Origin of the sequence: Actinoplanes sp. NBRC 103695, assembly GCF_030269485.1 — a bacterium.
Taxonomy (GTDB): domain Bacteria; phylum Actinomycetota; class Actinomycetes; order Mycobacteriales; family Micromonosporaceae; genus Actinoplanes.
The window spans coordinates 230,067-287,225 of record NZ_BSTL01000003.1; the positions used below are offsets into that span (position 1 = coordinate 230,067).

Annotated in this window: 49 protein-coding genes (2 of these 49 running past the window's edge); 23 read left to right on the plus strand and 26 right to left on the minus strand. The window is 70.3% G+C overall.

The annotated features are described in order from the left end of the window. Both QSK31_RS05885 and QSK31_RS05890 read right to left on the minus strand, forming a co-directional pair. Positions 1-620: the 5' portion of a TIGR03943 family putative permease subunit gene (locus QSK31_RS05885; protein ID WP_285681752.1), read on the minus strand. It extends 97 nt beyond the left edge of the window; the window shows 620 of its 717 coding nt (coding positions 1-620); its start codon is at positions 618-620; its stop codon lies beyond the left edge, outside the window. After that, the gene (locus tag QSK31_RS05890) at positions 617-1,642 is read right to left on the minus strand and encodes a permease (protein ID WP_502872909.1); all 1,026 of its coding nucleotides are present in this window, start codon (positions 1,640-1,642) and stop codon (positions 617-619) included. Before QSK31_RS05890 ends, QSK31_RS05885 begins: the two co-directional genes overlap by 4 nt. Positions 1,643-1,780: 138 nt before the next feature. Between QSK31_RS05890 and QSK31_RS05895 the strand changes: the two genes are divergently transcribed. Both QSK31_RS05895 and QSK31_RS05900 read left to right on the plus strand, forming a co-directional pair. Beyond that, positions 1,781-4,087 (plus strand): putative bifunctional diguanylate cyclase/phosphodiesterase, encoded by a 2,307-nt coding sequence (locus tag QSK31_RS05895; protein ID WP_285681754.1) that lies wholly within the window; start codon positions 1,781-1,783, stop codon positions 4,085-4,087. Then, positions 4,053-4,904, plus strand: a complete 852-nt coding sequence (locus QSK31_RS05900; RefSeq protein WP_285681756.1) for an LLM class flavin-dependent oxidoreductase — start codon at positions 4,053-4,055, stop codon at positions 4,902-4,904. Before QSK31_RS05895 ends, QSK31_RS05900 begins: the two co-directional genes overlap by 35 nt. A 17-nt stretch (positions 4,905-4,921) precedes the next feature. On the opposite strand, the gene QSK31_RS05905 is transcribed toward QSK31_RS05900, so the two are convergent. From QSK31_RS05905 to QSK31_RS05915, 3 genes are all read right to left on the minus strand, one after another. Then, positions 4,922-6,292: an amidohydrolase family protein gene (locus QSK31_RS05905; RefSeq protein ID WP_285681758.1), complete on the minus strand. Its 1,371-nt coding sequence runs from the start codon at positions 6,290-6,292 to the stop codon at positions 4,922-4,924. A 101-nt stretch (positions 6,293-6,393) separates the two neighbouring features. Further along, complete coding sequence (locus QSK31_RS05910) at positions 6,394-7,497, minus strand: LuxR C-terminal-related transcriptional regulator (RefSeq protein ID WP_285681759.1); 1,104 nt, start codon at positions 7,495-7,497, stop codon at positions 6,394-6,396. 203 nt (positions 7,498-7,700) lie between these two features. Next, positions 7,701-8,039, minus strand: coding sequence for an STAS domain-containing protein (locus QSK31_RS05915; protein ID WP_285681760.1), 339 nt, complete (start codon positions 8,037-8,039; stop codon positions 7,701-7,703). 240 nt (positions 8,040-8,279) lie between these two features. Here QSK31_RS05915 and QSK31_RS05920 point away from each other — a divergent pair, with 240 nt between their 5' ends. Then, positions 8,280-8,822, plus strand: coding sequence for an ATP-binding protein (locus QSK31_RS05920; RefSeq protein ID WP_285681761.1), 543 nt, complete (start codon positions 8,280-8,282; stop codon positions 8,820-8,822). A gap of 38 nt (positions 8,823-8,860) precedes the next feature. On the opposite strand, the gene QSK31_RS05925 is transcribed toward QSK31_RS05920, so the two are convergent. Next, on the minus strand, positions 8,861-9,073 hold the full coding sequence (locus tag QSK31_RS05925; RefSeq protein WP_285681763.1) for a hypothetical protein: 213 nt from the start codon (positions 9,071-9,073) through the stop codon (positions 8,861-8,863). Between the two features lie 74 nt (positions 9,074-9,147). Between QSK31_RS05925 and QSK31_RS05930 the strand changes: the two genes are divergently transcribed. Continuing rightward, positions 9,148-10,185 (plus strand): FG-GAP repeat domain-containing protein, encoded by a 1,038-nt coding sequence (locus QSK31_RS05930; RefSeq protein ID WP_285681765.1) that lies wholly within the window; start codon positions 9,148-9,150, stop codon positions 10,183-10,185. A 309-nt stretch (positions 10,186-10,494) separates the two neighbouring features. Here QSK31_RS05930 and QSK31_RS05935 read toward each other — a convergent pair whose 3' ends face one another. Both QSK31_RS05935 and QSK31_RS05940 read right to left on the minus strand, forming a co-directional pair. Further along, complete coding sequence (locus tag QSK31_RS05935) at positions 10,495-11,292, minus strand: ABC transporter permease (RefSeq protein WP_285681767.1); 798 nt, start codon at positions 11,290-11,292, stop codon at positions 10,495-10,497. A gap of 13 nt (positions 11,293-11,305) precedes the next feature. Beyond that, a complete protein-coding gene (locus QSK31_RS05940; RefSeq protein WP_285681768.1) occupies positions 11,306-12,322 on the minus strand; it encodes an ABC transporter substrate-binding protein in 1,017 nt (338 codons plus the stop codon). An 85-nt stretch (positions 12,323-12,407) separates the two neighbouring features. On the opposite strand from QSK31_RS05940, the gene QSK31_RS05945 reads away from it, so the two are divergent. The 3 genes from QSK31_RS05945 to QSK31_RS05955 all read left to right on the plus strand — a co-directional run bounded on the left by QSK31_RS05945 (position 12,408) and on the right by QSK31_RS05955 (position 15,263). Continuing rightward, a complete protein-coding gene (locus QSK31_RS05945; protein ID WP_285681770.1) occupies positions 12,408-13,328 on the plus strand; it encodes an LLM class F420-dependent oxidoreductase in 921 nt (306 codons plus the stop codon). A 45-nt stretch (positions 13,329-13,373) separates the two neighbouring features. Then, entirely contained in the window at positions 13,374-14,255 is an 882-nt protein-coding gene (locus QSK31_RS05950; protein ID WP_285681772.1) for an LLM class F420-dependent oxidoreductase, read from the plus strand. A 399-nt stretch (positions 14,256-14,654) separates the two neighbouring features. After that, a complete protein-coding gene (locus QSK31_RS05955; RefSeq protein ID WP_285681774.1) occupies positions 14,655-15,263 on the plus strand; it encodes a response regulator transcription factor in 609 nt (202 codons plus the stop codon). A 120-nt stretch (positions 15,264-15,383) separates the two neighbouring features. Here QSK31_RS05955 and QSK31_RS05960 read toward each other — a convergent pair whose 3' ends face one another. The 8 genes from QSK31_RS05960 to QSK31_RS05995 form a co-directional block, all read right to left on the minus strand. Next, entirely contained in the window at positions 15,384-17,090 is a 1,707-nt protein-coding gene (locus QSK31_RS05960) for an ATP-binding cassette domain-containing protein (RefSeq protein ID WP_285681776.1), read from the minus strand. Then, positions 17,083-18,780 (minus strand): ATP-binding cassette domain-containing protein, encoded by a 1,698-nt coding sequence (locus QSK31_RS05965; protein WP_285681777.1) that lies wholly within the window; start codon positions 18,778-18,780, stop codon positions 17,083-17,085. Before QSK31_RS05965 ends, QSK31_RS05960 begins: the two co-directional genes overlap by 8 nt. Beyond that, positions 18,777-20,834: a prolyl oligopeptidase family serine peptidase gene (locus QSK31_RS05970; RefSeq protein ID WP_285681778.1), complete on the minus strand. Its 2,058-nt coding sequence runs from the start codon at positions 20,832-20,834 to the stop codon at positions 18,777-18,779. Before QSK31_RS05970 ends, QSK31_RS05965 begins: the two co-directional genes overlap by 4 nt. A 176-nt stretch (positions 20,835-21,010) precedes the next feature. Further along, positions 21,011-21,151 (minus strand): SapB/AmfS family lanthipeptide, encoded by a 141-nt coding sequence (locus QSK31_RS05975; RefSeq protein ID WP_285681779.1) that lies wholly within the window; start codon positions 21,149-21,151, stop codon positions 21,011-21,013. 72 nt (positions 21,152-21,223) lie between these two features. Further along, positions 21,224-21,364 (minus strand): SapB/AmfS family lanthipeptide, encoded by a 141-nt coding sequence (locus tag QSK31_RS05980; protein ID WP_285681781.1) that lies wholly within the window; start codon positions 21,362-21,364, stop codon positions 21,224-21,226. Continuing rightward, the gene (gene lanKC / locus QSK31_RS05985; protein ID WP_285681783.1) at positions 21,361-23,973 is read right to left on the minus strand and encodes a class III lanthionine synthetase LanKC; all 2,613 of its coding nucleotides are present in this window, start codon (positions 23,971-23,973) and stop codon (positions 21,361-21,363) included. The genes QSK31_RS05980 and lanKC overlap by 4 nt, the downstream gene beginning before the upstream one ends. Before the next feature lie 488 nt (positions 23,974-24,461). Beyond that, positions 24,462-25,853, minus strand: coding sequence for a chromate efflux transporter (chrA, locus tag QSK31_RS05990; RefSeq protein ID WP_285681785.1), 1,392 nt, complete (start codon positions 25,851-25,853; stop codon positions 24,462-24,464). A gap of 104 nt (positions 25,854-25,957) precedes the next feature. Further along, on the minus strand, positions 25,958-26,641 hold the full coding sequence (locus tag QSK31_RS05995; protein WP_285681787.1) for an SDR family NAD(P)-dependent oxidoreductase: 684 nt from the start codon (positions 26,639-26,641) through the stop codon (positions 25,958-25,960). A gap of 97 nt (positions 26,642-26,738) precedes the next feature. Between QSK31_RS05995 and QSK31_RS06000 the strand changes: the two genes are divergently transcribed. The 3 genes from QSK31_RS06000 to QSK31_RS06010 all read left to right on the plus strand — a co-directional run bounded on the left by QSK31_RS06000 (position 26,739) and on the right by QSK31_RS06010 (position 29,729). Next, a complete protein-coding gene (locus QSK31_RS06000) occupies positions 26,739-27,362 on the plus strand; it encodes a TetR/AcrR family transcriptional regulator (RefSeq protein ID WP_285681789.1) in 624 nt (207 codons plus the stop codon). A 592-nt stretch (positions 27,363-27,954) separates the two neighbouring features. Next, the gene (locus QSK31_RS06005) at positions 27,955-28,374 is read left to right on the plus strand and encodes an effector-associated constant component EACC1 (protein WP_285682048.1); all 420 of its coding nucleotides are present in this window, start codon (positions 27,955-27,957) and stop codon (positions 28,372-28,374) included. Next, positions 28,347-29,729 (plus strand): caspase family protein, encoded by a 1,383-nt coding sequence (locus QSK31_RS06010; protein ID WP_285681791.1) that lies wholly within the window; start codon positions 28,347-28,349, stop codon positions 29,727-29,729. Before QSK31_RS06005 ends, QSK31_RS06010 begins: the two co-directional genes overlap by 28 nt. 32 nt (positions 29,730-29,761) lie before the next feature. Here the strand turns inward: QSK31_RS06010 and QSK31_RS06015 are convergent, their stop codons facing one another. After that, positions 29,762-30,079 carry an antibiotic biosynthesis monooxygenase family protein gene (locus QSK31_RS06015; protein ID WP_285681793.1) on the minus strand — a complete coding sequence of 106 codons (318 nt, stop codon included), beginning with the start codon at positions 30,077-30,079 and terminating at the stop codon, positions 29,762-29,764. 277 nt (positions 30,080-30,356) lie between these two features. Between QSK31_RS06015 and QSK31_RS06020 the strand changes: the two genes are divergently transcribed. After that, positions 30,357-31,466 (plus strand): hypothetical protein, encoded by a 1,110-nt coding sequence (locus QSK31_RS06020; RefSeq protein WP_285681794.1) that lies wholly within the window; start codon positions 30,357-30,359, stop codon positions 31,464-31,466. Between the two features lie 122 nt (positions 31,467-31,588). Here QSK31_RS06020 and QSK31_RS06025 read toward each other — a convergent pair whose 3' ends face one another. From QSK31_RS06025 to QSK31_RS06050, 6 genes are read right to left on the minus strand one after another with little or no spacing between them, the layout of a single operon-like run. Next, complete coding sequence (locus QSK31_RS06025; RefSeq protein WP_285681795.1) at positions 31,589-32,128, minus strand: cupin domain-containing protein; 540 nt, start codon at positions 32,126-32,128, stop codon at positions 31,589-31,591. A 26-nt stretch (positions 32,129-32,154) separates the two neighbouring features. Then, a complete protein-coding gene (locus tag QSK31_RS06030) occupies positions 32,155-33,777 on the minus strand; it encodes a long-chain fatty acid--CoA ligase (RefSeq protein WP_285681796.1) in 1,623 nt (540 codons plus the stop codon). Continuing rightward, positions 33,777-34,796, minus strand: coding sequence for an ABC transporter permease subunit (locus tag QSK31_RS06035; protein ID WP_285681797.1), 1,020 nt, complete (start codon positions 34,794-34,796; stop codon positions 33,777-33,779). The genes QSK31_RS06030 and QSK31_RS06035 overlap by 1 nt, the downstream gene beginning before the upstream one ends. Beyond that, complete coding sequence (locus tag QSK31_RS06040; protein ID WP_285681799.1) at positions 34,793-35,785, minus strand: ABC transporter permease; 993 nt, start codon at positions 35,783-35,785, stop codon at positions 34,793-34,795. The genes QSK31_RS06035 and QSK31_RS06040 overlap by 4 nt, the downstream gene beginning before the upstream one ends. Beyond that, the gene (locus QSK31_RS06045; RefSeq protein ID WP_285681801.1) at positions 35,782-37,305 is read right to left on the minus strand and encodes a sugar ABC transporter ATP-binding protein; all 1,524 of its coding nucleotides are present in this window, start codon (positions 37,303-37,305) and stop codon (positions 35,782-35,784) included. Before QSK31_RS06045 ends, QSK31_RS06040 begins: the two co-directional genes overlap by 4 nt. Next, positions 37,302-38,327: a sugar ABC transporter substrate-binding protein gene (locus tag QSK31_RS06050; RefSeq protein WP_285681802.1), complete on the minus strand. Its 1,026-nt coding sequence runs from the start codon at positions 38,325-38,327 to the stop codon at positions 37,302-37,304. The genes QSK31_RS06045 and QSK31_RS06050 overlap by 4 nt, the downstream gene beginning before the upstream one ends. 113 nt (positions 38,328-38,440) lie before the next feature. On the opposite strand from QSK31_RS06050, the gene QSK31_RS06055 reads away from it, so the two are divergent. Continuing rightward, a complete protein-coding gene (locus tag QSK31_RS06055) occupies positions 38,441-40,255 on the plus strand; it encodes a helix-turn-helix domain-containing protein (RefSeq protein ID WP_285681804.1) in 1,815 nt (604 codons plus the stop codon). A gap of 4 nt (positions 40,256-40,259) precedes the next feature. Here QSK31_RS06055 and QSK31_RS06060 read toward each other — a convergent pair whose 3' ends face one another. Then, complete coding sequence (locus tag QSK31_RS06060) at positions 40,260-40,886, minus strand: TetR/AcrR family transcriptional regulator (protein WP_285681806.1); 627 nt, start codon at positions 40,884-40,886, stop codon at positions 40,260-40,262. Between the two features lie 60 nt (positions 40,887-40,946). On the opposite strand from QSK31_RS06060, the gene QSK31_RS06065 reads away from it, so the two are divergent. Genes QSK31_RS06065 through QSK31_RS06075 form a run of 3 tightly spaced genes read left to right on the plus strand, consistent with a single transcriptional unit; the run spans position 40,947 to position 42,495 of the window. Beyond that, complete coding sequence (locus QSK31_RS06065) at positions 40,947-41,240, plus strand: hypothetical protein (protein WP_285681807.1); 294 nt, start codon at positions 40,947-40,949, stop codon at positions 41,238-41,240. Beyond that, positions 41,240-42,118 carry a class I SAM-dependent methyltransferase gene (locus tag QSK31_RS06070; protein WP_285681808.1) on the plus strand — a complete coding sequence of 293 codons (879 nt, stop codon included), beginning with the start codon at positions 41,240-41,242 and terminating at the stop codon, positions 42,116-42,118. Before QSK31_RS06065 ends, QSK31_RS06070 begins: the two co-directional genes overlap by 1 nt. Beyond that, complete coding sequence (locus QSK31_RS06075; RefSeq protein ID WP_285681809.1) at positions 42,115-42,495, plus strand: hypothetical protein; 381 nt, start codon at positions 42,115-42,117, stop codon at positions 42,493-42,495. Before QSK31_RS06070 ends, QSK31_RS06075 begins: the two co-directional genes overlap by 4 nt. Positions 42,496-42,514: 19 nt before the next feature. Here QSK31_RS06075 and QSK31_RS06080 read toward each other — a convergent pair whose 3' ends face one another. Next, a complete protein-coding gene (locus QSK31_RS06080; protein WP_285681811.1) occupies positions 42,515-44,740 on the minus strand; it encodes an MMPL family transporter in 2,226 nt (741 codons plus the stop codon). A 179-nt stretch (positions 44,741-44,919) separates the two neighbouring features. On the opposite strand from QSK31_RS06080, the gene QSK31_RS06085 reads away from it, so the two are divergent. From QSK31_RS06085 to QSK31_RS06100, 4 genes are all read left to right on the plus strand, one after another. Next, the gene (locus QSK31_RS06085; RefSeq protein ID WP_285681812.1) at positions 44,920-46,116 is read left to right on the plus strand and encodes a sensor histidine kinase; all 1,197 of its coding nucleotides are present in this window, start codon (positions 44,920-44,922) and stop codon (positions 46,114-46,116) included. Between the two features lies 1 nt (position 46,117). After that, the gene (locus tag QSK31_RS06090; protein ID WP_285681814.1) at positions 46,118-46,801 is read left to right on the plus strand and encodes a response regulator; all 684 of its coding nucleotides are present in this window, start codon (positions 46,118-46,120) and stop codon (positions 46,799-46,801) included. Positions 46,802-47,040: 239 nt separating this feature from the next. Continuing rightward, positions 47,041-49,110, plus strand: coding sequence for a PQQ-dependent sugar dehydrogenase (locus tag QSK31_RS06095; RefSeq protein ID WP_285681815.1), 2,070 nt, complete (start codon positions 47,041-47,043; stop codon positions 49,108-49,110). Positions 49,111-49,122: 12 nt separating this feature from the next. Then, positions 49,123-51,924, plus strand: coding sequence for a glycoside hydrolase family 2 TIM barrel-domain containing protein (locus tag QSK31_RS06100; protein ID WP_285681816.1), 2,802 nt, complete (start codon positions 49,123-49,125; stop codon positions 51,922-51,924). A 379-nt stretch (positions 51,925-52,303) separates the two neighbouring features. Here the strand turns inward: QSK31_RS06100 and QSK31_RS06105 are convergent, their stop codons facing one another. Next, positions 52,304-52,804, minus strand: a complete 501-nt coding sequence (locus QSK31_RS06105; RefSeq protein ID WP_285681817.1) for a cupin domain-containing protein — start codon at positions 52,802-52,804, stop codon at positions 52,304-52,306. Between the two features lie 286 nt (positions 52,805-53,090). Between QSK31_RS06105 and QSK31_RS06110 the strand changes: the two genes are divergently transcribed. The 4 genes from QSK31_RS06110 to QSK31_RS06125 form a co-directional block, all read left to right on the plus strand. Next, positions 53,091-53,912 carry a helix-turn-helix transcriptional regulator gene (locus QSK31_RS06110; protein ID WP_285681818.1) on the plus strand — a complete coding sequence of 274 codons (822 nt, stop codon included), beginning with the start codon at positions 53,091-53,093 and terminating at the stop codon, positions 53,910-53,912. Positions 53,913-54,024: 112 nt separating this feature from the next. Then, positions 54,025-54,966: an NADP-dependent oxidoreductase gene (locus QSK31_RS06115; protein WP_285681820.1), complete on the plus strand. Its 942-nt coding sequence runs from the start codon at positions 54,025-54,027 to the stop codon at positions 54,964-54,966. Positions 54,967-54,991: 25 nt separating this feature from the next. Continuing rightward, positions 54,992-55,942, plus strand: a complete 951-nt coding sequence (locus QSK31_RS06120; protein WP_285681822.1) for an alpha/beta hydrolase — start codon at positions 54,992-54,994, stop codon at positions 55,940-55,942. A gap of 173 nt (positions 55,943-56,115) precedes the next feature. Beyond that, positions 56,116-57,159, plus strand: the 5' portion of a protein-coding gene (locus QSK31_RS06125; RefSeq protein WP_285681823.1) for a glycoside hydrolase family 76 protein. The gene runs 465 nt beyond the window's last position; only the first 1,044 of its 1,509 coding nucleotides appear in the window; it begins with the start codon at positions 56,116-56,118; the stop codon falls past the right edge of the window.

Sequence of the window (57,159 nt, forward strand, 5' to 3'; positions counted from 1 at the left end):
CTGCTGTAGACGCCGTCGATCCGCACCCAGGTGTCCGGGGCGGCGTCGACCGTCGTGTCACCGGTGAGCCCGACCTTGATCGGGCGGCCGTCGGCGGCGCAGCAGTTCAGGACCATCCGGGCCAGCATCGGGGCTCCGCCCGGCCCGGGTGTGATGAACCCGGTCAGCCGGACGGTGCGCCCCGAGAGGCTCTTCCCGCCGTCGAACACCGCCCGGGACGCGTAGTCGAGCATGCCGACGGACACCGGATCGCCCGGCGGCAGCGGCGGGTAGTCCGAGTCCGACGGCTCGGCCGCGATCGAGCCGGCCTGGCCTGCCGAGAACGCGCCCAGCGCCGGGGGAGCGATCAGCAGCAGGCCGACGACCGGCAGGATCAGCAGCCAGCCGACCCGCGGTTCATGATGCCCGTGCCCGTCATCCGGATCCTCCTGACGATGACGGAGCGCGCGTAGCTCGTACCAGATGGTCATGACCGCGGCCGCGACCAAGAGCGCGCCGGTCAGCAGAAGGAAGGGCCGCAGGCCCTCCTTGACGTAACGCAGGAACAGGTCGGTGAGCGTCGCCCGGATGATCGCGCCGCCGAACAGCAGCATGACGACGGCCTGGGCCAGCCGGTTCACAGCAGCACCGCCCCGAATCCCGCGCCGATCAGGACGGCCGCCGCGAAGGTCGCCGGCGCGAACCGGAAAGCGAACCGCCGTCCGAACATGCCGGTCTGCATGGAGATCAGTTTCAGGTCGACCATCGGTCCCACGACCAGGAACACCAGCCGGGCGGTCAGCGAGAACTGGGTCAGGGAGGCCGCGACGAACGCGTCGGCCTCGCTGCAGATGGACAGCAGCACGGCCAGCACGGCCAGCGCGATCACCGACAGCACGGGGTTGCCGGCGAGCGCCTGCAACCAGGCGCCGGGGACGATGACGTTGATCGTCGCGGCCGCCGCGGCACCCACCACCAGGAACCCGCCGGCGTGCATCACGTCGTGCCGGCACGCCGCCCAGAACGCCCGGGCCTTCGACGCGTCGTCGAGATCGGGCCGGTGCGGCAACTTGATCCACTCCGCCTTGCCCAGCCGCAACCAGAGCCAGCCCATCGCGACCGCGACGACCAGGCTCGCCGCGCCGCGGGCGACCGCCATCTCCGGCCGGCCGGGAAAGGCGATCACCGTTGCGGTCAGCACGATCGGATTGATCGCGGGCGCGGCCAGCAGAAACGCCAGCGCGGCGGCCGGCGTGACACCGCGGCGGATCAGGGAACCCGCGATGGGAACGCTGCCGCATTCGCAGCCGGGGAGGACCACCCCGGCCAGCCCGGCCGCGGGAACGGCCAGCACCGGGTGCGAGGGCAGCGCCTTGGCCCAGAAGGAGCGCGGCACGAACACCGCGATGACCGCGGAGAGCACGACCCCGAACACCAGGAACGGCGCCGCCTGCACCAGCACGGAGACGAACACGGTGGTCCAGGTCTGCAGCCGAGCACCGGAGATGATCCGGCCGAGCGGCTCCCGGAAGATCACCAGGAGGACGAGCAGGACCGCCAGGACCTCCAGCGACCCGATCCTGCGCTCGCGTCGAGGCCGCGGCGCGGACGGGCCCGCCTCGGCCAGGGCCGGCGGGCCGGCGACGCCGCCAGGTGGGGTCACGCCATGCTCCAATACCGCTCATCGCCGCGTTGTGGTCGCTTCGGACAACTGCGCCACAGTACGCGCACGAACGGCACGGTCGTTCAATCCGGGCCCGAGAGGCTCACGATCTCGCCGGCGCAGCCGAACAGAGGGGTGATGCTGACGTGGATCCGGACCGGCCGGGGGGCCGCCGCGAGCGTGCTCGCCTGCGGGGTCATGCTCGCCGTGCAACAGGCCTGGTTCTTCGGCGGATGGGGCGGCCCCGAGGTCAGCACGCTGGTCACGGACGCCACATACATCCCGCTGGCGGTCGTCTTCACCACGCTGGCCGCCCGGGTGGCGCTGTCGAAGCGGCAGGAACCCCGGACCAGGCGCGCCTGGCGGGCGATCACGTTCGCGTTCGCCTGCCAGCTGGCCGCGCACTGCTCCTGGTTCGTCCAGCAGCACATCCTGCACACGACCGGATACCCCGCGGCCGCCGACTACTTCTTCCTGCTCTTCTCCCCGTTCATGTTCGCCGGGCTGCTGATGCTTCCCGGCCAGCACCGGCGCCGCCGGGACCGGCAGAAGCTCGCGCTGGACTCGCTGATCGTCGGCGCCGGTGGATTCATCGCCATCTGGTATCTGCTGCTCGGCCCGATCCTCAACGCGCCGGGTATGACGCGATGGGAGCGCATGTTCACGGCCGCGCTGCCGATCGGCGATCTGCTGCTCGTGCTGGCCATGTCGACCGCCATGCTGCGGCGTCATCAGCCGGAGGTGCCCGCCCCGGTCCGGCTGCTCGCCGGGGCGATCGCGCTGACCGTGACGGCCGATGTCTCGTACAGCTGGATCCAGCTGCACGGCGGTTTCACCGGCGGTTCCTGGCCGGACCTGCTGTGGCTGGCCGGCTGCTTCCTGCTGGTGGTGGCCGCCGATCAGCAATACCGCCGGCCGCGGCACCCCGCGCCGAGACGCGCCGATCGCACCGCGGTCTTCATTCTTCCGTACGCGGCCAGCATCGCCGCCTACCTCCTGCTCGCCGAGCAGTCGTCGCACCTGCCGCTCGACCCGTACGGTGGCATGATCTTGGGCTCTGCCGTGCTCACCCTGCTGGTGATGGCCCGCCAGATGCACGCGCTGCGCGACAACCGCGAAATGGCGGTCACCGACGGGCTGACCGGTCTGGCCAACCGCACCCTGGTCGCCGAGCGCCTGGAACAGCTCGCCCGCCAGCCGATCCGCCCGGGCCGGCACACCGCGGTCATGCTCATCGACCTCGACCGGTTCAAGCCCGTCAACGACACGTTCGGCCATGACGCGGGCGACGCCGTGCTGATCGCCGCCGCCGACGCGATGCGCGGCGTGATCCGGGGCGGCGACCTGGCCGGCCGTCTCGGCGGCGACGAGTTCGCCATCCTCATCCAGGGCCTGTCGACCAGGGACGCCGTCGGCGCGGTCGCCGCGCGCCTGCTGGAGGCGCTGCGCATGCCGATCGTCTTCGGCGAACACGTTCTGATGGTCGAGGCGAGCATCGGCGTGGTGGTCCGCGACGATCCGGACGCCTCCGGCGAGACCCTGCTGCAGCAGGCCGACACCGCCCTGTACGCGGCGAAGCGCGCCGGCCGGGCCCGCTTCGAGTACTACTCGGACGTGCTGGACACCAAGGCGCGCGAGGCCGAGCTGCGTCGCGCCGTCGCCAACGACGAGCTGGTGGTGTACTTCCAGCCCGCGGTCGAACTGGCCGTCGGCGAGGTGCGGGGGGTCGAGGCCCTGGTCCGCTGGAACCATCCGGACCGCGGCCTGCTGGGCCCGGGCGAGTTCATCGATCTGGCCGAGGAGACCGGCGCGGTCGTGCCGCTGGGCACGTGGGTGCTGCGCGCGGCCTGCCGGGAGGCGTGCGGCTGGCGCACCGGCGCGTCCGGCGCCGACGGGCTGCGACTGTCGGTGAACCTGTCACCGAAGCAGGTGGCTCAGGCCGACCTGGTGCAGACCGTCGAGACCATCCTGGCCGAGACCGGCTTCCCACCGGACCGCCTCACCCTGGAGATCACCGAAAGCGTGATCCTGCAGCCCGACCCGCTCACCATCAGCCGCCTGGAGGCGCTGCGGGATCTCGGTATCGAGCTGGCGGTCGACGACTTCGGGACCGGCTATTCGGCACTGAGCTACCTGCGCCGCCTGCCGGTCACCATCCTGAAGATCGACCGCTCCTTCGTGACCGGTATCGCCGACGACGACGAGGCCCGCTCGGTGTGCGAGGCGGTCGTTCATCTGAGCCGAGCCTTCAAGATGACCGTCGTGGCCGAGGGAGTCGAGACGGTCGAGCAGGCCGCCGCCCTGATCGAGATGGGTTGCACGGTCGGCCAGGGTTTCTATTTCTACCGCCCGCTCCCACCGTCCGAGGCGGCGGCCCTGATCCGTCACCAATTCAGCGTAGGGTCGACCCATGCGGTACGCGGTCAACCTGCCGGTGATCGGTGAGTACGCCGATCCGCACGTGCTGGTGAGTCTGGCTCAGGACGCTGAACGCGCCGGCTGGGACGCCGTGTTCGTGTGGGACTCACTCGTCTTCGATCTGCGCACCCGGCCCCCGGTAACGGATCCGTGGATCGTGCTGGCGGCGATCGCGGCGACGACCGAGCGGGTCCGGATCGGGACCATGGTCGCCCAGCTCGCACGCCGGCGGCCGTGGAAGGTCGCTCGTGAGGTCGCCACCCTCGATCACCTCTCGGCCGGCCGCATGATCCTCGGAGTCGGCCTCGGCTTCTCCGGGGAGGCGGAGTTCGAGCAGTTCGGCGAGGACGGCGACGCACGAGTCCGAGCCGGCAAGCTGGACGAGTGCCTGACGATCGTGCGGGGACTGTGCACCGGCGAACCCTTCGCCTTCACCGGCGAGCACTACACCGTGCGGGAGACCACTTTCCTCCCGCGACCGGTGCAGCGTCAGGTCCCGGTGTGGGTCGCCGGTTACTGGCCGAACAAGCGACCGTTCCGCCGGGCCGCGCGGTGGGACGGCGCCGCACCGGCCGAGATGGACATCCGTGACGACGGCTTCTCCATCCTTCCGTCCTCTCCGGAGTCCGCGCGCAAGATGATCGACTACATCAGCGGGCACCGCACCAGCGACGGGCCGTACGACGTCATCGTCAGCCGAGCCCTGCCGCGCGAGCCCGGCGAACTGATCGCCGCATACGAATCGGCCGGCGTGACGTGGATCCTGCGCGACATGCTGCCGTGGGAAACCCCGCTCGACGAAGCCTTCCGCATCGTTCGCGCGGGACCACTCGGCGGGGACTGACGCCGCGCCCGCACCTGTCACCGCACGCCGGGCAGCTCCAGGGAACCGGCGAAACGCAGGCTGTCCACGTCGACGCCGATCTGCCTCAGCAGCCGGTCGCGGCTCGCCTCGGCCCGCCGGGCCAGGTCCTGACGGTCGACGCCGAGCACCTCGCCGGCCCACTTGCGCGGCACACCGTCGACGACGACCGCGGCGACGTCCTGCGACTCGGCGTAACTCACCACCGCGCCGAGGTGCGAGGCGATCGGCCGCAACCGGTTGAGGGAGAAGACGGTGAGGTCGGCCTTGGCGCCGGGGGCCAGCACGCCGATCTGGCCGGCGAGACCGGCGGCGAGCGCTCCGCCGACCGTCGCCGCGCGCAGGGCATCGCGAACCCCGTACGGTCGCGGCGCGTCCGCGTCCCCGGCCCGAGCCGCGGCGTACGCCTGACCGCGCTGAGCGCCCAGCAGCGTACGCAGCTCCCCGAGGATGTCGCTGCCGTACTCGAACTCGTTGTCCGTGCTGACGGCCTCCTGCACGCCGAAGCGGTTCGCGGTCAGCACCGGCGCGGCGGCCGCGAGCCCGTAGTGCGGGTCGGACCGCGGTACCAGCGCGACCGCGGCACCGCTCTCCGCGATCGCCCGCCAGTGAGCGTCGGAGAGGCCGATCACGTGGTCCAGCGTGACCTGCGGGTTGAGCAGTTCCGGGGTCAGTGCCTCGTCCAGGTCACCCATGCCCGCGATCGTCTCGGCGACCAGTCCGATGCCGTTCTCCGCGGCGAACCGCAGACCCGCCTGGGACGGCAGGAGCTCCATCAGGCGTACGGAGAGGCGCGGGTCGGTGGCGCAGAAGTCGCGCAGCTCGAGCACGGTCTTGCGGACGTGCCCGTCCGGCTGTCCCATGCCCACGCCGACGGCGACGACCGCGCGCAGCCCGGCCGCCTGGAGCGCGCCGATCACCGCCTGGCCGTGCTCGAGACCACGAACGTTGTGGCTGTTGTCGACGATGGTCGTCACACCCTGCTCGAGGGCGCGAACGGCGGTGATCGTCTCCCCGACAGCCACGTCGTCCGGGGTCATCAGCGGGGCCAGCACGGTGTGGGTCAGATTGAGGTACGCCATGATGTCGCTGTCGGGCGAGACCCCGCGCAGCGCACCCTCCCAGGCGTGGACGTGACCGTCGACCAGCCCCGGCGTGATCACGGTGCCGGTGGCGTCGATGACCAGGGCGTCGCCGGGCGCCGTCGAGGCCGCGTCCGGGCCGGCCGCGGCGATCGTCGAACCCGTGACGACGACGTCGCCGACGAAATCGCCCGCCCCGGGATCCATCGTGATCACGCTTGCGCCCTTGAACACGACGGTCCGGCCCGGCGTCCACTGCCCGGGCACACTACGGTCGAAGATCTCCACTGCGTTCCTCCATCGAGCACCGACGATCATGCCTTCGGCGCCAACTGTGGATCATGCGTGCCGGGTCGGCACCCCCTCGTTTGAGGGGAATGCGGAACCCGTCACCATTCGACCAGCTCCGCGCCCCGATCCGGCCCTTGGAGGTAGTGCTCGGCGAAGAGCCTGGCCACCAGCTCACCACGGGTGGTCACGCCGACCTTCTCGTAGATCGACTTGAGGTAGTCACGCACCGTGTGGGTGGACAGGAAGAGCTCCGCCGCGATCTCCTGACTGGAGAGCCCACGGGACACGGCACGCGTGACTTGCTGCTCACGCGCGGTGAGTACGTAGGCCTTCATGATGATCGGCGCGACCTGCTCGGGGCGGGCGGGTTCGACGGTCACCGCGGTAGGCCCGGCGGCGCCGTCCGAACCGTGCAGCCGAGACGCGTTGAGGGCGAGCCAACGCCCGGAGACCGCCCGCAGCCGCGTCGTGGCGGGGCCACGGTCGCGCCCCTTCGCGACGGCGGAGGCGCGCGCCACGACCGCGTGCACCGGCGTCATCGAGGCCGGAAACCGCTGCCACCCCGGGCCGCCGATCTCCTCGAACAACTGCCCGGCCTGATCGTCGAGGGAGAACAGGGCGCCGCGCTCGTCGAACAACGCCGTACCCGGGTGATCGGCGACCGCCGTCCCGCGCGCCTCCGAGGCGAAGGCCCGCAGCGCACCCGCCACCACCGGCGCGATCTGCTTCACCTGCGCGCACTCCCGGTCGCTGAACGGGGTGGCCGACCGATCCCGGTACAGGTCGAGCAGGCCCCAGGTGGTGCCGTTGAGCCGGAAGGCGGCCCGCAACTGGTCGCCGTAGCCCTGAGGTGCCAGGTACTCCCGGTAGCGGGCGCTGCGGCCGGGCCGGTTGCCGGTAGCGTCGTACAGCGTCCCGACGCCCTGGGCGCTGCGGGCCACGTCGCGGAACAGCAGGGTGTCCTCCACCAGGTACTCGCGCTCCCAGTAGGTCTCGCACTGACCCGGATCGATGTTCTCGACCCGCACGGCGCAGGTGCCGAGCAGCGTGGTCGGATCGGTGGCGAACCAGGCCGCACCGTCGAACGGGACGAGCTTGCGCAGCCGGCGGGAGACCTCTTCGAACAGCGCCAGCTCGGAACCGGCATCCTGACAGGCCCGGGTCAGCGCTTCGATCCTGCGCTCGCGCGTCGCGTTCGACATGGACATCCCTTTTGTGTCGGGTTTGAGGGCCCGCACGGTACCGCGCCCGCGCACGCGCCCGCGCTGCCCGCGCTGAGGGGGCAGTACGGCCCGGGAGATGACCGGCCGCTCTCTCCGGGAGCTCGTGCAGGGTCCGGCGCTTGACCCGGTGCACTGTGCGGCGGTCTGGGACGGCCGGCGTTATGAGCCGCTCGTGGCCTGGCTTACGAGGTGCCTTCGAGAATCTGCAGCAGGCCGAGGATGGACAGGATCTGGCGTACGACGCCGTGGGCGTTGCGAACCTGCAGGCTCTTGCCGGCTCGGTCGGCGGTGGAGTAGCCGTCGAGCAGGGTCTGGACGATCTCGGAGTCGATGAAGGAGACGTTGTCCAGGTCGACGATGACGTTGTCGGTCTTGTCGCCGGCCAGGATGTCGGTGATGGCGGCGCGGAGCTGGTCGCGGCAGCTGATGTCGAGCTCGCCGGTCAGCCGGAGCCGATGGGTCGCCGCCTCGCCGTCGGCGTGGTGGTGGGTGACGGTGATCGAGAAGCTGGCGTCGGGCACGGCCAGTTGTCTACCAGCAAGTGTCCGGTTGTCCGGCACCGGGCAGACGCGAAGCCGCTAGGAGACATGTCACTGTCCAGCGATGTATCACCATGCCCGGCACCGCCCTCGGCACTCATCATCCTCGGGCTCATCATCCTCGGGCTCATCGCCCTTGTCGCCTCCGTCGCGCTGGGGGTTGTGAAGGGACGTCGTGCCCTGCGCTGATCCGCACCGGTAGCATCTGAACGTCGTTCATGTATGGCAATGCTCGGCGAGGGTAAGCCACGGGCCATGGTCGGCTTGCGCTCGGCTCCACCTCCGCCCGCTACGGCGCTTCAGCAGTGGGTGCTGGCCGACTACGCCGATCTGCGGCTGTTGAGGGCCGCCTTGCGGCGAACCCTCGACGCCGAGAACCTGCTGCCCGGCAAGGAGGTGGAGGACCTGGCGCACCGCATGACGGTCGTGGCGACAGAGCTGGCGACGAACGCACTGAGTCATGCGCGGTCTCCCGCGACGGTACGGCTGAGCCGTACCAGGAAGGCACTTGTTCTCGATGTCGCCGATGGCGCGCTGTCCGCTCCTCCGGAGGTGCTGCGGGCACGTCCTCTCGGAGCCGGTGGGCGCGGCCTCCAGATCGTTCAGGAGATGGCAACCGACTCCGGCTGGTACACCACGAACCATGCCAAGCACGTCTGGGCCGAATTCGGCATCCCGCGGCGCGGCAGGCGATTCGCTACCCCGCGTATTTCGGTGTTCGACCTCGAGACCTTCATCCGGCTCCTACGCCGCACAGGCAGTTGAACACCGGACGCGGAGGCGGGGTTCGGCGCTGGAGGCGTTCAGCCGGTTATGGTGCGCCCGGAAGGGCGTACCTCTTCGATGTCGAGCCGCGCTTGAACGAGAAGGAGATCCACCATGGCGTGGACTAATGACCGGCGCAGGCTCGACGCCGTCGAGCAGCCCGGCAAGCCGGCCGACGAGGCGCCGCTGACGAGATCGTCGGGATGTTGCGAATCATCGTCGTGACCGGGAAACGGGGCAGCGAAGAGCATTCATGTATCGGTATCTTGTCCGGGCAGATCGCGCCGCCTTCAGTGCGGCGCCTTTTCATCGGGGAGTCCTCTGCATGAGTAAGTCCCTCTTCCGGCGCGTTGCCCGGCCGTCGGCGATCGCTCTGATCGCCGCGACCGTCACCGCGACGACTGTCCTGTTCGGCGGCGCAGCCAGTGCCGCTCCCGACTCGGGCAACGGCTCCACCCCGTCCGTCTCGGATGCCGCCCGGGCGAAGATCGCCGCGATGGCCTCCAAGAACCGCAAGGCCAAGGGCGCCAAGGCCCGGCTGGCCTCCGACAACCTCACCTTCGGCGACGTCACCGCCGACGGCAACCCCGACCTGGGTGCCGTCGACTCGACCGGCCGACTGTGGATCTACCCCGGTACCGGGTACGTGTACCCGGGCACGGGCCCCCGGTCCACGCGGGTGTTCGGCGTACGCATCGATCTCGGCCGCGGCTGGGACCAGTTCACCACGATCGTGAAGCACGGGGACTGGAACAACGACGGCAAGCCGGACATCCTCGCCCGTAACACGGCCGGCGCCCTGATCTTCTACGAGGGCACCGGCACCTCGGCGGTCTTCAAGCCGGGCAAGCAGGTCGGCCGCAGCTGGCAGTCGTTCAAGTCGATCGTCGGCACGGGCGACTTCAACAGCGACGGCCTCGACGACCTGATCGCCCAGAAGACCAACGGGGACCTGCTGCTCTACCGGGGCACCGGCAACGGGGCCAACCCGCTCGCCGGGAGCCCGGCCACGATCGGCACCAGCTACCGGGGTGACCTGCTCACCGCCATCGGCGACATCACCGAGGACGGCCGCACCGAGCTGTTCTACCGGGACGCCGCCGACAAGATGTGGGTCTACCCGAGCCGTGACGGCTCGAGCCCGATCGACCACACCAGCAAGGTCGACTTCGGCGACTGGAGCGGGGTGAACCAGCTGGCCGCGGTCGGCAACGTCTACTCCGACGCCGGTGCCGACCCGCTGTACCCCGACCTGCTGATCCAGTGGCAGAACACGCTCGAGGTCTTCGCGTTCGACACCGCGGATGCTCCGTACGAGGAGTTCTTCCTCGGTCGCGGCTGGGACGCGCTGTACGTCTTCTGATCCACCGGTTCTGATCACCACAGTCGAAGGCCCTGGCGTCCGCGCCAGGGCCTTCGGCCTGTTCGGTCATGAACATTCGAGGCCTTGACAGATCGCCTGGTATGCCCTGCGCCTGATCGACCGCATCACCGTGGCGCAGCCGTTCACCGAAGCCACCGCGGCCGCTCTGCGCCGCCGCGGTGCGGCCGTCCTGATCGCCGGCGCCGCGTCCGAGCTCGTCCGCACTGTGGCCGGCTTTCTGCTGGCCGCGACAGTGGTGCCGGCCGGCGCGCGGACGGTGATGGTCGACTACACGACCAGCATTTGTCGTCAGCGCGCTGACGTGGTGGCGCGGACCCACGGCAGGGCGAGCCGCTCGATCGTCACGAGCAGGTAATACAGGACGATGCTGACCACGGCCAGCAGTGTGATCGCCGTGAACGCCGTGGCGGTGTCGCCCTGGCCGCTGGTCTGCACGATGATCATGCCGAGGCCGGTCTCGCCGTACTGCATCTCGCCGACCACGACCCCGATCACCGCGAGCGGCATGGCGACCCGCAGTCCGACGAACATCTGCGGCAACGCGGCGGGCAGCCGTACCCATCGGAAGGTCTGCCATCGGGTCGCGTTCACCGACCGGGCCAGCTCCGCCAGGTCGGCGGGGGTGGTGGTCAGACCGACCGCGGTGGACAGCACGATCGGGAAGAAGCAGACCATGAACGCCATGGCCAGCACCGGGGTACGACCGTAGCCGAACCAGATCAGCATCAGCGGGGCGAGCGCCACCTTCGGCACCGCGTTGAAGGCGACCAGCAGCGGCGCGAACATCCGCTCGAACGGCCGCCACGCCGCGATGGCTGTCCCGATCAGCACGCCCGCGATCGCGGACAGGGCGAAGCCGAGCACGGCGGCGACGGTGGTGTGCCAGGTCTCCGCGAGCAGGAGGCCGCGGTAGCGCTGGAAGCCCCCGAGCACGTCGGGCGGGGAGGGGAGCACCACCGTGTTGACGGCGAACACGGTGGTGCCGGTCCACCAGGCGCCGACCGCGATGCTCAGGCCGAGCAGGGGCCAGAGCACGGCGGAGGCGGTACGACGGCGCGGGGGGCTCGGCGGGTCTGAGTCAGTCATGTCTCGTCGCGGGTCAGGCCTTGGGCACCAGGTCGAAACTGATGACCTGGCCGGGTGTGAGCCCGGCCGGGATCTGGCCGGACTCCTGCAGAAGGGTGATGCTGCCGGCGACCCGGGTGGTGTCCAGCGCACCGGCGACCACGCCGGATTCGCCGCGGACGAACGGCGCCATCAGGGCCAGCTCGGCGGACGCGCTCTGCGGGTTCGTGGTGGCCACGTTCTTCTTGAGCAGAGCGCCGGCCTCGTCCGGGTTGGTGATGGCGTCCTGCAGGCCCTTGAGCAGCGCGGCGGTGAACTTCCGCACCTTGTCGGGGTGCTCCTCGGCGTACCCGCTGGAGGTGATCAGCACGTTGCCGTAGAGGTCGGGGAGGAAGTCGCGGTAGGGGAGCAGGACGGCGTCCTTCTTGGCGATGCCCTCGACGGTGGGTTTGCCGACGACGAACTGGCCGATGCCGTCGACCTTGTGCTGGACCAGGGTGCTGAACAGGGTCTGCGGCGTGCCGTTGACGAACGTCACCTTGGCGGGGTCGACGCCGGCCTTCTTCGCGTACGTCGGGAAGAGGTTGCGCACGACCGAGCCGGGGGTGTCGGCGAGGGTCTTGCCCTCCAGGTCCTTCGGGGCGGTGACGCCGTAGCCCTGCAGCGACATGATCGCGGCCATGGTGTGCTGCTGGATCGCGGCGACCGCGGTGAAGCCGGTGACCTTCTGCTCGCCCCCGGCGGCGAGCAGGCCGCCCGTGAGGTCGATGGGCGTGAACTGGACCTGGCCGGCCACGACGTTCTTGATGTTCTCCAGGCTGCCGTTACCCGCCTTGATCTCGACGTCGAACCCGGCGTCGCGGAAGTAGCCCTTCTCCTTGGCCACGTAGGCGTACGCGTCGCGGCCGAACGTGCCGAACGAGGTCAGGTAGGTGATCTTCTCCAGTGGCTGAGCGCCGCCGCCGGTGTCGCCGCCGCAGCCGGTCGTGGCGGTGAGGCTGAGGGCGAGCGCTGCCGCAGCGAGCGTACGGATGAAGGTCTTTCTGGGCACGTGTTTCCTTCCCGGCCGAGGGGCTGGACTCGGCCTCAGCCTAGGGGAGATCGAAAACCATTGTGGACCCGGCTAATCTGCTGCGATGCGCGTCTGCCTGTTCACCGAGCCGCATCGCGGCGCCACTTACGACACCCAGCTACGGCTCGCGCGGCACGCCGAGGACGCCGGGTTCGAGGGGTTCTTCCGGGCCGACCACTACCGGTCGATGGGCGCCGACGAGGGACTGCCGGGCCCGACCGACGCATGGCTGACATTGGCCGGGCTGGCGCGGGAGACGTCGCGGATCCGGCTGGGCACGCTGGTCAACTCGGTGACGTTCCGGCTGCCCGGCCCGCTGGCGATCATGGCGGCCCAGGTGGACGCGATGAGTGGTGGCCGGGTCGAGCTGGGCATGGGCGCCGGCTGGTTCGAACGGGAGCACACGGCGTACGGCATCCCGTTCCCGCCGCGTGGTGAGCGGTTCGACCGGCTGGCCGAGCAGCTGGAGATCATCAGGGGTCTGTGGTCGGCGCCGGGACCGTACTCGTACGAGGGCAAGCACTACCGGTTGGTGGACGCGCCGGCGTTGCCCAAGCCGGTGCAGCGTCCGGGGCCGCCCGTCATCGTCGGCGGGCGGGGCCCACGGCGCACCCCGGATCTGGCGGGCCGCTTCGCGGACGAGTTCAACATGCCGTTCCGCACGGTCGCGGAGACGGCGGCGGCTTTCGAGCGGGTCCGGGAGGCGGCTTCCCGGTACGGCCGGACGGTCGCGCTGTCGGCCGGGGTGGTGGTGGCGCTGGGTCGCACGGACCGGGAGGCGGAGCGGCGGGCCGCGCCGCTGCACGTGCCGAGCGCGTTGCCGCCGGAGGACCCGGTGGTGGGCGTGCCGGCGGTGCTGGTGGACCGGGTCGGAGAGCTGGCAGAGATCGGCGCGACCCGGGTTTACCTGCGGATGATCGACATGGCGGACCTGGACCACGTGGATCTGATCGCGTCCGAGGTGCTGCCGCTCGTGGGCCGCTGATCCGGCGGCGTTTGGTACCGGCCAAGATCGCGGTACCTTGCGATGATGAGCATGCGCTTCGGAGTTTTCGTGCCACAGGGCTGGAAGATGGACCTGACGGAGATCGCCGACCCGGTCGAGCAGTACGAGGCGATGACCGCGGTCGCCCGGCTGGCCGACGCGGGCCCGTGGGACTCGGTCTGGGTGTACGACCATTTCCACACCATCCCGGAGCCGACCTTGAACACGACGTTCGAGTGCTGGACGGTCTCCTCGACCCTGGCCCGGGACACCAGCAGGGTCAACATCGGCCAGATGGTGGGCTGCAACGGCTACCGCCACCCGTCGCTGTACGCGAAGATCGCTTCGACCGTCGACGTGGCCAGCCACGGCCGGCTCTACGCGGGCATCGGCGCCGGCTGGTACGAGCAGGAGTGGAAGGCCTACGGCTACGAGTGGGCCGACGTCCCGCAGCGGATGGCGGCGTTCCGGGAGGCCGTCGAGGTGGTGCACAAGATGTGGACCGAGCCGCGGCCCGAGTTCTCCGGCAAGTACTACTCGATCGACCGTCCGATCAACGAGCCGAAGGGGGTCCGCAAGCCGCATCCCTCGTTCTGGATCGGTGGCGGCGGCGAGAAGGTGACCCTGAAGCTGGTCGCTCGGTACGCCGACGCCTGCAACGTGGGTGGCGGGGACCCGGACCTGATCCGCCGCAAGCTCGAGGTGCTGCGCGGACACTGCGACAACCTGGGCCGCGACTACGACCGCATCGTCAAGTCGACGAGCCTGGAGCTGGATCTGAGCGAGTCGTCGGCGGACACCGTGGGCAGGATCGAGCGGATGGCCGAGGCGGGCGCCGACTACGTGATCGCCTATGTGCCGCGGGTCGCGTATGACCACGAGCCCATGCAGCGGTTCGCGCAAGAGGTCATTCCGCAGTTCAGTTGACCGCGGGTTCGATGCCATTCGCGACCTGTCGGGAATCGGACTGCAAATCATTCTCTCCTGATTCGCAAGTGGGCGCGGGAGGAACGTCACACTCGTTATCGAATACTGGGACAATCATGAATATGCGCTGATCAGGCCTTTGTTTCGATGTTAATCGACTCGGACATATCGGGAAGTCATCGTTCGAAACGTTGATTCGACACCTCAAAGGGGCGACTTACCGGTAACAGATCGCCTCCGCACAATGGCATCATCGCTTTTGCGTAGCCCGCCGGTCGCTGACGTCCACCATCAGGAGGTAGGCATGTGCATCGAGGAATCGAACACCACCGAGCTGTCTTGATCACAAGCGCGCAGGAGGGCCGCGAAGCAGCCGTGCAGCCGGATCAGGTGTCACGGATGACGGTCGTCCTGGGTCACCGCAGCCCCCTGGTCGCCGCCGCGTTGTCCGCCACTCTCGCCCAGTTCGCGGACATGCAGGTCGTCGTGGAGTCGTGCCACACGAAGCTGCTGGCCCTGGCTCGTCGCAGGAAGCCCCGGGTGGTCGTGATCGACCACGATCTGGCCGACCCGGCCGCGGTCGCCGAGTTCTGCCGGCACCTCTGTGCGGCCTTGCCGGACACCCGGGTGCTGGTGATCGCCGACCATCAGCGGTCGGGGGGAGTTCTCAGCCGGTTCGTCAGCCTCGCGCCGCAGGTCGGACTGATCGGCACCGAGGCGGCCCCCGAGGATCTGATCTCGGCCATCTGTCAGCTCGACCGGGGCGAGCCGGTGCTCGACGCCAGGATGGCGCTGGCCGTGTTCGCCGCGGACCGTAACCCGTTCACCGACCGCGAGCGCGAGGTCCTCCAGCTGGCGGGCGAGGGTGCGCCGGTCTGCGACATCGCGGCCAAGCTGCATCTGAGCAAGGGGACGGTGCGCAATCATCTGTCCCGGATCCTGTCCAAGACGGGCGCCCGCACCAGGATCGAAGCCATCCGGCTGGCACAGGAGGCCGGCTGGGTATGAGCAAATCAGACATTACGGACTAATTCACACGGTGAGTCGGTAGATGTCGGCTCACCCGGAGCGTATCGTCCATCCTGCGGGCGTTCCGGGCGACCGACACCCTTCCGGGATGCCCGCAAATCAAGCCGCCTTGTCGGCCTGCGGCGCTGCCTCCCATCGCCCGAGCAGGTCGCGGTAGAGCGCCGAGCCGGCGACCACCGCCTCGTGATCCCCGATCACCGCGCTCGCCCCGTCCAGCACCAGCACCCGCCGGCCCCGCAGCGCCGAGCTGATCCGGTGCGCGATCACGACCAGGGTGCCTTCGCGAGCGGCGAACGCCTCCTCGGCCCGCCGTTCCGCCGCGTGGTCGAGATGACACGTCGCCTCGTCGAGGACCACCAGCCGGGCCGGTGACAGGTAGGCCCGCACCAGGGCGAGCAACTGCCGCTCACCCGCCGACAGACTTCCCGGAGACACCACCGCGTCCAGGCCGCCCAGCCGCTCGATCAGCTCCGCGGCGCCCACCGCGCGCACGGCGTCGGCGATCTTCCGCCGTTTCGCGAACGGGCGCAGATAGACCAGGTTGCTCCGCACCGTCCCGGTGAACACGTAAGCCTCCTGGGGGATCAGGACACGGACGCCGGCCCGGCCGGCGGCCGGCAACTCGACCGGATCGACGCCACCGACCAGGACCGATCCCTCATCCGGCCGCACGAGGCCGCACAGCAGGGCCGCCAGCGTGGACTTGCCGACGCCGCTCGGACCGACGACCACGAGATGATCGCCCTCCGGGATCGTCAGTCCCAGGCCCCGCAACACCGGCTCGGACTGCGGCCCGTAGGCGAAGGTCACGCCACTGAGCCGCACCTCGTGTCCGCTGGGCGGCGGGGCCCCGGCCCGCAGGGGAGGCGAGGTCGCCCCGGCGTCCAGGATCCGCCCGAGGGTGACCACGAAGCGCAGGCCGCTGCCGCCGACGCCGCCGATCAGCGCGCTCAGCGCGGGCTGCATCCCGAACAGGACGTACATCAGCCCGCCGATGATCTCGCCCGCGCTCAGACCCGCTCCGCTGAGCCGTCCCGCGGCGCCGAGCAGGATCACCAACGGCAACCAACCCCCGACGGCAAAGCAGAGGGTACGCAGCGCGGCAACCTTCGCCAGGGCCCGCTCGGCCGCCGCCTGTTCCGCGATGGGGTTCCCGGCGAGCTCGGCGGCGTGGTCCTCGGCGCCCGAGGCGACCACGTCACGAAGCCCGGCCAGGACGGCGCCCGTCGCGGCGGCGACGCGTTCCTCCGCGCGCACCGAGGCGCGGTACCGGTTGACCGACAGGCCCAGCGTGGCGGCGAACGCCGCCACGCCGACCAGGAACGGCGGCATGATCAGCAGCACGATCACCGGTGCGAGCGCCAGCAGGCCCGCCACGGCCGCCACCATCGACACCAGGAAGCCTCGCAGCACCACGACCATGCCCGCGTACGTGTCCCGGACGACCTCGACCTGACGCGTCAGCCTGGCCAGTGCTCCGTCGTCCCGGCCGCCGGTCACTCCCCGGTGCAGGGCGTCGGAGACCACCCGGCGGACGAGATCGTCACGCAACGGCTCGACCAGGTCGCCGAGGCGCCGGTACACCTGGCGGGATCCGAGCGATCCCACCGCCGCCGCCACCAGCAGGGCCAGCAACCAGCCGACCCCGGTCAGCGGCTCGCCGACCAGGAAGCCGCCGTCCACGGCGCGGGCGACGGCCAGCCCGGAGACGGCGACCGGGAGAGCCTCCGGCACGGACCATCCGAGCAGCACCAGCAAGGGCCGGCGGCGCAGCGCGGACGCGCCGAACCTCAACTCCCTACGCATCGGGCTCACCGGCGGTGGTGCCGAAGACCGCCCGGTACTCCGGCCGTAACCACAACTCGTCGTGCCGGCCCACCGCGCGCACCCGCCCGGACTCCAGCCACACCACCAGGTCCGACCGGGCGGCGGTGTGCGCCCGATGGGTCATGAGCAGGCGGGTACGGGCCCGGTCACCGGCTGCCGGGCCGTCCGGCGCCGGCCCGGTCAGCGCGGCGGTCACCTGCATCTCGGTCACCATGTCCAGGCTGGAGGTGGCGTCGTCGAGCACCATGAGCCGCCGGGCGTGCCAGGCCCGGGCGAGTCCCAGCCGCTGCGCCTCCCCGCCGGACATCGGGGCCCGGGCCAGGGGAGTGTCGTAACCCTCGGGCAGCCGGCTCACGAACGCGTCGGCGTACACGGCTCGCGCTGCCGCCCGTACCTCAGCGGCCGGACGCCTCGCACCGATCGCCGCCGCGACCGACTCGCCCACCAGCACCGGCCGTTCGAAGGCGCACCCGACCGCCTCGCGCAGCGCGGCGTGGCTCAGCTCGCTGAGCGGGACGCCGTCGAGCAGGACCTCACCGGCGTCCGGATCGCGCAACCGGGCGGCGAGCCCCGCCAGGACGGACTTGCCGGCGCCGGAGGCGCCGACGACCGCGACGGTGGCGCCGCCCGGCAGGTCCAGGTCGATGCCGTCGAGCAGCGTCTGCTCCTCGTCCCGCACGCTGACGCCGCGCAACCGCAGCCTGCCCGGCCCCTCGGGCAGGCTGCGGTCGCCGTAGCGGACCGGCTCGACCGCGAGCACCTCGTCGGCGCGGCGCCCGCCCGCCCGGGCGTGCGCGATCTGCCCGAAGACCCCGGTGAGCTGTCCCAGCCCGGCGCCGATCACGGCGTACTGCCCGGCCGCGAACAGCTCGCCGGGGCTGATCCGCCCGGCCGTCAGAGCCAGGCCGCCGGCGATGAGCACCACCACGAGCACGGCGGGCCCGGCGACGCCGGCCTGGGCCACGGACCGGGACAGCACCTCCCACGTCGCCCGCCCGTGCCGGTGCAGGTCGGGCAGCGGAGTCAGGATCCGGTCGGTCTCCTGCGTCAGCGTGCCCGCGGCGGCGATCGTGCGCGAGCCGGCCAGTGCCTCGGTGAGCAGCGCGGCGAGCCGGCCCTGGACGTGCTGGTATCCGGTGACCACGTCGGCGGTGCGCCGGGCGTAGGCCCTCAGCACCAGTCCGCAGAGGACGGATCCGGCCAGGAAGGCCGCGCCGAGCGTGAGGTCCATCGTGGTGAGCAGGACCAGACTGCCCAGCGGGGGCAGCGCCGCGGTCACCGCCGCCACCAGGCTGACGCCGGCGTACGCCGCCTCCACGGAGTTGCCGGACACCCGGCTGACCAGATCGCCCACCTCGAACCGCCGGGCCCGGTCCGGTCCGATCGCCAGCAGATGCCGGACCAGCCGGTTGCGCAGCCACGCGGTGCCGCTCGCGGTGGTGGTGGTCGTGGTCACGGACTCGACCGCCTCGGCCGTGGCCCCGAGCGCGATCAGGGCCGCGGCCAGCACGACCCATCGGCCACCGTCCCCGGCCACGGTGGCGTCCACCGCGTGCCCCAGCACGGCGGGCATGGCCAGCGCGACGAGGCTGCCGGCGAGGCTCGCCGACCCGAACAGCCACAGCGAGACACCGCCGCGCCGCAGGACGGCCCGGAACGTCGTCGTCACGGCCGGCCGGCTGTCGTCGTACCCGTCGCACCGGTTGTCGAACGGGTCAATCCGGTGTGCGATGCCAGGAACGCCAGCATGTCGGCCGCCAGCGCGACCGATCGGCTCGCCGCGCGGGCGCCGTGGCCCACCTGCTCCTCGCGGCGCAGCAGGACCTCGCCGGCACCCGCCGAGGCGTGCTGCAGGGCCGCGCACATCTTGCGGGCGTGCAACGGATCCACCCGGGTGTCACCGTCGAACACGGTGAAGAGCACGGCCGGATAGGGCGTTCCCTCGCGTACGCGATGGTATGGCGAGTAGGCCAGAAGCGCGCGCGCCTGTTCCGGATCCGCCACCGAACCGTACTCACCACGCCAGCGCTCGCCGAGGCCGAAACGCTCGTAGCGGGCCATGTCGAGCACCGGCGCCGAGCAGACCGCGGCCGCGAACAGGTCCGGGCGCTGGGTGACGGCCGCGCCGACGAGCAGGCCGCCGTTCGACTCGCCGCAGATGCCCAGCTGCGCGGGGGTGGTGAGGCCGTCGGCGATCAGTCCCTCCGCCACGGCCACGAAGTCGTCGAAGACGTTCTGCTTGCGGCCGAGCATGCCGGCCCGGTGCCACTGTTCACCCTCCTCGCCGCCGCCTCGCAGATGCGCGAAGACGACGGTGCCGCCGGCCCGCATCCAGGCCAGCGTGTAGGCGGAGTAGGTGGGGGTCAGCGGGATACCGAATCCGCCGTAGCCGTACAGCAGAGTCGGCCGCGGGCCGTCACCCTCGGTGAGGACGACCGCCCTGATCGCGGTCCCGTCGGCAGAGCGGAAGACCTTCTGACGGGTACGCACGCGGCCCGCGACCGCGGTGACGGCACCTTTCGCACGGTACGGCCGCGCCCGCACGTCGCAGTGCAGCACGCTCTCCGGCGTGACGTGGTCGGTGTAGGTGAACCAGAGGTCGTGACCGGGCTCGGCCCGGGTGCACAGCGACCCCACCGTTCCCGCGCCGGGCAGCGGAACCTCGCCGAGCACCTCGCCGGTGCCGAGGTCGTGCAGGGTGACCTCGCCGAGGGCGTGCCGGACCCGGGTGACCGCGAGGACCGGCCGGGGCAGCTCGCCCCCGCCGAGGATCACGAAGTCGGCCAGCACCGCCTCCGGGTCCTCCGGCACCAGGTCACGCCAGTGGGCGGGTTCGGGCCGCGCGGGATCGGCGACACAAAGGCGGCCCCGGGGGGCGTCGAGGTCGGTGAGGACGTACATCCGGCCGTCCGGCCCGACGGCCGGAACCGTGCGGGCGCCCGTACCCTCCTGAACGACCCGCAGCCGCGGTGACGCCGGACCGGTGGCCCGCAGATCGGCGAGCCAGAGGTCGTTGCCCGGCCGGTCGCCGGAGGTGGCCGACACGGTCAGCCACCGCCCGTCGCGGCTCAGATCGACGCCGTACGCCTCGGTGCCGGACCGTCCGGTGCCGAAGATCGGCTCGTCCTCGCCGGCCGGGGTGCCGACCTGATGAAGGACCACCGTCCGTTCCCGGACGTAGTAGAACGCCGTGCCGTCCGGGAGCCAGGCCACGGGGGAGTAGCGGCACCCGGCGATCGGCCCGTCCACCGGCCGTCCGTCGCGGGCGTCGAGCAGATAGAGCACCGACTGCTCGGAACCACCGCGCGACAGCTGAACGGCGACGAGTCCGCCGTCCGGCGACGGATGCCACTGGTCCAGCGTGGTGGTGCCGGAGGGGTCGACGGCAGCCGGATCGAGCAGGGTCACCTCCGCGCCGCCGGCATCGGTCACGCGCAGTGCGGAGTGCTCGCGGCCGCTGTCCCGGGCCAGCCGGAAACACCGGTCGCCCCGCCACACCGGCGCGCCGGCGACGGGTACGTCGGTCAGGTCCGCGATGCGGGCGTGGAACCGTTCCCTGGCCGGCAGCAGACCGGCCGATCGTTGCCAGAGCTGATCCTGGGCCGCCTGCCAGCGCTCGACCTCGGGATCGTCCGGATCCTCCAGCCACCGGTACGGGTCGGTGACCGCGTCGCCGTGCAGGTCGTCGACCACCGGGCGGCGCGGAGCGGGCGGATATCCCATCGGCTCTCCTCATCAACGGCGCGAGGCCCGGACAACCGCGCAAGCGGTCGCCCGGACCTCGTGGAACCTGACCGGTGGAGCACCCGGGACTACCGGGCATCTCCGCCGTGACGCCGGAACTCACACCACCGACACCGCGGTGCGTTACCGGCGTCTAGGGTCTCGGCCGCAGCCGATCAGTGGCAGGCCGCAACGCTGAGGTTGCTGGGCTTGACGGAGCCACAGGTCAGCACCGTGAGGGTGCTGCCGCCGCCCCCGCCGTTGCCGCCGCCGTGTCCGCCGGGAACCTCGAGGCCCTGCAGGTCGAGAAGCGCCATTTTCGTCACGTCCTTCGTGTTCGGTGGTACCGGATCTGAAGATGAGAACTACTGGTCTGCCGTGAAGCAGTCCTAGTGACAAGCCGCAACGCTCAGGTTGCTGGGCTTGACGGAGCCACACGTCAGCACCGTGAGGGTGCTGCCGCCGCCCCCGCCGTTACCACCACCGTGGCCGCCGGGGACCTCCAGACCCTGCAGGTCGAGAAGTGTCATCTGTTCACCTCCTTTCCTCGCTGGTCGGATCGAGCCGGGTCCGGCTCGAGGAAGGGGAGGGAGACCGGCCGGTCGTGCAGCACGGTTCCCAGTGCGAAGAGGACTCCGGCCGTGCCGGTCGCGAAGTCCATCGAGAGGCGCATCAGCTGGTTGCCCGGGAAGGCAAGGCCGTCGCCGTACGGAAGGGCGTGCAGAGCCAGCCGCGCGATCTGCTCCGCGGCCTCGGCGCCGTCGGATCGCAGACCCGTGCCGAGGGCGGCGACGATCCCGGCTCGCCCGGTGAACAGGCCGCTCTGCACGAAGTATCGGGATCGGGTGACCAGGCGGGCGGATTCCAGCGCGCCGGCGAACTGCTCGTCCGGCCGGTGCCGCAGGTACCGTTCGAGGACCAGGGCGATGCCGGCCGACCCCTCGTCCAGGTAGGGCAGCGTGCGCCAGCCCTGATCGACCTGCAACGAGCCGTCCTCGCCGGAGGTGCAGCGCCGCAGATCCTGGCGCAGGGCCACCGCGGCGTGGTCGAGGAACCCGGTGTCGCCGGTGATCTCGAAGGCTCTCAGGAACAGCAGGGCCGAGCCGGCCGAGCCGTACAACAGCCCGGCCCGCGGATTGTCGCCGCCGCTGATCTCCGGCACGTCCTCGACGCCGCCCAGGCGTTCCGCGCACAGCGCCGCCATCTCCAGGCCGTTCTCCGTGAACGTCCGGTCGCCGGTGTCCGCCCCGAAGCGCAGCAGGTTCAAGGCGGTGCCGGCCAGCCCGGAGAACAGATCCTGCCCGAGGGTCTGCCACGATCCGTTCAGGCAGATGTCGAGCGCGTCCAAGGCGTCCTGACGGTGACCGAGGGCGTGCAGGACGTGAGCCACGCCGTGCAGTCCGTTGTAGAAGCCCGTACCCGTGCCGGGTGGTGGATCCAGTGCCCGCTTGCGTAACCAGTCCTCATGTTCGGGTACCGGTTCGGCGCCCACCGCGGCCAGCGCGTGGAGCACACCCGCCGCCCCGTACGCGAGATTGATCCCGCCACCGGGCTCGAACTGGGCGATGTCGCCCGGGAACAACCGGTCGTCGCGGTCCGGGGTGGCCGAGGCCAGGATGGCGCGGCGCATCGCGTTCCGTACACCGGGCCAGTCCGGCCGCGACCCCGACGGCAGGGGCAGATCGGGAAGCAGCGGGTCGGGAAGCAGCGGGTCGGGTGCCTCGCCGGAGGAACCGATGATCGTCGCGACCGCGGCGTCGAGCGCGCCGGCCGGGAGCGGGAACGTCTCGGCGATGAGGCCGGCGAGATGCGCCGCCTTCGGCCGGTGCAGTGGCAGCATGATCGTCGTCTGGGGGGCGAAGAGACCGATCCGCAGACACGCCAGGGCGTACTCGTCGACCTGTTCGCCCTGACGGTCGCGGGGAGCGCCGTAGCCGGGATGGGCGAGCGCCGACCGGGCCGCGTCGGCGGCGAGGGCGGACACCTCGAAGTCGATCAGCACCACCCGCCCGTCGGCGGTGACCAGGATGTTGTCCGGATGCAGGTCGCCGAAGACGACGCCGCGTCCGTGCAGCAGCCCGATCGCCGCGGCGACCTTGTCGACCATTTCCCAGGCCCAGGAGGTGTACGCGGCGATCGTCTCCGCCGAGCAGTCCGCCCGGGTGAGGGGGTACCGCTGCACCATCATCCGCTGCAGCGGGTTGCCGTCGATGAATTCCTGCACCAGGAACTGGTGGTCGCCGAGGGTGAACCAGTCGAGCAGTTCCGGCACCACGTCGAGTCCGGCCAGCCGCTTCAGGATGTCCCGCTCGTGGGCCAGCCGGGTGGTCGCATCGCGGTCCGCGACGTCCAGCCCGGCGTACGGGCGTGCCTCCTTGAGCACCACCTGCCGGTCCGTCCGCAGATCCCGGCCGAGGTAGACGCCGCCGCTGTTGGAGAACTGCAGAACGCTCTCGATCTTGTACGGCAGGCCCTCGGTGGTGACCGCGTTGCGGGCGGCCAGATGCGGCTCGAGGAAGGCGGGCAGCGGAACCCACGGCGGCAGCGCGAAGGTGGCGCCGCGTACGTCCGGGACGAGGTCACCGTCCGGGCCTTCGATCGCGAGCACCCGCTGACCGTTGTCTCCCAGGCAGTGGCGCTCGGTGAAGCCGCCGTACCGGACGAACACCGGTCCGGCGCCGTAGCGCAGGTCGCTGAGGATGTACGGCCCCTGCACCCCGGCGAGCAGCTCGTCGAGCTCGGTGACGATCGGCTCCAGCCGGCTCTCGTCCGGCGGGTAGATCGTCACCAGCTTGCCGCTGGAGCCCCGGAACGCCGACTTGGCGTTGAACATCACCATGACGGGCCGGCTGCGCAGGTACTTGAAGGGGATGCGGCGAGCCGTGCAGTAGTTCCAGACGACATCGAGGACCCGCTCGGCGTCGTCGAGCCGCGCCGAGACGTGGATCTTCCAACCCTGTGGCCGCACGGCGTCGCCGACCGGCGAGTAGTTCATCCACGTGTCGGAGGCCTGGTGCTCCCACCTGTCGGGCAGGGGCCGCGCGCACACCTCGAAGTCGGGGTGCTCGTCCGGGCTGCGGTCGAGCCGCTCGTAGAAGAGCCGGTCGGCGAGGCAGTAGACCTCGTACTGCTCGATCACGACGTGCTCCCCGCGGCGTCGGCGGGCTGCCCGGAGTCGAAGGCGTACGGCAGGGGCCCGGCCGGGCGAGGGATCAGCACCGAGGGAAGGCCGGCTCCGACCCGTCGCACTCGGCCGAAACCCGTCCGGGACCTTTCGTTCGCATCGTTCACGGTGACTCGCCTCCTCGTCGGCTCTGCCACCAATCCTGTCGGTCGCCGACCGTCACTCCTAGTAGCAGTCGTCAGCACTGAGGCGTGAGAATCACCGGTCCACCCATGCGTTCCGCACGGGTGCCCGAAACTTCTTCTCGTAGGGTGCGTGCAGCTGCCCGTCTCGCGGCAGATCCGTGCCGCGGCGAGGGCGGCGCCGTCATCGTGTGGCCATCACCCTGGGCGGCCTCCCGGCGGCGACCGGTGTGGTTCCGGCCTCGGCGGGGAGGGTGAACTCGATGCGGGTGCCGCCGCCGGGGTTGTCGTGGGCGGTGATGGCGCCGCCGCGTGCTCCGGTCAGATGCCGGGCAGTCCGAGCAGTCCGGCGGCCAGTCCGAGTACGGCGCAGACGCCCAGCACCCGCAGCACCGGCCACTTGACCTTGAAGATCAGCGTGGCGGCGATGAGGGCGATGACGATCGGGACCGGCCGTACGGTGTCGGGCTGGGGCAGTTGCAGGTTGAGGGGTCCGGTCGTGACGGTCGTGGTCTCGCGGAACAACGTGTGGACGGCGAAGTAGAGACCGAGGTTGGCGATGACGCCCACGACGGCGGCGGTGATGCCGGTCAACGCGGCCGACAGGGACCGGTTGCCGCGGAGGCGTTCGACGTAGGGGGCGCCGAGCAGGATGAAGAGGAAGCACGGCACGAACGTGACCCAGGTGGTCAGCAGCGACGCGAGCACCCCGGCCGCCCACGGGTCGAGCGGGCCGGGGTTGTGGTACGCGCCGAGGAACGCGACGAACTGCACCACCATGATCAGCGGGCCCGGCGTGGTCTCGGCGAGGGCCAGGCCGCGGATCATGTCGCCCGCCGACAGCCACGCGTAGTGCTCCACCGCCCGCTGTGCCACGAAGGCCAGGACCGCGTACGCGCCGCCGAAGGTCACCACCGCCGTGCCGGAGAAGAACAACCCCTGCTGGGTGTACACGCTGCCGACGCCTGTGGTCGCGGCCACGACGGCGACCGGCAGGAGCCAGGCGAGCAAGCCGGCGATCAGGACGGTCGCGGCACGACGGGCCGACGGCCGGTCGTGGTGCAGGGCGTCGTCGGCGATCAGCGGCTCGGGTCCGTCGGCGGCCTTGCTGTTGCCGTTGCCGCCGACGACCAGCTGCGGCCACCGGCGATGCACCAGCCAGGCGGTGACGGCGGCGACCGCGATCACGACCGGGAACGGCAGTCCGAAGATCGCCAGGGCGAGGAACGCGGCGACGGCGAAGCCGATCAGGACCGGGTTGGTCAGGGCGCGACTGCCGACCCGCCAGACGGCCTGGGCGACGATGGCGACCACCGCCGGGGCCAGCCCGGCGAACAATGCGGCGACCACGGTGGTGTCGCCGAACCCGACGTAGACCGCGGAGAGCGCGAGCAGAGCGACCATGCCCGGCAGCACGAACAGCGTGCCGGCGACCAGCCCACCACGCATGCCGTTGAGCAGCCAGCCGACGTAGATGGCCAGTTGCTGCGCCTCCGGGCCGGGCAGCAGCATGCAGTAGTTGAGGGCGTGCAGGAACCGGTTCTGCCCGATCCAGCGGCGTTCGTCGACCAGGTGGCGTTGCATGACGGCGATCTGCCCGGCCGGTCCGCCGAAGGTCTGCAACGAGATCGCGAACCAGGCGCGTACGGCCTGACGGAAGGGCACCACGTCGCGGTCGGGGGTCGCCCGGGTCATGCCGGCGGCCGGTCCCACTTCATGTCGGCTCCTTGACGGTTCCGCGAGCTCGCGTCGCCGATGTAACCACGGTTACCGCGGTGATTCAACTCTCGGTCGCGTGCCGCAGGTCGCTGATGGGCTCACCACGGCAGGGTGCCGGCCTCGTCCTGGAGGGTGCCGGTCGGGCCGGAGGCGTCGAGGGTGGCCAGGCGTACGACGACCCTGGCGCTCTGCTCGACCGGCCGTCCGATCCCGAAGCCGGCGGTCATGTCGGTCGCGGTGGTGCCCGGTTCGAGGGCGTTGAACTTGATGCCCGGCTGCGCCTGGGCGTACTGCACCGTCAGCATGGTCGCTGCCGACTTCGACGCCGCGTACAGCGCGAGCGGCAGGCCGTGCTCCGGGCGCTCGGGGTTGGTGACCGCCCAGAACGACCCGGCGCTGCTGGAGATGGTGACGACGTTGGCGTTCGAGGACTTGCGGAGCAGGGGCAGGGCCGCCTCGGTGACACGGACGATGCCGACCGCGTTCGTGTCGAAGGACCGCAGTGCCGCGGAGCTGTCGAGCGTGGTCTCCAGGATGCCGGCGTTGTGCACCAGGACGTCGAGGCGGCCCTCGGCGGCGTCGATCGTCGCCAGGGCGCTGGTGACCGAGGCGTCGTCGGTCACGTCGAGCTGGACGACGTGCGCCCCGAGCTCGGCGGCGGCCTTGGCGCCGCGTTCGGCGTCACGCGCGCCGAGGTAAACGGTGTGTCCGAGCTCCAGCAACTGCTTGGCGGTCTCGTACCCGATGCCCTTGTTGGCCCCGGTGATCAGCGTGACGGTCATGGTTCTCCTCAAGTTTTGTACCAATCGGTTCGACCTCACCGTAACACGGTTTTGTACTGATCGGTTGTCTTTCTGTACCGAGCGGTAGAGTGGGTTCATGAGCACCGAGACGCCGACCACCGGACGACCGCGGGCCTTCGACGAGGAGACGGTCCTCAGGCGGGCCGCCGAGGTCTTCTGGCGGCGTGGCTACGAAGGTGCGTCGCTGAGCGCGCTGACCAGTGCGATGGGCATCAACCGCCCGAGCCTCTACGCCACGTTCGGCAGCAAGGAGGAGCTGTTCAAGCGCGCGTTCGCTCGCTACCACGAGTCGCAGGTGGCCACCGCCCGCGCCACGCTCGACCAGTCGACCGCGTACGCGTCCATCGAGGCGTTCCTGCGATCGAGCGCCGACGGCCTCACCGCCGAGGGCCACCCACCCGGCTGCTTCTCCATCCAGGGCGGCCTGGCCTGCGCGCCGGAGAACGCCCCCATCTCCGAGTCGCTGGCCGCCGGCCGCGCCGACACCGAGGCCGCGCTCCAGGAGCGCCTGTCCCGCGCGGCCGCGGAGGGCGACCTCCCGGACGGCGTCGACCCCCGAGCGCTGGCCCGCTTCGTCATGGTGCTCAGCGAGGGCCACGCCGTTCACGCCGCCGCCGGCGCCGGGCGCGCCGACCTGCACGCCTCCATCGACATCGCGATGCGCGTCCTGCCCGCACGGCCGGATCCGGCGACGGTGTAGTCCACGCCGCGACGCGCACGAGGTCCTGGCGCTCGGTGCGGGCGGTCTGCTGGCGACGTTGGGTCAGCCACGCCGGACGGTCGTCGTACGGGACGCGGTCACGGGTTCGCCGGCCGGCGTGCCGATCTCGGCGTCACCCCGGGGGTTGACGCTCACCACACTCGACGGACGCCCCGTGGTGAGCGTGGCCGGAGGGGGCCTGACGGTTGCTGATCGCCTTCCTCGATCACCACAGGGAGTGCAAGGTCTCGCTGTGGGACGCGACCGCCGACGCCGAGCTGTCGACGGCCCCACCCTGTCGGCGCCACGGACAGTGCTGGTCATGCGCTCGTCATGCTGCTCGGCGACCCGCCACGCCTGTGGGACGTCGCGGCCGGTGTTCGCCTCCGCCGGCCCCGATCGCGACATCCTCGTCACCGGCGACGACAGCGGCGTTGTGCTACGCCGGGAGTCCCGCGCGGGAGTCCAGCACAGCGAGCCGCCGGCACGGCTGGTCCCGGATGCCCGGACCGGCGTCGTCCGGGCTCGCGGTCGGTAAGCTCATCCAGGTGGCGCCGAATCGACGTTGAACGTACGAATTGGAGGCCTGGTGATGTCCGAGTCCGGCTCGCACGGCACCCTTGTGCTGTCAGTGGAGCCCCGTAACGACGGCTACGACCCCGACGACGACCGGTGGCGACGTCAGGTCAGCGGTCTGTACTCCGAATTGGACGCGGTCGCCGACGTGGAGCGGACGAGCCGGGCGGTTCCCGGTACCAGAGGCGCGGTGGAGCAGGTCATCGTCGCGCTGAGCAGCGCGGGGGTGTTCAGCGCCGCCGTGGAGTGCCTTCGTTCCTGGCTCGGCCGCGATCGTGGGCGGCGCGTCGACATCCGCTGGAACGAGGACGGCGTCGAGCGGTTCGTCACGCTGACCGGGGAGGGCGTGGATGTGGAGACCTTCCGGGAGATCTCCCGGGCGGTGTCCCGGCGACTGGGAGGGCCGGAATGGGCGGCCGATACCGAGCCCTCCTGATCGGCAACTCGACCTATCCCGCCGACGAACACAATCTGCAGACGCTCAAGGGACCGATCAAGGACATCGCCGCACTCAACCGCGCGCTGGTGGACCGGCGGACCGGAATGTTCGCCGACGTCGACGTGACGTTGCTGCCGGAGGCGACGTCCGGCCGGGCGATCCGGGCCCTGGGCCGGTTCTTCGGCGCCGCCGAACGCGACGACGTGCTGCTGTTCTTCTTCAGCGGGCACGGCAAGCTGGACCAGAACGGGCGGCTGCATCTGTGCATGCAGGACACCGAAGCGGCCGATCTGCTGGCCACGGCGGTCAGCAGCGCCCGGATCAACGAGTTCGCCGATGCCTCTCGGGCTCGCAACGTCGTGATCGTCCTGGACTGTTGCCACGCCGGAGCGTTCCGCGGCGGAGATGTGCCGGACACCGTCGCCGGTCCCGGGCGGTACGTCCTGACCAGTTGCCGCGGCGCCCAGCTGGCCAACGACGCCACGGTGGACAACGGCACCAGCGTCTTCACCCAGCATCTCGTCGACGGACTGCTGACCGCGGCACCGGATCACGACGCCGACGGGTACGTCGGCTTCTCCGATCTCTACACCTACGTCGATCGCCGCATGCGGGAGAGCGGCAAACAGATACCGCAGCGGCGGGTCGACGGGGACGGCGACGTGCGCCTGGCCCGGCGCCCCGAGGCGGTCGTACCCGCCGTCGTCACCGACCGGATCCCGGCCCCGGCCTCCCGGCCGCCCGGCCCGGCCCCTGGACGGCGGCGGACGCTGCTCATCGTCGGCGCCGCCCTCCTGCTCGGCGCCACCGCCGGTCTGATCGCCGTGCTTCGATCCCACGGGGACGACGGGACGGGGCCGGAACGGGTCGATCATTCGGCCGCCGCACCGTGGCGGCTTCGCGTCGAAGACCACCAGGTCGGCTCGGATAGCGGCTGCTCGGTCACGCTCGTCGACGCCCGGTCCGGCTCAGAGATCCCGTTGCCGGACGGCGTCTTCGGCGCGCGGACGTTCCAGATTTCCCACACCGGCTCGTTCCGGTGGGAGGTGAACGACCCGCGTTGCCGGATCGTCCCGCTGGACGGATCGGGTGCCGCGACCCTTCCGTTCACGATGAGTCACACCGGCGACAGCGACGTCTTCGCGGCGCCGGCCCGGGTGTCGGTGCAGGTGCGCGACTTCAACGGCAACCCGAAGTGTCGAATCACCCTCCATGATCCGTCCGAGGGCTCCGAACTCGACTTCGCGACCGCCGAGCCCACAGCCGACACCGTGGTCCTGGACGCCCGTGGCCGCGCGAAGGTGTATGTGGGCGACATCGCGTGCGGTCTGGTGGTGTCCGCGGCGCAGTGACGCGGACCAGGCCGACGCGCCTTGACGGTGGCTCATCCATCGATCACCACGTCGGCCGCGACCTCGTGGTGGCTCACGCGTTCGTCCCACCGGGTCAGAGCCCGGCGAGCGGCCTCCTCGATGACGGCCCGCTCGGGGTCGTGTCCGGCGAAGGCGTACACGTCATCCATGCCGGCGAAGTACACCACGGAGGTGAACAGCACCTCGTCGCCGTCCCGGCGGCGTAACAGGCGGGCGCCGCGAAAGCCGCCGACTTGTCGCAGGTGCTCGGCCACCTCGGATCCGTAGTGGCGCTGGTAGTCGTCGGCGGTCGCCGCCGAGGCCCAACCCCGCCATACCCGCGCGATCATCCGATCCTCACCCTCATCTGGTACGGCGGAGTCTCGCAAGGTCGCCGTACAGGTCACGGCCGTACGGTGGAAACACCACCAGACCCTCGGGCGAACCCGTCGTCCTGGTCCAGCGGCAAGAACGGTTTCCGAACACCTGAGGCTATCGGCCGGGCGAAGACTGAAGGTAGTCCTCGCCGACACGTGGGGAGGCAGCTATGTTTCGCACATTCAGCCCGGCTGCCGCGTCGAACGGCAGGCCCCCGGGATCGTGAACGGCTACCGGTGAGGAGCGCTGATGAGCAATGAACACCACCGTCCGGAGATCGTCGTCGGTCTGGTCGCGACCCCGCCCGACTATCCGGCGCGGGTCACCGCGCGGCTCACCACCGAACTGGCCGGATGGCTCGCCGAGCGAGTGAGCCCGGACGTGCGATGGACCGTCCGGGAAGGCTGGGGCGAGGTCGCGCCGCGCCGCGACGGAGGCGTTGAGGCGCTGCTCGACGACCTTGGTCAACGACGCACCGACGACCGGTGGGACGTCGCCGTCTGCCTGACCGACCTGCCATTGCACACCGAGCGGGTACCGCTGGTCGCGCAGACCTCGGCCCGGCGCAAGGTCGCGGTGGTGTCCCTGCCCGCGCTGGGCCTGGGTCAGCTCCGATCGCTCCGCGCGGTCGTTCCGGATCTGGTGGGCCGGCTGCTCACCGACTCTTCCGACGAGCGGGTGCCGCCGGCCGGTTGGGAACCGGCCGAGCTGACGAACCGGGCGTCCGCCATTCACCGGATGATCGGCGAGGCCGACGCGGGAGAACTGGGCTACCTCGCCTCCCGGCTCAACGGCCGGGTGCGGCTGCTGACCGGGATGGTCCGCGCCAATCGCCCCGGGCGCGCCCTGCTGGGCCTGTCCAAGCTGCTGGTCGGCGCGTTCGGCACGGCCGCGATCGCGCTCGGCAACTCCACCGTCTGGCAGATGAGCCATGCACTCGGCGGGCTCCGCCTCACGGTGATCATGCTGCTCGGCCTGGCCGCCCTGGTGGCCTGGCTGATCATCGCGCACGACCTGTGGGAGAAACCGGGCCGGGAGACACCGGCCGAGCTGGCCCGGATGTTCAACCTCGGCACGATTCTCACCCTCACCCTGGCCACGGTGGCGTCCTATGTGGTGCTGTACGCGGGATCTGTCCTCGTCGCGGCGCTGCTGATCGACACATCCGTGTTGCAACAGACCCTGCATCGGCCGGTCGGCATCGCCGACTATCTGACGCTGGCATGGCTCACCAGCTCGCTGGCCACCGTCGGCGGTGCGATCGGCTCCGGGCTGGAGGACGAGGAAACGGTGCGGGCGGCCGCGTACGGTTACCATCCCGACCCGGGCGGCTGGCGGGACGAGAGAGACGACTACTAGGGCGCCCCGTCCGGCCACCGGGCTTGCCGCGGTGGCCGGACGCCGGCGACGGTTCCGCAGGCCGCCTACCCGACGAAACGGCGCACAAACCCCGTGGCGGCTTGGAGGCAGGGTCGGACGGTTCAGACGCGTACGGCTCCGATCTGGACGTAGCACATCAGCGCCGGCCGGTCGCTCCGGTTGTGCCACGCGTGTCTGGTGCCCAGCTGGATCACGCAGGTGCCGGGTGTCAGGGTCTTCTCCACACCGTTGTCGAGCGTGAGACACAGCTCGCCCTCGAGGCAGATCGCATAGTCGATGGTGTCCGTCGTGTGCATGCCGTCGCCGTCGTCCTCGAACGGGTCCAGCAGCCCGGGGAGTTTGTCCGCGACCTCGCTCGCGATGTCGGCCGGATCGGCGACCGGCTCGGGCTCCGAGGAATGGGCGGCCCAGCGGAGGAAGAGGGCCCGGCTGCCTCCGAGGCCGGGAAAGTAGGGCCGCAGTACCGGTGCCGCGTCCTTCTCGCCGACCCTGGGCCGGCCGTCGGGTGTTCCCCACAACAGGTAGAAGTCGGCGCCGGGCAGGGCCTGGACGGTCACTGATTCGGGCCGGCGATCCTCGACGAAGATCGCTTCGCCTTCGGGGCTGTGCCCGGTGACGATCAGGCGCGGTTCGATGGGCATTGCGGCTCCTTCGTTGGCTGGCGTTCTCACGGTGACTCGGTCGCCGGGTCGGCGAATCGCTGACGCAACGCTTGTTTCGACCATTTCCCGGTCGCGGTTTTCGGGATCTCGGCCATCATTTCGATCCGCTCCGGGATCCACCACGACGCGACTCGGCCGCGGAGGTGCGCACGGACTTCTTCCGCCGTGAGGTTAACTCCCGGGGAAGGGACGACGCAGGCCATCGGGCGTTCCCCCCAGCGCGGGTCGGTGATGCCGATGACGGCCGCTTCCCGGACCCGCGGGTCGGCCATGACCGCATTCTCGAGGGCCACTGATGAAATCCATTCGCCTCCGGATTTGACCAGGTCTTTCGTACGGTCGACGATGCGCAGATAGCCCCATTCGTCGATCGTGGCCACATCGCCGGTGCGGAGCCAGCCGTCGGCGGTGAAGGCATCCAGGCCGATGTCCGCGCCGAAGTAGGCGCCGGCGATGGTGGCGCCGGCGACCTGCAGTTCGCCGGGGGTCTTTCCGTCGTGCGGCTGCTCCGCGCCGTCGTCGGCGACGACTCGCATCTCGGTCAGCGGAACCGCCGGACCGGGGGTGCCGATCAGGAGTCGTCGCGCGTCGCCGTCGAGGTTGTCGTGGTGCGTCGCCAGCCGGGATGTGGTGACGACCGGACTGGTCTCGGTCATTCCCCACGCGTTGGTCAGCGGGATACCGACGGTCTGCTCGTACGCGTGGGAAAGGGCGTCGTCGACCGCGCCACCGCCGCAGGCGATGTGGCGCAGGCTGCCGAGATCATGGCTCGCCAGGGCGGGGATGAGGTCCCGCCAGACCGTCGCGACGGCGGCGCTGAAGGTCACCCGGTGCCGCGACAGCAGGGAGACGATCTGCTCCGGATCACGGATGGAGCCGGGGAGGACCAGATCGGAACCACACTGCATGACGGCGTACGGAAGCCCCCACGCGTTGACGTGGAACATGGGCACGATCGGCGCCACCACGTCCCGCTCGCTCAACGCGAAGACGTCCGCGCCGAGCAGAAGGAGGCTGTGCAGGATCACGGACCGGTGGCTGTAGAGGACGCCCTTGGGGTTGCCGGTGGTTCCGGAGGTGTAGCAGAGGGCGGCGGCCGTGTTCTCGTCCTCGACCACGGTCTCGAAGGGTCGGTCGGCCTGCCGGCTCAGGAGTTCCTCGTAGTCGAGGATGCGGGGGTCGTCGGGTAGCGGCATGTCGCCGCCGTCCTCCATCACGATGACGTGCCGGACCGTGGCGAACGTCGACACCAGCGGCCAGATGACGGGCAGGATCGTCCGGTCGACGAACAGGACGTCGTCGGCGGCGTCGTTGACGATGAAGCTGATCTGCTCGTGGTGGAGTCGGTGGTTGATGGTGTGCAGGATCCGCCCGGAGCTGGGAATGGCGAGATAGAGCTCGACATGGCGCTGGCTGTTCCAGGCGAACGTGCCGACGCACGCACCCGCGGGTACGTTCAGGCTCTCCAGGACCCGGGCGAGTTTGCGGACCCGGGGTGCCACCTCGCGCCACGTGCTCACGGTCTCGGCGGCGCCGCCGGTGACGATGCGCTTGTGACCGAAGTTCGTCTCGGCTCGCGACAGCAGGGGCGGGATGGTCAGTGGACGGTCCTGCATCAAACCGCGCATCAAGAAAGTTCCCTCTTCCTGCTCAGCATCGAGGTGGGGTTTCCTTCCGGACGTAGGCGCGTCCGTTGCCGGACGAGCGCCCTGTGCAGATCGGGGGCGTCGATCACGACGATCACGCCGAGAAGGCCGGCGAAGAAGAGCTGCGTGACATAACCGGGCAGGGCGGCGACCGTGACGATCTCCGCGAGCAGGGCGACCGCCATGATGCCGCCGAGCAGCCCGAGCGCGTTGCCGCGGCCACCGGCGAGGGAGAGCCCGCCGAGCAGTGCTGCCGCCGCGGCCACGATCAGAGGCTGAACCCCCGGGTCGGGGTTGGCCGATCCCAGACTGAAGCTCAGGAGCGAGCCGCCCAGGGCGGACAGCATGCCGGAGAGCATGAAGGTGCCGACGATGAGGCGGTCGACACGGACCCCGGCCACCTGGCTCGCGCGCCGGTCGCCTCCGATGGCACGCAGTTCACGGCCCCATCGGGTGAAGGACAGGACGACCGCCGCGAGCAGGAAGAGTCCCAGCGTGAGCAGACTTCTCGGGGAGAAGAACGTCAGCACCGTCTGATCGACCCAGAGGGTCACGGACGCGTTCGAGTACGTCTTCGTGAGGCCGCCGGACAGCGCGCTGGTGAGACCCAGGAGCGTGATGTACGTCGCCAGGGTGACCGGCATCGACGGGAGCTTGAGGCCGGCGATGACGCCACCCTGCACCAGGCCGATGACCGCTCCGGCGGCGAGTGCGGCGAGCAGGCCGTAGACCCAGTGTTCCTGGCCGGTCTGAACGGCCAGCATCCCGCCGAGCGCGTAGGTTCCCACCACCGACAGGTCGAACTCTCCCGCGATCATCGTCAGGCCCAGCGCGAGCGCGAGCAGACCGAGGCGCGCGAAGATCTGGAACGTGTTGTAGACGTCGAACGGCGCGATCGCCGAGTCCGTGTACGCCGGGATCAACGCGAACGCGACGACCATGATGGCGACCGAGGAGAGCGGCACCAGCGTCTCGGGCCGGCGGAGCGAGCGGGACCTCATGCGTTTCTTCCCTTCGCGCGCAGGTGCACGAGGATGACGACGAGCAGGACGATGAGTCCCTTGACCATGATCTGGACCCCGGTGGAGTAGCCGCGCAGCAGCAGGATGTCGGACACGGCGGCGATCAGGACGGCGCCGGCGAGGGTGCGCAGCGCGGAACCTCGGCCGCCGGAGATCGGGGTGCCGCCGGCCAGGACGGCGGCGATGGCGTCGAAGGTGAGCGTGCCGCCGAGGTTGACGTTGGCCGACGTGTTGAAGGCCGCGGTGAACGCCGCCGTCACGGCGAACAGTGCCCCGGCCGCGAACCAGGCCACCGCGGTCGTCCGGCCGACCGGCAGGCCCGCGGCCCAGGCGGCGCGCCGGTTCTCGCCGATCAGGTAGAGGGTCCGCCCGAAGGCCGTCCGCCGCAGCGTCCATTCCAGGATCAGCGCCAGAACGACCAGCGCGTAGACGCTGAGGGCCACGCCACCCGGTGTCGCGTTCAGGCGGTCGTACCCGGTCCCGGTGGGGGAGACGGTTTCGCCTCCGCTGATCCCGGTGGCGAGTCCCGCGATGGCGAAGCTGGTCGCGATGGTGAGTAGCACCGGATTCGCCGCGGCGTAGCCGACGACGGCGCCCTGCAGGCCGGTGATGAGGATCCCGCACGCGAGGGCGAGGACCAGCGCCGGCACCAGTCCGAGCGATTGTGCCGACAGGAAGATCATGCCGACTGCCGCGACGCTCGGCGAGATGGCGAGCGAGACCGCCGACCCGCCGATCGTGATCAGCGTCAGCCCGAGCGCCGCGATGCCGACCAGGCTCGCCGACGTGATGATCGCCTTGGCGTTGGCAATCGTCGCGAAGCGATGGGTCGACAGGCCCGCGACGATCGCCGCCAGCACGGCCAGGACCACGATCACGGTGACGACGACCTCGGTTCGTGAGCGCCGCCTCGCCGGTTCGGGCACCGAGGCCTCGGGGCGTGCCGGCGCGGACAGGAGGTTGTTCATGGGCGTTCCTCCACCAGAGCCGTGCTCGCGCCGTGGGTCATCTCCCGCAACAGGACCGTGTCCGCCGTGTCGCCCTCGTGGCGCCGTACCACCTCGCCCTGGTGCATGGTGACCACGACATCGGCCAGGTCGCCCAGTTCCTCGAGCTCGGTCGAGCTGAACAGCACCGCCATGCCACGGTCGGTGGCGTCCCGGAGCAGGGCATGGATGGCCGCCCGCCCGCCGACGTCGACTCCCCGCGTCGGATCGTCGAGCAACAGCACGCGGACGTCGTCCCGGCCGAGACAGCGCCCGACGAACACCTTCTGCTGGTTGCCGCCGCTCAACGAGCCCACGGCGTGGGTGGTTCGCTTGCGGTCGAGACCACACAGGTCGAGGAGTACGGCCAGTGCCTCGGACCAGCGGCGAGGGTCGAGAACCCCGAGCCGGGTCACCTGCGGCAGCCGCGTGGCGAGCAGGTTCCAGCTGACCGGCCTGCGCAGGAACAACCCTTCGGCCTTGCGGTCGTTCGAGACGAACGCGATGCCGGCCCTGATCGCCCCGGCCGGGTGGCCGAGCCGGACCGCCGTACCGTCGACGGTCAGCTCCGCGCTTGCCGAGGGCAGCAGACCCGCGATCGCGCGCAGCACGTCGGAGGCGCCCGACCCGAGCTGGCCGGCCAGGGCGTACACGCGACCGGCCCGGAGGGCGATGCTGAAGTCGCGGACGCGGCCGGGCACGGACAACCCGGAGACGGTCAGCACCTCGGCGCCCTCGACGTCCGCGGCGGTGCGCCTGCCCAGCCGAAGTGGCGCCTCGCCGAGCATCTGCACGATGAGCGAGTCGAGCGTCAGCTCCGCGACCGGGGTGGTCGCCACCACGGCGCCGTCGCGCATCACGGTCACCTTGTCGCAGAGGTCGAGCACCTCACCGAGCCGGTGTGACACGAAGAGGACGGCGCAGCCGGTGGCCGCCACGTTGCGGATGGCCTCGTACACATAAGCGCTCTCGACGTCGCTGAGCGTGGCCGTCGGCTCGTCGAGGATGACCAGCCGCGCGTCCTGGCCGAGGGCGCGCGCGATCTCGATCAGCTGACGCTCGCCGATGCCCAGCTCACCGAGCGGCCGGTCGAGCTCGACGTGGGCGAGGCCGACGCTGTCGAGGAGGGTCCGCAGCCGTCGCCCGGCGGCGCGTGGCCGGTTGATCCAGCGGGCCCGCAGGTCGCCGAGCATCAGGTTTTCGGCCACCGTGAGCGACGGGACGACGCTGAGCTCCTGGTCGACCAGGGCGACCCCGTTCCGCTGGGCGACCCGCCGGCTCCGCAGGTCGACCACCTGGTCGCCGATGAGGATCGCGCCGTCGTCCGGGGCCTCCTGGCCGGACAGCATCTTGACGACCGTGCTCTTCCCGGCGCCGTTGTGCCCGCACAGGGCGTGGATCTCGCCGGCGGCGACGCTGAACGACGCTGCGCGTACGGCCCGCGTGTTGCCGAAGCTCTTGACCAGCCGGTCGACGCGGACCAGGTCCTCACCGGGGCTCATGCTTTGCTGCACTGTTCCGCGAACTGTGCGAGGTTCTCCTTGGTAACCCGCTCCTCTTTGACCAGTTCCTTCGCCGGCGGCTTCTGCCCGCCGAAATACCTGATCACGTAGTCGGCGGTCTGCTCGGCGATGGTGCCCGGGTCCTCGGTGGCGGTTCCGTAGAGGGTGCCGGCCTTGATCGCGTCGATGCCGGCCTTGAAGCAGTTGCTGCCGGTGACGATGACGCCGGCCTTCCCGGCCACCTCGCAGCCCGCCTGCTTGGCCGCGGCGATGATCGGGAGCGCCTGGTAGTCGGCCATGCCGTACGCGCCCTGGATGCCCGCGCAGCCGTATTTGGCGAAGAGCTGGGTGGCGATCCGGCCGGAGAGGGTCGGATCCCAGTTGCCGTCCTGGACGTCGACCACCTTGTACGCCGGGGTCTTGGCCAGCTCGGCCTCGAAGCCCTTCATGCGGTCCTGGGAGGCGAAGCCCGACTTGGTCCCGGTGATCGCGATGATGTTGCCGGAGGTCTTCCCCTGCGCCTTCATCCCTTCGACCAGGTTCTGGGCCGCCGCGGTGCCGAGCGCTTCACTGTCGGACAGGACCTGCATGACATCGCCGTCGGTGGACGGGTCGGGCCGGCCGTCGAAGACGAGCACCGGGATGTTCGCCTGTTTGGCCTTCTTGATCGGCACCACCATCGACGAGGTGTCCAGCAGGGCGGCGACGATCAGGTCGGGACGGTTGGCGATCGCCTGGTTGAAGTTCGACACCGCGGTGCCGGGATCCATCGTGGTGAGGTCCCGGATCTTGGCGCCTTCGGCTTCGAGCTTCTTGACGAATACGCCGTTGAAGTAGGCACCCCACGGGTTGTCCTTGCCGTAGCCGACGAAGTCGATCGTCTTGCCCTGGATCCCACCGGCTCCGCCGGACGGCGCGGAGGTGCCGCCGCCGGACGAGCCGCCTCCGCACCCGGTGGCGAGAAGTGCGACCGCCGCCGCGGCCCCGGCGAGCTTCAGGTGCGTGACATGGGCACTGATCATGAGAGAACTCCCGATTCGCGCATCTCCTGTGACCCGTGTCACATGGTCGTGCGACGAACTCTAGGAGCGTCTGGATCACTCGGTGAGGGATGATCGGCACACTGTCTGATGCGATGAGGTGGGGAGATATTCCACTGAGTGACTCATCCACACATGAGACGTCGAGCGCGGATCTGGCGTCCTATCGCCTGCGTCGTGAGCGGGAGCTCAGTTCGCTGTACGCCACCGCCCGCTCGCTGACCGCCCTCGGAGAGATCGACGAGGTGCTCGATTCGATCGTCCGCGCCGCGCATGAGCTGATCGGCACCGACATCACGTACCTCTCGCTCCTGACGCCCGAGGGCGAACTGACGCTGAAGGCCTCGCAGGGCACGATCTCGCCCTCCTTCAACCAGGCCAGCGTGCCGTCCGGGACCGGGGTCGGCGGCCGAGTCATCGCCACCGGCGCCCCCGCCTGGGTGAGCAACTACCTGAACACCCACGATGTGCCGCACGACCGGAATTTCGACGACCTCGTCACCCCCGAGGGGATGGTCGCGCTGCTGGGCGTCCCGCTGCTGGTGGGGGAGGAGGTCATCGGCGCGCTGTTCGCCGCCGACCGCACCGAGCGGCCTTTCGAGAACGACGAGGTGGCCCTGCTGAGCGCGTTCGCCGACCACGCGGCGATCGCGCTCAACAACGCCCGGCTGTACGACGAGAGCCGCTCCGCCCTCAAACAGCTCCAGTCCGCGTACCTCACCATCGAACGCCAGGTCGCCATGATGGAGCGGGCCCAGTCCGTCCACGAGTCCCTGGCCACCGTGGTGCTGACCGGCGGCGGCGCCACCGAGATCGCCGCGCTGCTGGTCGAGCACCTGCACGGCGTGGTCACCGTCTTCGACCGGCATGGCGCCGTCACCGCCCGGTGTTCGCCGGACCTGCCGCAGGCGCGGCCTTCGCAGTGGCCGGCGCCGGACGCGGTGGACCAGGCCCGGCGGTCCGGGAGGTGGGCGACGACCTCGGACGGCGCGGGCCGCTGGCACAGCGCGGCGGCCATCCAGGCCGGCGACACGCACCTCGGCGCCCTGCTGCTGACCCGTGACGAGGAGCCGACCCCGGTCGACATCCGCACCCTGGAACGCTCCGCCCAGATCATGGGCCTGCTCATCCTCAAGGAGACCGCCGTCGCCGAGGCCGAGGAGCGGGTCAGCGGCGAGCTGCTCACCGAGTTGCTGGTCAGCCCCCCGCCGGTGGGCCCGGCCCTGCGGGCGCGCGCGCACGCCCGAGGTGTCGACATCGATTCGCTGAACGCCATCGTCGTCGTGCAGTCCGAGACGAGGTTCGCGTCCGAGGTGAGCCGCCGGTTGCACGCCATGTCGCCGGAGTGGAACGGGCTCGCCGGCGAACACCTGGGCCGGGCCGCTCTGCTGGCCGCGACCGATGACGCCGCCGGACTCGCCGCGGCGGTGCACGGCCGCCTCCGCCGGGAACTCGGCTCGCCGGTGCGGGTGGTCGCCGAGGGCGTGCCGGACGGCACCTGGGAACGCGCGTTCGAGATCGCCGGCAAGTGCTGCGACCTCATGCTCGGCCTCGGCTTGACGGACCAGGGCTCGACGACCGAGCCGTACGCCATGTACGCGCTGTTGTTCGACACCGCCCGCGCGGAAGATCTGGACCGATTCCTCACCCAGTCGCTCGCGCCGCTGCTGGCCTACGACCAACGCCGATCTACCCGGCTCGTCGCCACCCTGTCGGCGTACTTCAGCAACTCCGGCAACCTCACCCGTACCGCCGGCGCCCTGCACGTACACATGAACACCCTGCTCAAACGACTCGACCGCGTCGAGACCATCCTCGGCGACCAGTGGCGTACGCCGGACCGAGTTCTCCAGCTGCAGGTGGCACTACGCCTGCACGACCTCCGGAACAGCATCGACCGGCAGACCTGAACGCTCAGGTCAGCACGGCGATGACGCTGCCCACGTACCACTGCTGGAACTGCTCGGGCGACCAGCCGCGCTGACCGACGAGCCAGTCGTAGTTGCGGATGTCCTGGGCGAGCCACAACACGTCGGCGGCCTGTTCCCGATCGATCCGCACCTCGCCGGTCTCGGCCAGGTCCGCGGCGAAGAGCAGCATGCCCCGGCGGCGCTCCTCGAGATTCTTGCGCCAGATCGCGGCGGCGTCGGCGTCGGCGGTCGCCGCGCCGGCCAGCGCCAGCATCACCTGTGCCTGCCGGGCGTGGACCTCGGCCAGGTGCCGGGCGTATCGGGTGAGTTTCGGCCGCAGGCCGGTCAGTGCGCGGATGTCGGCGACGAACGACCGGTTCTGCATCGCCACCTGCTCGTCGTCGCCGGCCAGCGTGACGTCGACCAGGTCGGAGAGCAGCTGGCGCTTGTTGCCGAACACCGCGTACACGGTCTGGATCGCGACGCCGGCCTCGGCGGCGACGGCGGTGAGTGGCGTGGCCGCGTAGCCGGGGTCCACGAACAGTTTGGCGGCCGCCTCGAGGATCGCCCGCCGGGTCTGCCGGGCCTGCTCCTCGCGCCGGGGCGAAACATATCGGCGGTTGACAGTCACTGGCGTAGCGTAGTCCACTATTGGATAGAGTCCCACTCTATCCAACAGAAGGTGGCTGCCATGCCGTTCGGCGTCGTTCAGGACATGCCAGGAGTCAGTGAGCAGGAGTACCGGCAGGTCGAGAAGCACCTCGGCCCGGACCGTCCGCCGGGCTTGCTGGCACACGTCGCCGGTCCTTCGGAGCAGGGCTGGCGGATCATCAACGTGTGGGCCGACGAGGCCGCGTTCCGCAGGTTCCAGTCGGAACGCCTGGTCCGCGCGGCCGGCCTGGCCGCACAGGAGGACGGCTTCGACCCGGCCAAGGCCGCCACGTTCACCTCGGCCAGCGTCGACGGCGCCGAGATGCCGTTCTGATGAGGGCCGCCGCCCTGCGCGCCCGCAATGCCGCCTTCTGGGAGCAGGCTGCACCGGGGTGGATCGAGCATGCCGACCGGCAGGACGAGATCGGCCGGCCGTTGGGCGCTGCGGCCCTCGACCGGCTGCGGCCGCGGCCCGGCGAGCGGGTGCTGGACGTCGGCTGCGGATGCGGTGGAGCCACGGCGGAGCTGGCACGTGCGGTGGCTCCGACGGGCAGCGCCGTCGGACTCGACCTCGCCGAGGCGATGGTGGCGGCGGCCCGGGCCCGATTCGCCGAGCCGGGCCTGCGGTTCCTGGCCGGCGACGTGGAAACCCTCGATCACGTGCCCGGCGCGCCGTTCGACGCCGTTCACTCCCGGATGGCGCTGATGCTCTTCGCGGATCCGGTCGCCGGGCTGACCACGATCCGGCGTTCCCTGCGCGCGGGCGGCCGGCTGGCCGCAACCGTGTTCCGCGACGGTGGCGTGAACCCGTGGCTGCCGGCGGCGATGCTCGGCGCGGCACCGTCGCTGGGCGCGTTGCCGCCGCTGCCGCTGGGCGATGAGCCGGGGCCGTTCGCCTTCGCCGATCCGGCGCGAGTGACCCGTCTGCTCACCGCGGCGGGCTTCCTCGACATCGAGGTCGACGCGCACGACGTGACCCTCGAAGCGCCGGACGACCCCGGAGCCGTCGCCGCCTGGCTGATCGAGATCGGTCCGGCCGGTGCGGCCTACCGGGCGGCCGGTACGCCCGCCCGTACCGCCGCCCGGGCCGGGGCGGCGCGACTGCTCGAGCGGTTCCGCACGGCCGGCGCCGGCTACCACTTGCCGTCCGGATGCTGGCTGATCACCGCGACAAGTCCCGAACCCACCCGTAGACAGGATTCAAGTCAGTGACGACTCGCCAGGCGATCCTCGCACTTCTCACCAGCGCCGCCGTGCTGTCCGGCTGCTCCGCTTCTCCCTCGGCTTCTCCCTCGACCGAATCCGCGCCGGCCCGGAACGCGGCCGCGGGGGCCGGCTGCGGCGACGCCGCCACCAAGGTCGAGGAGTACGTCGCCAGTAAGGAAATCAGCGAGGTCACGGTGAACGGCCAGTGCACCAACGTCACGATCGACACCAACCTGGCCGACGACGACACCGCCGGCGGCAAGGAGATCTGCGAAGCCGCCGGCAAGGTCGTCTACACCGGCGACATCAATTCCGTCACCGTACGCAGCAGGTCGGGCGCCGAGATCTCCACCGGCATCGACGGGGCTCGCTGCCTGCCCTGACCACCGCGTGTCGAGCCGGTCACGGGCGCTGAGCGGCGACCGTCTCCCCGGGCCCGGAGCCGGGCCCGGGCTGATCCGCCGCCGGCGGCCTTCCGCCGGCGAGCTGCTTGGACAGCCGCTCACCTTCGACGTCGACGTTCGGCAGGATCCGGTCGAGCCACTTCGGCAGCCACCACGCCGACCTGCCGAGCAGTGACAGCACGGCCGGGACGATGGTCATCCGGACCAGGAAGGCGTCGACCGCCACGCCGAACGCGAGGGCGAACCCGAGCGACTTGATGATGATGTCGTCGGCCAGGACGAAGCCCGCGAAGACGCTCATCATGATCAGCGCCGCGGCGGTGACGACCCGCGCGCCGTGCCTCATGCTGGCCACGACGGCGTCGTCCGGGGCGGCGCCGTGCACGAACTCCTCCCGGGCCCGGATGATCAGGAAGACCTCGTAGTCCATGGCGAGTCCGAACAGGATGCCGATCAGGAAGATCGGGATGAAGCTGACGATCGGGCCGGTCGACTCGATGCCCACCAGATCGGTGAGGTGGCCCTGCTGGAAGATGAAGACCAGGGCGCCGAAGGACGCGACCACCGACAGCAGAAATCCCAGCGTCGCCTTGATCGGCACCAGGATGCTGCGGAACACCACCAGCAGCAGGACGAACGCGAGGCCGACCACAACGGCCAGATAGGGCAGCAGCGCGTCGTTGATCTTCTCCGACACGTCGATGTCGACCGCGGTCCGGCCGGTGACGGCCAGGGTCGCGCCGCCGGTGGCCGCGGTGAAGTTCGCCTGCTGGGCGCGGATGTCGTGCACGAGCGTCTTGGTCTCCTCGCTGAGGGGACCGCTCTGCGGGATGACGTTGAGGGTGGCGGTGTCTCCGGCCCGGTTCGGCTCCGCCCCGGTGGCGATCACCACGCCCTCGAGACCGGAGATGAGCTTCTGCGCCTGTTCGCCCGCGGCCGCTGACTGGCCGGCGGCGGCCTCGACCACCACGAGCAGGGGACCGTTGATGCCGGCTCCGAAGCCTTCGGCCAGCTGGTCGTACGCCTTCCGCTGGGTTGACCCGGCGGCCGCGGTGCTGTCGTCGGGCAACGCGAGGTTCAGGTCGAGACCCGGGATCGCGACGATGCCGACCACGACCAACGACAGGACCAGTGCGGGTACGCGATGCCTGACCACGCCGCGGGCCCAGCGCTCGCCCATCGGAGTCCTGGCAGGCCGGCCGATGCCGCGGCGCTGAGACCGGGGCAGGATCTTGCGGCCGGCGAAGCCGAGCAGGGCGGGCACCAGGGACAGGCTGATCACGACAGCCACGGCGACGGTGCCGGCCGCGGCGACACCCATGGAGGCCAGGAACGGGATCCCGACCACGGAGAGTGCGGCCAGGGCGATGATGACGGTCAGCCCGGCGAAGACGACTGCCGAACCGGCGGTGCCGGCGGCCCGGCCGGCGGCCTCCTCGCCGCTCCGGCCGGTCGTGAGTTCGTGCCGGTAGCGCGACAGGATGAACAGCGCGTAGTCGATACCGACGGCCAGGCCGAGCATGACGGCCAGGTCGGCGGTGTTCGAGGTCAGGTCGAGGAAGCCGGTGGTGATCTGGATGCCGAGCATGCCGATGCCGACGCCGATGAGCGCGGTCAGGACCGGCAGGCCCGCGGCGACGAGGGAGCCGAACGTGATCAGCAGGACGACGGCGGCCACGACGATGCCGAGACCTTCGGCTCCACCGCCTGCTTCCTCCTGCTCGGTGACCTCCCCGGAGTACTCGACGCCGACACCGGCTTGCCGTGCGGTGTCGCCGGCGGCGAGCAGCGCCTCACGCGATGCGGCAGTCACCTCGGTCGCCACCACCGCGTAGTCGACATTGGCGTAAGCCGTCTTCCCGTCCGGCGCGATCGTCTTCGCCTCGTACGGGTCGTCGACCGTCGTCACCTGGGGCGCCTTGCGCAGGGCGCCGACCGTGGCCCGTACGGCGGCCTGCTGGTCCGGGCCGGCCAGCGTGCCGTCGCCGGAAACGGTGAACACCACCCTCGCCGAGGCGGTGTCAGTGCCCCCGTGGAACTTGTCCGTCACCACCTCCAGGGCCTGCAACGACTCGGTGCCGGGGATGGCGAGCTCGTCACTGGTCGGCCCGGACAGCTGGGCCGCTCCCACGCCGAACAGGCCCAGGAGCATCACCCACACGATCAGTGTCAGCCGCCGGCGCCGGAACGAGAACCGGCCCAGTCGGTACAAAAGGCTTGCCACGAACGTCCTCCTACAGTCGTGTGGCCCCGTTCAGGGGCCGTCTCACGATCGCGGCAGGCACCGGGGTGTGTCGTCCCGCCGGCGCAGGCGGCCGGCTACTGCGAACGCGGTACTTTGACAGCGCTCAGTACTGCGGGAAGGGGTCGATGGGAACGGCTCGCCGCACTACCGTCGTGATGATGTACGTGGCAGTCAGCCAATGGAGGTCCACGCGCCTCGACCGTTACCGTGGCCCGCTGGGCGATGTGATGCTGGCGGCGATCGGGGTCGCTCTACTGCTGTACCTGGGTCCGACGCCGGTGAACGTCGGTACGGCGCTGCTGGCGGTGGCGTGCGCCGCGCTGATCCTGGTACGCCGCCGGTATCCCGTACCGGTCCTGCTGGCCGGCGCCGCTGTCTTCATGCTCACCATTGCCCTGACCCGGCCCCCGGACGGGATGTTCATCGTCGCCGGCGTGCTGACCTACTCCGCCGCGGTGTCCGGCCCGCGTCGCCGGCCCTGGTTCTATGCCACGCTCATGTGGGGTTCGCTCATGGTCGCCGGCTCGGTGACGTACCTCGGCGACTGGTGGAGCACCGACCAGTTCACCACGTTCGCGATCGTCTTCGGCGGCGCGGCGGCGGGGGACTCGACCCGGATGCGCCGGGCGTACATCGCCGAGGTGACCGAGCGGGCCAGGCAGGCGGAGATGAGCCGCGACGAGGAGGCCCGCCGCCGAGTGATGGACGAGCGTCTGCGCATCGCCCGGGAACTGCACGACGTCGTCGCCCATCACATCGCGGTGATCAGCGTCCACGCCGGCGCCGCCGGCCACGTGCTGCGCAACGAGCCGGACAAGGTGTGGCCGGTGCTCGGGCACATCCGCACCGCCGCGGACACCGTCCTGGACGAGATCAAGTCGGTGGTCAGCGTGCTGCGTGACGCGAACGAGGTCCGGAGCACCGAACCGGCGCCCGGCGTGGAGCGCCTGCCGGAGCTGCTGTCCGGGCTGAGCGCCATGGGCTTCGCCGTCCGGCATCAGCAGCGCGGCGAGCCCCGGCCGTTGCCGGCGGTGGTGAACCTGGCTGCGTACCGCATCGCGCAGGAGGCACTGACCAACGCCCACCGGTACGGCGACGGCGGCACCACCCTCGAGCTCGAGTACACCGTCGATACCGTGAGCATCGACGTCACGAACCGCATGGCCGGGTACGCCGATGGCCGGCCCGGCGCCGGGTTCGGGCTGCTCGGCATGCGGGAGCGGGCTGCGGCCGCGCGCGGCACGATCGAGGCCGGGCCGGTCGCGGGCGGCCTCTTCCGGGTTCATGCCGAGTTACCCACCGACGATCAGGCGGTCAACCGCCTCAACGCGTCCGCCACCGCCGAGCGGGCGTGACGTGGCCATCCGCGTTCTCCTCGCCGACGACCAGGCTCTCATCCGCGCCGGATTCAGGATGATCATCGATGCCGAACCCGGTCTGGAAGTGGTCGGTGAGGCCTCCGACGGCGCCGAGGCCGTCGAGCTGTGCCGCAGCGGCCGGGTCGATGTCGTCCTGATGGACATCCGGATGCCGCACGTGGACGGTATCGAGGCGACCCGCCGCATCGGCGCCGACGAGCGCCTCGCCGGCGTGCGGGTGCTGGTGCTCACCACGTTCGAGGACGACGACAACGTGATCTACGCCTTGCAGGCCGGGGCCAGCGGTTTCCTGGGCAAGAACGTGGCGCCCGGCGATCTCGTCAACGCCATCCGGGTGGTCGCCGACGGCGAGGCACTGCTGTCACCGCGGGCCACCAGTGGTCTGGTGAGCCGGCTGATCGCCGACGTCCGGCCGCCCGTCGCGGAGGTGCCGGAGCTGGCGCTGGTCACCGATCGGGAGCGGGAGATCCTGCTGCTGGTCGCACACGGGCTGTCGAACGACGACATCGCGGAGCGGCTGTACCTTTCGCGACTGACGGTCAAGACGCACGTCAACCGCACGATGATCAAGCTGAATGCCCGTGACCGTGCCCAGCTGGTGGTTTTCGCCTACCGGCATCACCTGGTCAAGCCGGGCGACCCCCTGCCCGACCGCCGGTAACGACCGCCGTCCGTTCCAGAATGGAACAGCGGTGCGATTACCCGGGCAGCGCGACGTGGAAATATGACTCAGGGTATTCGCAGAAGCGGCGTAACGCTGTGCGTGAAGCGCTGATTTCAGCGAGACGGTTCGTCGATATAATAGTCGGCTAAATCCAGCAATTGACACGTCTGAATGTCTATGTACGCTGTCATTCGCAAGCACACTATCTACGGATGGATCGAATGCGGATTCCTGTCATGCACGTACCGCTCCGGCGGCGCCTCACCACGACGATGATCGCCGTCGGGGTGATGACCCTCGCGCTCGTGGCGGTACGGGCACCGGCCGAGGCGGCGACCGGGTCGCCGGTGGTCGGCGTGGACTCGGGCCGCTGCCTGGACGTCGTCGCCCAGTCCCAGGCGGACCAGGCCAGGCTGAACCTCTACGACTGCGTCGGGCAGGCCAACCAGGCCTGGACGCTGACCTCGGCCGGTGAGCTGCGGGTGTACGACCAGCCGAAGTGCTTGGACGTCGCCGGTCAGGACACGACGGCGCCCGCGGTCGTGCAGATCTACCGCTGCACCGGCAACGCCAATCAGAAGTGGCGGCTCAACGCCGACGGCAGCATCACCGGCGTGCAGTCCGGCCTCTGCCTGGACGTCACTGGCGGCAACACGGCCAACGGCGCCGAGGTCGGCATGTGGACGTGCAACGGGCAGGGCAACCAGAAATGGCGGACGACCGGGGCGGACACCGAGGCGCCGAGCGTGCCGGGGAATCCGCGGGTGAGTGATCTGGTGTGCGACGCGGCGACCTTCGCGTGGAACGCGTCGGCCGACAACGTCGGGGTGGCGTTCTACGACATCTTCCACGACGGGCAGCTGATGAAATCGGTCGGCGGAACCACGCTTTCCACCAGCCTGACCGTGGTCGCCGGAGCGACGTGGGGTCTCTACGTCAACGCCCGGGACGCCGCCGGCAACGTGTCCCAGGCCAGTACGACGGTGTCGATCACCCCGCCGCACTGCCAGGACGACTCCGAGGCGCCGACCGCGCCGGCCGGGCTCACCGGCTCGGTGTCCGGCACCACCGTCACGCTGAACTGGACGGCGGCCACCGACAACATCGGCGTGCGGGCGTACGACGTCTTCCGGGACAACGCCAAGGTCGGCACGATCACCGGGACCGCGACCACGCCGCCGGCCACGTCGTTCATCGACAGTGGACTGGCGGCCAGAACGGCCTACTCCTACTACGTGGTGGCCCGCGACGCGCAGGCCAACGTGTCGCCGCGCAGCAACACCGTGACGGTTACCACCGGTGCGGCCTGCGGCAGCCCAGTCTGCGGGGTCACTCCGATCGCCACCGAGACGGATCTCCCGTGGGGCCTGGTCACGCTGGCCGACGGGACCATCCTGTACACCCGCCGCGACGCCCACGACATCATCCGGCTCAACCCGGCGACCGGGGCCAAGACCACCCTCGGCACCGTCCCGAACGTGCAGAACACCGACGGCGAGGGCGGCCTGCTCGGCCTGGCGGTCTCGGCCGACTTCGCCGGCGACCACTGGCTGTACATCATGCACACCTCGCCGAGCGACAACCGGATCGTCCGGATCCGGCTCGACGACGACAGTTTGAACACCGCCACCGAGCAGATCCTGCTCTCCGGCATCCTGCGCAACAAGTACCACGACGGCGGCCGGCTGCGGTTCGGCCCGGACGGCAAGCTGTACGCCAGCACGGGCGACGCCCAGAACGGCGCCAACGCCCAGAACCTGAACAGCCTCAACGGCAAGGTGCTGCGGCTGAACACCGACGGCTCGGTCCCCTCGGACAACCCGTACGGCAACTACGTGTGGAGCTACGGCCACCGCAACCCGCAGGGGCTGGCCTTCGACTCGCAGGGACGGCTCTGGGAGCAGGAGTTCGGCGACGGCATCATGGACGAGACGAACCTGATCACCAAGGGCGGCAACTACGGCTGGCCGGCCTGCGAGGGCACCAGCGGCACCTGCGGTACGGCCGGGTTCCTCGCGCCCAAACGCACGTACCCGACCAGCGAGGGTTCGTGTTCCGGGATCGCGATCGTGCGCGACGCGCTCTACGTGGCCTGCCAACGCGGAACCCGCATGTACCGCGCGGTGATCAGCGGCACCAGCCTGATCGACGTGCAGACCTACTTCAACGGCACGTACGGCCGGCTGCGCACCGTCGAGCCCGCGCCCGGTGGCGGCCTCTGGCTGACCACCAGCAATGTGGGTGACAAGGACAGCACGCCGAACAACAGCGACGAACGAATCTTCCGCGTGACTCTCGGCAACTGACCGGAGGCGAACGTGCACATCAAACGGCGTGACCTGTTGGCGATCGGCGTCGGGGCGGCGGGTTTGTCCGCAGCCGGGGTGGCGTTCGGCAACCCGGCCGGGGCGGCGCTCAGCGGCCCGGTGACCGAGACGATGACGCTGACCGGCACCGATGCCGACCACACCGTCGACTGGGACTTCCAGGTCACCGCCGGTCGCCGCAGCGGTGAATGGAGCACGATTCCCACCCCGTCGAACTGGGAGTGCCACGGCTTCGGCAGCTACAACTACGGCTCCACCCTCGTCCCGGAGGAGCGAGGAAACTACCGTCACACCTTCACCCCGCCGTCCTCGTGGGCGGGCCGGCGGATCCACCTGGTCTTCGAGGCCGCCATGACCGACACCGAAGTGTGGGTCAACGGCACGTCGGCCGGGTCACGGCACCGGGGTGGCTTCTACGAGTTCCGGTACGACGTGACCGAGCTGCTGCGGCTGGGCCAGCCCAACCTGCTGGAGGTCACGGTCAGCAAGGAGTCCTCGGACAACTCGGTCAACGACGCCGAGCGCCGGGGCGACTACTGGAACTTCGGTGGGATCTTCCGTCCGGTCTCGTTGCGGGCCTTCCCGGCCGTCCACATCGAGCGGTTCGCGGTGGACGCGCGGGCCGACGGGTCCTTCGCCGTGGACGTGATGCTGGCCGGTGTCACCGCCGCCGGGCGGGTGACCGGCCGGATCAGGCGGCTGGACGGCACCGCGGTCGGCGCGGACTTCTCGGTCGCCGTTCCGGCGGGCGCCACCAAGGCGACGTTGACGACGACTGTGGACGGGCCGCTGCAGTGGACCGCGGAGACCCCGGACCTCTACCAGGTCGAGATCTCGGTCGCCACCGGCTCCGGCACGGTGCTGCACAGCATCGGCACCCGGTTCGGCTTCCGCACCATCGAGGTACGCGCCGGGGACGGCATCTACGTCAACGGCCGCCGGGTGGTGCTCAAGGGCGCCAACCGGCACACCTTCTGGCCGACCCTGGGCCGTGCCTCCAGCCCCCGGATCGCCCGGCTGGACATCGGGCTGATGAAGGACATGAACATGAACGCGGTACGGATGTCGCACTATCCGCCCGACCCGTACTTCCTCGACCTGTGCGACGAGCTCGGCCTCTATGTTCTCGACGAGCTCGCCGGCTGGCAGAAGCGCTACGACGAGGGCGTGGGCGCGCCACTGGTCGCGGCGCTGGTGACCCGTGATGCCAACCATCCCAGCGTGCTGTTCTGGGACAACGGCAACGAGGGCGGCTGGAACGTCGGTCTCGACGACGACTTCGCGCAGTACGACCCGCAGAAGCGCACCGTCCTGCACCCGTGGACCACGTTCAACAACGTCGACACCAGCCACTACCAGTCGTACGACAGCACGGTCGCCAAGGCGGCCGGCGGCACCGTCTTCATGCCCACCGAGTTCCTGCACGGCCTCTACGACGGTGGCGCCGGCGCCGGCCTGAACGATTACTGGCGGGTGATGGGCGGCGGCCAACGGTCGGCCGGCGGATTCATCTGGTCGCTGTTCGACGAGAGCGTGGTCCGCGACGACCGGGGCGGCGCCCTGGACACCTTCGGAAACCGGGCGCCCGACGGCATTCTCGGCCCGTTCCGGGAGAAGGAGGCCAGCTTCTTCACGATCCGCGACATCTGGTCGCCGATCCAGCTCAGCAACCCGGACTACTACGCCTCGACCTTCCCGAGGTCGTTCGACCGGACCGTCAAGATCGTCAACCGGTACGACTTCACCGATGTCAGCCGGTGCCGGTTCCGCTGGCAGCTGGTCACCTTCGTATCGCCCGGCGCCGGCGCCGGGCACACGGTCACCGCACAGGGCACTTTGACCGGCCCGAGCATCGCCCCGGGCGCCGCCGGCTCGGTACCTCTGGACCTGCCCGCCGACTGGAGCAATGCCGACGCGCTGATGCTGAGCGCGACGGATCCCGGCGGACGCGCCGTCGCCGGCTGGACCTGGCGGATCAAGAAGGCGGCCGACTTCGCCGGACGGCTGGTGATCCCGGTCGCGGGCAGCGTGACCGCCGTCGAGGACTCCACCGGCATCACCATGACGGCCGGCCCGACCACCGTGACGATCGGCAAGGCGAACGGGCGGCTGACCGGGGTACGGCAGGCGGGCACACCGGTATCGCTGACCAACGGCCCGGCGCCGGCCGACGGCTCGTCGACCTTCGGCGGTCTCACCCACTTCCAGGACGGAACGGCGTGGGTGGTGCAGGCGACCTACACCGGTGATCTGACCACCGTACGGTGGCGGCTGGACGCCAACGGCTGGCTCCACCTCGAATACACCTATCGCCGGACCGGCAACCACGACTACTTCGGTGTCGGCTTCGATTACCCGGAGGCGAATGTCCGCGGCCTGACCTGGCTCGGCGACGGGCCGTACCGGGTCTACAAGAACCGGCTGCGGGGAGTGTCGGCCGACGTCTGGACGAAGCAGTACAACAACACGGCCACCGGCGCCGCCGGGTTCCAGTACCCGGAGTTCAAGGGCTATCACGCCCGTACCTGCTGGGCGGCGCTGAGCACCACCGAGGGCACCATCACGATGGTCGCCGCCGACGAGGGCCTCTTCCTGCGCCTCTTCACGCCCGCGGCCGGGCCCGACCCGATTACCGCCACCGCTCCGTACCCGTCGAAGGGTCTGTCCTTTCTGGACGCGATCGCGCCGATCGGGAACAAGTTTCACAGTGCCGGCGTGCTGGGCCCGGAGAGCCGGCCGAACGTCGGCGCCGGCGATTACCACCGCACCATTTATTTCCGATTCGGCGCCTGACCTATCCGGGGACGATCTCTGCCTGCCTGCGTTGTCCCGGGTCATCGCCCCCATCGACCTCCCCAGCGTCTTCCGCCCGTTAGCGCCCTTTCCCGGAATGTCCTCTCCCGCCTCGCGGCCGGTGTTCGAGGCGAGTGGAACGTCAATCCTGACGGCCTGGGAACGGTGATTCGGTGGACCTGCGAGTTAAAGCCGCTCCCCGGCCGTCGCGGGGTTCTCGCCGGCCCGTTCACGCCGCTCCGGCGCCGGTACATGGCCGCGGCGCTCGCGAGGTGCGTGCGCGCGGCCGGACAGCAGGGGATCTCGGGCGAAGGTGCCCGGCGGACGTGATCCTCGAGGTCTGCGTCAAGGTCTCCGCCCGCCGGGGCTCAAGGACGGGTCAGAGGAACTCGCTGCGATAGGCGGAGGCCAGCTCGGCGGCTCGGCGGCGTTGCTCGGTGACCTCGTCGTCGGTCAGCCGCGGCGGCGGTGCGTCCCAGCCGTCGACCGTGGTGCCGATGCGCGTGAAGTACTCGTCCTGGCCGGCCGGGGTGCACATGCAGAGCATGCGGGCCGGCGCACCGGAGACGTTGCGGAAGAAGTGCGGCGCGTTCGCCGGGACGTTGACCGTGGACCCGGCCCGCACGGTGTGCTTCTCACCGCGGAACGTGAACTCGATTTCTCCTTCGAGAATGGTGAACATCTCCTCGAAGTCGTGCCGGTGCGGCGGCGGGCCGCCACCGTCCGGTACGCGCATGTCGATGAGGCAGTACCGGCCATCGGTCTGCTCGCCGGTGATCAGCATCGCGTACGTGTTGCCGACCAGGGAAACGAACGTCGTGGCCGGGTCGGCCGGGTCCGCGACGGTCAGCGATCGCGTGGGGTCGTCATCGGGAATCATGCTGCGAGTCTGTGGGAGCTCGCCGAGCCCGTCCAGGGACAGGTCAACCCGGGATGATCAGCATCCTCCGTCCTACGCGGTCCTGCTCTGCTTGTCCGTCCCGGAATGGGACGCCGGCCGCGGCCGGATGGCCGCACGCACCGTGAAATGTGACGCTCGGTGTTCACGGCACCCCGTAGAGCGTTCGTGTGAATTGCTGATCCGGGTGCGCCGGTTCCTCGATACCGTTGGCATTGCCGCGAGACAGTTCTTCGGCATGCGTGTCGTTCGTGGGGCTGGGAGGACGATGGACCGGGCACTGCTGGCCGATTTTCTCCGGGCGCGCCGCGAGGTGTTGCAGCCGGAGGATGTCGGGCTTGCGCGGGGGCCCCGGCGGCGTACCGGTGGTCTGCGGCGTGAGGAGGTCGCGGCGCTGGCCGGCATGTCGGTGGACTACTACAGCCGGATCGAGCAGCAGCGCGGCCCGATGCCGTCCGAGCAGGTGCTCGCCGCGCTGGCCCGGGGGTTGCATCTGAGCCTGAGCGAACGGGATCACCTGTTCGACCTCGGTGGGCACCCGGCGCCGCGACGGGTCCTGCGCGATGACCACGTCAGCCCGACCATGTTGCGTATCGTCGAGCGGCTGGCGGACACGCCGGCGTTGGTGATGTCGCGGTTCGGGGAGACGTTGCTGCAGACCCGGCCGGCGGTTGCTCTGCTCGGGGATTACACCCGGTTCACCGGCATGTCGCGCTACCTGGTGTACCGGTGGTTCACCGACCCGGCCAGCCGCGACCTCTACCCCGTGGAGGACCACGCGCTGCGGGGCCGGGTTTTCACCGTGGACATCAGGGCGGCGTACACGGCCGACCCTGGAGGCCGGGCCGGCGAGATCGTGGCGGCGCTCCTGGAGGTCAGCCCCGAGTTCGCCGAGGTCTGGCGGTTGCATGAGGTGGATGTGACTCACCACCTCGACCTCAAGCGGTACCGGCATGCCGAGCTGGGGGAGCTGGAGCTGTACTGCCAGCGGCTGGTGGACCCGGATCAGGCCCAGGAACTGCTGGTCTTCTCCGCGGCACCGGGCTCACCGAGCCATGGCAACCTCCAGCTCCTGGCGGTCGTCGGCTGAGCGGCGCGGGTGTCGGCTCGCTCACACCTCATTGCTTCGAACTCGAAGCATGCTACGGTTCAAGTGCTTCGAAATCGAAGCACTGGATTTCAACGAGAGGCAAGTGGTTGTGATGAAGGCAGTGCGTTTCCACGAGTACGGCGACCCGGGAGTCCTGCGGTTCGAGGATGTGGAGCGGCCCGTCCCCGGTGCGGGGCAGGTGCTGATCCGGGTCGCCGGGACGTCGTTCAACGGCGTCGACGGCAACATCCGCGGCGGGTTCATGCAGGGCCCCATCCCGGTGACGCTGCCGCACACGCCGGGCATCGACGTTGCCGGCACGGTCGAGGCGCTGGGCGAGGGGGTGACCGGTCTCGAGGTCGGCGGCCAGGTTGTCGGGTTCCTGCCGATGGTCGCCGACGGTGCGGCCGCACAGTACGCCGTGGCGCCGGCCGAGGTGCTGACGGCGGCGCCGGCGACTGTCGCGCTGGCGGATGCCGCCGCGTTGCCGACCGTGGGCCTGACCGCATGGCAGGCGCTGTTCGAGCACGCGGAGCTGGCGGCCGGGCAGCGTGTCCTGATCAACGGCGCCGGCGGCGGCGTCGGTGGCTACGCCGTTCAGCTGGCCAAGAACGCCGGCGCGTACGTCATCGCCGTCGCCGGTCCCCGGAGCGGCGAGCAGGTCACGAAGGCGGGCGCCGACGAGGTCGTCGACCACACCACCACCGACGTGGCCACGGCGGTTACCGAGCCGGTCGACGTCGTGCTCAACCTCGCCCCGGTCGACCCGGAGCGGCTCGCCGCCCTGGTCACCCTGATCCGCCCGGGCGGTGTGCTGGTGAGCACCACGGTCTGGATGCCCGCACCCTCGGACGACGAGCGCGGCGTACGGGGCATCGACCTGTTCGTGCGCAGCGACGCCGAGCAGCTGGCCCGCCTGGTCGCACTGATCGACTCCGGCGAGTTGCACGTCGACATCGCCCAGCGGGTGCCCCTGGCCGACCTGCCGACGGTGCACGCCCAGGCCGCCGCCGGCGCTCTGCCCAGCGGCAAGACGATCATCGTCGCGCCCTGACCGTCAGCATCAGAAAGGAAAGATCATGTCACTCTCACTGGATCCCGAGATCGCCGCGGCGCTGGCCCCGATGGCCGGCGCGATGGCCGAGGCCAAACCGCCGGCCGTGGGCGACATCGAGGGCCGCCGCGGCCTGTGGGAGCCGATCATCGGCGCCTCCGGCACAGCGCAGCCGATCCCGGCCGATGTGCGCACGAGCGAGCACTACGCGACGGCGGACGACGGGGCGCGGATCAAGATGCGCTGGTACGCCAAGGACGGCGCCGTGCCGGGTCCGGCCGTGCTGTTCTTCCACGGCGGCGGGTACATCTTCGGTCACATCGACCTGTTCGACGGCCCGGTTTCCCGCTACGTGTCGGCGAGCGGTGTGCCGATGCTGTCGGTGGAGTACCGCCGCGCACCCGAGCACCCCTTCCCGACACCGCTCGAGGACGCGTACGCGGCGCTGCGCTGGTTGCACGAGCACGCGAACGAGCTGGGCGTCGACACCGAGCGGGTCGGCGTCATGGGTGACAGCGCCGGCGGCGGCATGGCGGCGGCCCTGACCATCCTGACCCGCGAGCGGGGCGGCCCGAAGATCGCGCGGCAGATCCTGCTGATGCCCATGCTCGACGACCGCACCACCACGCCCGACCCGTACGTCGAGGCGAACGCGCTGTGGTCCTACGACGACAGTCGCACCGCGTGGCCCGCGTTGCTCGGCGACGCCGCCGGCGGGCCCGACGTCCCGGCCACGGCGGCTCCGGCCCGCCTCGAGGACGCGACCGGCCTGCCGCCGGCCTACATCGAGGTCGGCCAGATCGACGTCTTCCGCGACGAGGACATCGCCTACGCGACCAAACTCGGCCGCGCCGGCGTACCGGTGGAGTTCCATCTGCATCCCGGCGCCCCGCACGAGTTCGATTCCATCGCGTTCGGCTCCGACGTGGCCCGGCGCGCCATCGCCGACCGTGTCCGCGTCCTCAGATCCATCTGAGCCCGTCCCATATCGGAACGCCTGCGGCGGGCCTCTGCCCTGAATCCGCTACAGCACGACCCACGTGACTGCGCTGATTACTCATTGATAGCAGTCGATCGGTTTGCCATCATGGCAGCAGCTGTAAGGAAACTTGACCGAGGTCTGACCCGCGCGCCTCCGAGAGGACACCCATGATCAGGCGAATTTCCCTCGTCGCGCTGGTAGTCACCATGGTGACGACCACGGTCGCGGTCACCGCGGTTCGAAGCGACGCGGACACCGTGCCACGCGCGGTCACTCCACTCACCGCGAACACGAACGCCGCGTTCGACGCGCTCAACGCCGCGTTGCTGGTGAGCAACGGCAATCAGCGTTACTACAAAGAATCGCTGACCGTGGGGGACAAGGACTACTTCTGGCGCCAGGCGCTGGCCATCCAGACGGCCGAGGACGTGTACGAGAGCACCAGGAGTTCCGCCACCCGCGACCTGATCGGACGCCTTCTCGACACCTTCCTGCAGCAGAACCAGGGTTCCGGCGGGTTGTACGACTGGAACTGGAACAACTTCAACGACGACCTGCTCTGGGCCGGCCTCGCCTTCATCCGCGGTTACCGGATCACCGGCAATCGGACCTACCTCACCCAGGCCCAGTACGCCTTCAACCGGGTGTACGACCGGGGGTGGGACGGTGCGCTCGGCGGCGGCGTCTGGTGGAGCATCGACAAGGCGGACAAGAACGCCCTGAGCAACAGCCCCGCGGTCATTCTGGGTGTCCTGATCTACGAGGGAACCAACGACCGCGGTTACCTGGACAAGGCACAGGCGATCTACGACTGGGTGTGGCGCACACTGCTGGACCGCGGCACCGGTGGCGTGCACGAGACGATAACCGCCGCCGGTGAGCTCTCCGGGGGCCAGACCGTCTACTCGGCGGGCGCCTTCGTCGGTGCGGCGCAGGCTCTGTACCGCAACAACGGCCGGTCGTCCATCTTCGACGATGCCAAGCGTACGACCGACTGGGTCATCCGGGCCAGGACGGTCAACGGCCTTCTGACCGACGGCAGGCGTGCGGGAACCTGGCAGTCGGAATTCGCCCGGGGCATGGGCGAGTTCGTCCGGCAGAACAACCTGTGGGCCCAGTACTACGACTGGATGAAGCGCAACGCGGACGCGGCCTGGAGTGTGCGCCGTACCGACCTCAACCTGTCCTGGAACCGCTGGGACGCGCAGACC

Bases quoted from the DNA above. Each gene is read 5' to 3' on its own strand.
- QSK31_RS05895 (WP_285681754.1), top strand. From the start codon at position 1,781: ATGCTGACGTGGATCCGGACCGGCCGGGGGGCCGCCGCGAGCGTGCTC.
- QSK31_RS05900 (WP_285681756.1), top strand. From the start codon at position 4,053: ATGCGGTACGCGGTCAACCTGCCGGTGATCGGTGAGTACGCCGATCCG.
- QSK31_RS05910 (WP_285681759.1), bottom strand. From the start codon at position 7,497: ATGTCGAACGCGACGCGCGAGCGCAGGATCGAAGCGCTGACCCGGGCC.
- QSK31_RS05920 (WP_285681761.1), top strand. From the start codon at position 8,280: ATGGCAATGCTCGGCGAGGGTAAGCCACGGGCCATGGTCGGCTTGCGC.
- QSK31_RS05925 (WP_285681763.1), bottom strand. From the start codon at position 9,073: ATGCTCTTCGCTGCCCCGTTTCCCGGTCACGACGATGATTCGCAACAT.
- QSK31_RS05930 (WP_285681765.1), top strand. From the start codon at position 9,148: ATGAGTAAGTCCCTCTTCCGGCGCGTTGCCCGGCCGTCGGCGATCGCT.
- QSK31_RS05935 (WP_285681767.1), bottom strand. From the start codon at position 11,292: ATGACTGACTCAGACCCGCCGAGCCCCCCGCGCCGTCGTACCGCCTCC.
- QSK31_RS05945 (WP_285681770.1), top strand. From the start codon at position 12,408: ATGCGCGTCTGCCTGTTCACCGAGCCGCATCGCGGCGCCACTTACGAC.
- QSK31_RS05950 (WP_285681772.1), top strand. From the start codon at position 13,374: ATGAGCATGCGCTTCGGAGTTTTCGTGCCACAGGGCTGGAAGATGGAC.
- QSK31_RS05955 (WP_285681774.1), top strand. From the start codon at position 14,655: ATGACGGTCGTCCTGGGTCACCGCAGCCCCCTGGTCGCCGCCGCGTTG.
- QSK31_RS05960 (WP_285681776.1), bottom strand. From the start codon at position 17,090: ATGCGTAGGGAGTTGAGGTTCGGCGCGTCCGCGCTGCGCCGCCGGCCC.
- QSK31_RS05970 (WP_285681778.1), bottom strand. From the start codon at position 20,834: ATGGGATATCCGCCCGCTCCGCGCCGCCCGGTGGTCGACGACCTGCAC.
- QSK31_RS05975 (WP_285681779.1), bottom strand. From the start codon at position 21,151: ATGGCGCTTCTCGACCTGCAGGGCCTCGAGGTTCCCGGCGGACACGGC.
- QSK31_RS05980 (WP_285681781.1), bottom strand. From the start codon at position 21,364: ATGACACTTCTCGACCTGCAGGGTCTGGAGGTCCCCGGCGGCCACGGT.
- QSK31_RS05995 (WP_285681787.1), bottom strand. From the start codon at position 26,641: ATGACCGTCACGCTGATCACCGGGGCCAACAAGGGCATCGGGTACGAG.
- QSK31_RS06000 (WP_285681789.1), top strand. From the start codon at position 26,739: ATGAGCACCGAGACGCCGACCACCGGACGACCGCGGGCCTTCGACGAG.
- QSK31_RS06005 (WP_285682048.1), top strand. From the start codon at position 27,955: ATGTCCGAGTCCGGCTCGCACGGCACCCTTGTGCTGTCAGTGGAGCCC.
- QSK31_RS06010 (WP_285681791.1), top strand. From the start codon at position 28,347: ATGGGCGGCCGATACCGAGCCCTCCTGATCGGCAACTCGACCTATCCC.
- QSK31_RS06015 (WP_285681793.1), bottom strand. From the start codon at position 30,079: ATGATCGCGCGGGTATGGCGGGGTTGGGCCTCGGCGGCGACCGCCGAC.
- QSK31_RS06020 (WP_285681794.1), top strand. From the start codon at position 30,357: ATGAGCAATGAACACCACCGTCCGGAGATCGTCGTCGGTCTGGTCGCG.
- QSK31_RS06025 (WP_285681795.1), bottom strand. From the start codon at position 32,128: ATGCCCATCGAACCGCGCCTGATCGTCACCGGGCACAGCCCCGAAGGC.
- QSK31_RS06030 (WP_285681796.1), bottom strand. From the start codon at position 33,777: ATGCGCGGTTTGATGCAGGACCGTCCACTGACCATCCCGCCCCTGCTG.
- QSK31_RS06035 (WP_285681797.1), bottom strand. From the start codon at position 34,796: ATGAGGTCCCGCTCGCTCCGCCGGCCCGAGACGCTGGTGCCGCTCTCC.
- QSK31_RS06040 (WP_285681799.1), bottom strand. From the start codon at position 35,785: ATGAACAACCTCCTGTCCGCGCCGGCACGCCCCGAGGCCTCGGTGCCC.
- QSK31_RS06045 (WP_285681801.1), bottom strand. From the start codon at position 37,305: ATGAGCCCCGGTGAGGACCTGGTCCGCGTCGACCGGCTGGTCAAGAGC.
- QSK31_RS06050 (WP_285681802.1), bottom strand. From the start codon at position 38,327: ATGATCAGTGCCCATGTCACGCACCTGAAGCTCGCCGGGGCCGCGGCG.
- QSK31_RS06055 (WP_285681804.1), top strand. From the start codon at position 38,441: ATGAGGTGGGGAGATATTCCACTGAGTGACTCATCCACACATGAGACG.
- QSK31_RS06065 (WP_285681807.1), top strand. From the start codon at position 40,947: ATGCCGTTCGGCGTCGTTCAGGACATGCCAGGAGTCAGTGAGCAGGAG.
- QSK31_RS06070 (WP_285681808.1), top strand. From the start codon at position 41,240: ATGAGGGCCGCCGCCCTGCGCGCCCGCAATGCCGCCTTCTGGGAGCAG.
- QSK31_RS06085 (WP_285681812.1), top strand. From the start codon at position 44,920: ATGTACGTGGCAGTCAGCCAATGGAGGTCCACGCGCCTCGACCGTTAC.
- QSK31_RS06095 (WP_285681815.1), top strand. From the start codon at position 47,041: ATGCACGTACCGCTCCGGCGGCGCCTCACCACGACGATGATCGCCGTC.
- QSK31_RS06105 (WP_285681817.1), bottom strand. From the start codon at position 52,804: ATGATTCCCGATGACGACCCCACGCGATCGCTGACCGTCGCGGACCCG.
- QSK31_RS06110 (WP_285681818.1), top strand. From the start codon at position 53,091: ATGGACCGGGCACTGCTGGCCGATTTTCTCCGGGCGCGCCGCGAGGTG.
- QSK31_RS06115 (WP_285681820.1), top strand. From the start codon at position 54,025: ATGAAGGCAGTGCGTTTCCACGAGTACGGCGACCCGGGAGTCCTGCGG.
- QSK31_RS06120 (WP_285681822.1), top strand. From the start codon at position 54,992: ATGTCACTCTCACTGGATCCCGAGATCGCCGCGGCGCTGGCCCCGATG.